Raw genomic sequence first — 57,671 nt, 5'->3', positions numbered from 1 at the left:
CCCTTGTTGCGCTGGTCGGTGACCGATACCGGTTCTTCCGCGCGGCGCTTGCGCTGCAGCGCCTTTTCGGTTTCCGGGTTCTTCGAACTTACGCCGTACTCGGTGATGCCGGCGACGCTGACGTCGACCGCATCCGTGGTGTAGAACCAGCCGCGCCAGAACCAGTCGAGGTCCGTGCCGGACGCGTCTTCCATGGTGCGGAAGAAGTCGGCCGGAGTAGGGCGCTTGAACTTCCAGCGCTGCGCATACTCGCGGAAGGCGAAATCGAACAGCTCGCGGCCCAGCACCGTCTCGCGCAGCACGTTGAGCGCGGCGGCAGGTTTCGAATAGGCGTTGTTCCCGAACTGGAGCAGCGACTCCGAGTTGGTCATGATCGGCATCTGGTTCTTGCTGCGCATGTAGTCGACGATCGCGCGCGGTTCGCCGCGCGACTGCGGGTAGTTCTCTTCCCACGCCTGCTGCGCCATGTACTGAACGAAGGTGTTCAGGCCTTCGTCCATCCAGGTCCACTGGCGTTCGTCGGAATTGACGATCATCGGGAAGTAGTTGTGGCCCACTTCGTGGATGATCACGCCGATCAGGCCGTACTTGGTGCGCTTCGAGTAAGTCAGCTCGCCGGTCTTCTTGTCCTTGGTCGGGCGCGGGCCGTTAAACGAGATCATCGGGTATTCCATGCCGCCCACCGGGCCGTTGACCGAGATCGCGGCAGGGTAAGGGTAGTCCAGCGAATACTTGTTGTACTGCTCAATGGTGTGGATGATCGCCTGGGTCGAGTACTTCTCCCACAGCGGGTTGCCTTCCTTCGGATAGTAGGACATCGCGATGGTGTCGGTGCCGCCCTTCTTGTAGCCCTGCGCATCCCAGATGAACTTGCGGCTGGTGGCGAACGCGAAGTCGCGCACGTTCCTGGCCTTGTAGTGCCAGGTCTTGGTGCCGCTGGCGCGGTTCTTCTCGGCCGCCTCGGCTTCCTGCTGGGTGACGATGACGACCGGCTTGGCCGAGGTGCGCGCGCGCTCCAGGCGTTCGCGCTGGGCGGCGGTCAGCACCGCACCGGGATTCTGCAGGTCGCCGGTGGAGGCCACGATGTGGTCGGACGGTACCGTCAGCTGCACGTCGTAGTCGCCGAATTCGAGAGTGAACTCGCCGGAACCGAGGAACTGCTTGTGCTGCCAGCCGTAGACGTCGTAGTAGGCCGCCATGCGCGGGAACCAGTGGGCGATCTCGAACAGGTCGTTCTTGTCGTCCTCGAAGTGCTCGTAGCCGGTGCGGCCGCCCATCACCTTCGCCTCGTTGATCTTGTAGCTGAAGTCGATGTTGAACGAGAAGCGCGAACCCGGCTTCATCGGCTGCGGCAGATCGATCCGCATCATGGTCTTGTTGATGGTGTACTTCAGCGGCTGGCCGCTGGACGACTTGACGTTGCCGATCTTGAAGCCGCCCTCGAAGGTGCGCGCTTCCAGGATGCCGCGCATGGCGTCGAACTTCATGCCGTCTTCCTCGCCCTTCGCCTTTGCCCAGGCTTCACGCGAGGCCACGGTGGCCGTGGTGCGCGCGTCGGAACCCGGCAGGAAGATGTTCTGGTCGAGCTGGATCCACAGGTAGTTGAGGGTGTCCGGCGAGTTGTTATGGTAGGTGACGGTTTCGGTCGCGCTGATGCTGCGCCTGGCTTCGTCGAGGCGGGCGCGGATCGTGTAGTCGGCGCGCTGCTGCCAGTAGGCGTGGCCGGGGGCGCCGGCGGCGTTGCGGATGGTGTTCGGGGTAGGCAGCACTTCCTCGAGCTGGCGGAACTTGTCGTCGAAGGGTTCGGCCGCGAACGCGGACATGGCAAGGCACAGCGCCGCAACGCTGATCGGCAAACGTCTCATATTTACCCGGGTTTATTGTTGGAAAAAATTGCAGGTGCATTCTAATCGTATCTTTAGGGCAATTGCTTCCGTGGATTGTAAAAAAAGCTGAAACATGGCGGCAGCCGGCGTTATGATGGACAGAGGAAACGTTTGCAAAGGGCATAACTTCGGATGGACAAGCGACTGAGGCGCACCAAGGGCTACCTGGCCTTCGCCGTCGGCATTTGCCTGACGGTGTGGATCTGCGTGCTGGTGGCCAATTCGCAAGACGCCCGGATCCGCAGCAATTTCCAGCGCGACGCCGACAAGGTGGCCAACGACACCCGTGTGCGGCTGCAAACCTACTTCGACATGCTCATCAGTATCAAGGGCCTGTTCGCCGTCAACGAGACCGTCACCCGCGGTCAGTTCGCCCGCTTCGTGCAGGAGCTGAACCTGGCCGAACGCTACCCTGGTTTCCTGGCGATCCAGTTCGTGCGCCAGGTGCCGGCCGGTGCGCTGCCCGCCTTCACCGACGCCGTGCGGCGCGACAGCTCGCGCCACCCGGGCGGCTATCCCGGGTTCACCGTGCATCCGGCGGTGGACGGGCCCGAGCACCAGGTCATCGAATACGTCGAACCGATGGCCGGCAATGAGAGCACTTTCGGCTTCGATCTTGCGGCACTGCCTGCGCAGCTGGCGGCGGTGCAGGCGGCGCGCGACAGCGGCGGCATCGTCGCCACCGAACCGATCAAGCTTATCCAGGACAAGGGCAGGTCGGCCGGCGCCGGCTTCGTCGCACGCACCCCGGTGTACCGGCCGAACATGCCGCTCGACACGGTGGAGCAGCGCCGCGCCGCCTTCGTCGGCGCGCTGGCGATCGTGTTCAGGATGCAGAACCTGATGGACGAGGTGATCGACCCGGCGCAGTCCGGCCACATGACGGTGAAGGTGATCGATGTCGGCGATGGCGCCGGACGGGTGATGTTCGACAGCGCCATGCCCACGTTCGACATGTTGCCGCGCCTGGGCTGGACCCAGACCATCGACGTGCAGCCCCGTAATTGGGTGATGAGCTTTGGCGCCGTCGCCGGAAGCCGTTACGGCCGCGACGTGACGATTGTGATGCTGGTGGCGATGGCGGGCACCATCATCAGCGCGCTGGTGGCGGCGCTGATCAATGCGTCCGACCGCAGCCGCTCGCTGGCGTCGCGCCTGAAGGTGACGCTCGACCAGCAGCGCGCCAGCCTGGTGGAGGTGGAGAAGCAGAAGGCCAAGGTCGAAGCGGCGCACGGCGACCTGTCGGCGGCGCTTGAGACGTTGAAGCAGGCGCAGAGCAAGCTGATCACGTCGGAGAAGATGGCGTCGCTGGGCGCGCTGGTGGCGGGCATCGCGCACGAACTGAATACCCCGATTGGAAACAGCCTGCTGACGTCCACGGCGCTGTCGGACATGGCGGACGAATTCGAGCGCAAGTACAAGGAGGGTGGACTCAAGCGCTCGGCGCTGGAAGCGCACCTGGCCGACACCAGGATGGCGTGCACGATCATGACCAACTCGCTGCGGCGCGCGGGCGACCTGATTACCTCGTTCAAGCAGGTGGCGGTGGACCAGACCAGCGACAAGCGCCGCCGCTTCGACGTGTGCAAGGTGGTGCACGACACGGTGGCGGCATTTTCGGCCCAGTTCAAGCGCGCCAATTGCGAGGCCAGGGTGGAAGTGTGCGAATTGCTGGAGATGGATTCCTATCCGGGCAGCCTGGGACAGGTGCTGTCGAACCTGATCAACAACGCGCTGCTGCACGCGTTCGAGGGCCGCAGCGAAGGGCGCATCGTGATCGGCGTGCGGCCGGCGGACGGGGACCAGGTGCTGATCGAATTCAGCGACAACGGCGTCGGCATGGCGGCCAGGGTGATCCACCAGGTGTTCGACCCCTTCTTCACGACCAAGATGGGGCAGGGCGGCACCGGGCTGGGGATGAACATCGTCTACAACATCGTCACCGGCATGCTGGGCGGGATCGTGGAACTCGATTCGGAGCCGGGGCAGGGAACGACGGTGACGATCAAGGTGCCGGTGGAGGCGCCGGTGCGGCCTGCACCGACTACTGCCGCGCAAGTCAGTCCGGATGAAACTCTTCGGCAGTCGTAAACAAATCCCAAGTGGCGATGAACAGCGCCGCAATCACCGGCCCGATCACAAAGCCGTTGATCCCGAACAGCGCCATGCCGCCCACCGTCGACAGCAGCACCACGTAGTCCGGCATCTTGGTGTCCTTGCCGACCAGGATGGGGCGCAGGATGTTGTCCACCAGTCCGATCACGATCACGCCGAAGGCGATCAGCACCACGCCTTGCCAGATTGCGCCCGTCACCAGGAAGTAGACCGCGACCGGCGCCCACACCAGCGCCGCGCCGACCGCCGGCAGCAGCGACAGGAAGGCCATCAGCACGCCCCACAGCAGCGGGGCTTCGACGCCAAGGAACCAGAAAATCAGGCCGCCCAATGCCCCTTGCGCGGCCGCGACCAGGATATTGCCTTTGACTGTGGCGCGGATCACGGTGGTGAAGTTGTTAAACAGCCGCTGTTTGTATTTGCGGCTCAAGGGAACCGCCTGCCGGATGCGCGCCGTCAGCGACTGGCCGTCGCGCAGCAGGAAGTACAAGAGGTACAGCATGATGGTCAGGCTGACCAGGAAGTCGAAGGTATTCAGCCCGAGGTTGATGGCGTGCCTTGCCGTCGCCTGGCTGACCTGTGCGGCGACGTCCGCCAATTTCTGCTGCAGCGTCGCCAGGTTGGTCAGGTCGAAACGCTCCAGCAAATTGATCAGCCACTGTGGCAAGGCCTGCACGACCTGCTGGAAGTAAGCGCCGAAGTCGACCTGGCCTGAAGCGAGCCGCTCATAGACCCCTGCCGATTGCCTGATCAACGAAGCGCCGATCAAGGACAGCGGCAGGATCACCATGACCATGATCGACAGCAGCGTGAGCAGCGCGGCAGCATTGGGCTTTTGCCTGGTGCCGAGCAGCAGCCGGCGGTAGAGGGGCGCGAAAAGGATGGCAAGGACGACGCCCCAGAAGATCGCACCGGAGAACGGTGCCAGGACCCAGGCAAATGCGACGGTGACAACCGTCAGGAGGAGTAGAAAGGTTTTTTGCTGGAGGGTGTACTGGTTCATGAAGGGTTGCATTATTTTTCTATCAGGTTTTTAGCAGCCTAATAGTAATCTACCCGGAGCTACGCACGGCCTTCCCTTGTCAGTCCGTGGCAATGAACCCACGCGCAGGGAACTGTGCGTCGCGCTGGATCCAGTTCCTCGGCGAGTACGTGGTGCGCGCGTCCGTCACGTGCAGCGTGTATGCATGGCGTGACACCGGCGAGCGGTTTGGCGCGCTGTAGTGGGGCAGCAGGCCGTGGAAGCACACCAGGCTACCGGCCTTCGCCTCCAGCGGCACCGCCACGCTGTCGTCCGGCCACGGCGTGCTGTCCAACTTTTCCATCCTGATCTCGTCGCCGGTGCGAAGGAAGCGCTCGCGCATCGGGCTGCGGTGGCCGCCCGGTTCCACCCACAGGCAGCCGTTATCCACGGTGGCGTCTTCCAGCGCAAACCAGAACGTCGTCACGCTGATGGGATCGGTATCGAAGAAGGTGGCGTCCTGGTGCCAGCGCACCTCGCCGCCGATGCCCGGCTGCTTGAAGATATACATCGACTGCCATATCTGCGGCTGTTCCAGCCCGAGGCCGCGCGCCACGGCGTCCAGCCCCGGCCCGCGCGAGAAGGCGTCGAACACCGGGTCGAGGTCGTGCATGGCGTGGCCGATCTTGTTGATCGAAAGCGACTTGTCCTGCTTCAGGTGCCCGTTCTCGTCGAAGGCTTCTTCCTCGAAGAAGCAGCGCACCGTGTTATCCGAGCGCAGGAAGTACATGTCGGTGGCGGTTTCCTGGTTCTGCGTGGTGAAGATCGAACGGCTCTCGCCAGGGTCGAAGGCGTCGATGATCTCGGCCGCGCGTGCGCGCAGGCGGGCGATGTCCTCCATGCTCTTGAAGCCGGGGACGACGAGGTAGCCGTCGCGCTGGAATTGTTCGCGCTGGTCGTTGGATAGCATGTTCAGCTCCGGAAGAAAATGGATCAGGCGATCCACGCACCGTCTTTATATACCAGCTCGTCGCCGAGGTACACAGCTTCCGTCACCGCGAAGATATCGATGTGGAAGCGCGCATCCTTGCGCTTGAAACCCGGCTTCGGATACACGCCGTGCTTGGCGCCCAGCGACAGGTGGATGCCGCACATGCGCTCGTAGGTGCCGATGTCGTCGACGCGGCGGTCGATAGTGAAGGCGCGGTTCATGCCGAAGCCAAGCTCGCGCACCCACACTTCGCCTTCCTCGGCGCGGATCATCGCCAGCACCTGTTCGAACTCCGGCGTCGCATCGCGCGTGCCGACCACGCGGCCCGCTTCGATGATCAGGGTCATCGGCACCTCCGGGCGGTTGACCATGTAGGCGGTGTCGCCAAACACATGCACGCGCACTTCGCCGCTGACCGCTTCCAGGTCCTGCGCCTCGGTGAATACTTCGCCGATCGGGAACTGGCCGCCGACGTTGTTCATCTCGCTGTAGTCGCCGATATTCAGCTTGGCCGGCTCGAACGGCGACGCGAACAGCAGCGGCTTCGCCGCGCCGCTGTACACGGCGCCCGAGCTTGCGGTGTCGATTTTCGCCTTCAGCGCGCGCCCTGTGCCGCGGTAGTAGGCAGTGTCGTATGCCAGCGATTCGATGTAGTGCTCGCCCTGCAGGCCTGGCATGCGCGACAGGTGCACGTGTTCGATCACCTTCAGCCCCAGCTTGAACAGCTCGACCCGGATGCGGAATGCTTCGAGCCGGAAATTGGTCGATTGCACCAGCACCACCAGGTCGGACGGCTGCATGCGCCGGAAGGCGGACAGAACTTCTTCCGCCGCTACGGTGTCGAAATCGATGAACTCCGCGCCCGGCAAGTTGCGCCTGTAGCCCTCGGTGAGGGCGCGCGCCAGGTCGGTGCGGGCGTCGTACACCACCAGCGCCGCATGCGCCGGACCGTGCTCCATTGCAACGGTCAGGATGGCGCCGAGATGGGCGGCAGCCGCGTTGACGGCAGTGGCGGGAATCGCGCCGAAGCCTGCTGCGGCGTCGTTGTCGGGGGAAGTCATGTGCAATTCAAGGGGAAAGGAAGCAACCCGCCATTATACGGATTCTATTGCGTAATTCCTGTGCAGAAGCACATTCCGCCTGCCTGCCGGGTAGCGCTTTCTGCGCCGCCAGGCGCGCTAAACAGTACCGGCCAATCAAACCGCCCGGAGTTTGCAGTTGCGCTATGATTTCTTCAGCAACTGCGCCCCCGCGTGGCGGGCACGATTGCGCTCTTACATACATATACTCAGGCGAGCGAGATGTCATATCGATGGGAAACGCCTGCCAGCGTCTGGCTGGAGGACGAGAAAAGTGCGCGCTTCGAGCTGGCGTCGAGCGAAGGGCTGGGTCAGGTCGACTGGCAGGCCCATGCGCGCGGCCGGGTACCCGACTGCGCCGAGCTGCTCGGCGCCTCGCTGCCGCTCACCTGCGACTGTTCGCCGATTTTCCCAGAAGGTTTTGCGTTCTGCCCCAATTGCGGCCGCGCGCTGAAGAAGCCTGCAGCCGATGCAAGCCAGCGGCCTGACTGGTGGGGCCCGTCGGGCGACCAGTTTTTGCCGCGCCATGTGCCGCACGGCCTGCCGGTGACGATGCTGCCGCTGGGCGCCAGCCTGGAACAACGTCTGGCCGCACCTGCCGTCGGTCGGTACGACCTTACGATGCCGGTGCCGCCCAACGCCCACTGCGTGTTCGCCGCCGCTACGTACGGCTTCCCCGTGCAGCGCCTGCTGGCGCTGGCGACAACGCGCAGCGTGCTGCAGTACTGGGACCCGGCCGCGCAGCTGTGGCATGTGATGGTGGCCGAGGAGGGCGCTGCGCCGCTGGCGTTCACCGCGTCGGAACACGCCTGGCTGCCGGCGCTCAATCCGCTGCGCGGCGAAGTGGCGCTGGTGCCCACCGCCTCCGGCCTGCATCGCCTCTGGATCAATCCCGTCAGCGAAACCTACCGCACCGAAGCCGTGTTCGAAGCGCCGCTCGCCAGCAGCCCGGGCGCAATCCGCCGCCATATCTCCTGCCTGTTCGAGGTCGACGGCGAAACGCGGTTGTGGAGCGCGCTGGCCGACGGCGCCGACGTCGACGTCATGCATTGTCCCGGCGCGCCCGGCGCCGGCTGGAGCCGTCCGATCGCTTACGACGACCGCCTGACCTGGCTGCACGAGCATGGGCAGCTTTCATGGCGTCCCGGCGCGCAGCCGCAGTGGCTGGCTTGGCCCCAAGGCTGGACGCCGCGCCTCGAATTCGGAGGCCCGACCCAAAGCCGCGACGGCCGCCTGTGGCTGATCGGGCATGGCGTCGACGGCTACTCCTTCCTCGAACTGGGCACGCCGGCCCCGCAAGCGGAACCGATCAGCGGGGCGCGCCTCGGCTTCGCCAGCCTGCTGTTCCGGCGCGGCCATGCGGTCGTCGGCGAACCGTGGGGACCCGAGCATGTGGAAGACCCGCATGACGACGACACGCTGGTACTGCCGCTGCTGCGCAGCTTCAACAATAACCGCAGCCAGCCGAGCGGGCTGGTACTGCGCTTCCACAAATACACCGGCAGGGCGGAGGATGCGCTGTCGTCGCGCACCATCGCGCGCACCACGGTGGAGTGGATCGGCCGGCGCAACGTGATCCTCGACGACATCGCACGCCTCGCGCGGCCGCTCGAATGCGTGCCCTTCGTGTATGACGCCTGCCTGTGGCTGCACCATCCCGACTGGAACCAGATACGCGGGTGGCGGCTGGAAGCGCTGTCGTGAAACGCCTGCTGACGCAACTGGCCGCCGGCGCAGCGCTGCTGTGTCCCTGCCTGCCCGCGCAGGCTGTGTCGCACGTGTTCCTGGTCCAGAACTCGGGCTGGATGGAGCCGTTCTACGCCGATCCCGCATCGCAGTTCAAGCCGCTCGTCACCGAGCTGGCCGCCGCGGTCACGCAACCGGGCGACCGGATGGTGCTGGCCGCCTTCAACCAAAGCCTGCCCGGCGCGCCGTCGCCCAAGGCACTGATGTCGGCCAGGGTGGCCGAGGGCGCGGTGCGGGCGCAGGTGCGCGACGCGCTGGCCGGCCTGCAGCCGGCGCGCAAGCCTGGCAGCAGCGCGCTGGCCGACACCGACCTTGGCGAAGCGGTGCAGGCGGCGATCGGCACGGCGCTGGGCGGCAAACCCGGCCTGGTGTGGCTGGTGACGAACAACCGCAACAGCCCGCACAACGACCAGGCCACCGCCCGCCGTAATCGCGAGTTCTACCAGTTGATCCACCAGGGCGGCGGCATTGCCGCGGCGCTGGCGTATCCGCTCAAGATGCCGGTCGAGGGAACCCACTTCCGCGCCGATGGGCTGATGCTGTATGTGTTCGCCGTCGGCGAGCAGGGCGCGCGCGAGCTGGACGCCTTGCTGGCCGCGGGCCGCATCGCGCATGTCATTACGGAGCCGCCCGCGCGCCTCAAGCCGCTCGACCGCGCCACAGTGCGGCTGGTGCCGCGCAAGGTGGAAAATGCGCCGGGCGTGTCGTTCTCGATGGCGCCGGACGGCATGCTGCGCGCCGACGTGGCGCCGGACGCGAATGCGCCCGCCGCGAAAATCGGCTGGAACCTGGAAAACACGATGTACCCCTACACCATCGCCAGCGCCACGCTGGCGGCGCGCTCGGTTCTGGGCTTTGATACCCGCGACATCCGGCTCGATGACGCCAGCATCCGCAACCTCGCGCCCGGCCACAGCGAGCCGCTGGCGTCGGTGATGCAGCTGCCCGTGGCGCAGCTGCCGGGCAAGTGGTCGCTCGATGCGATCCGCTCCGCAGGCTCGGCCTTTGTTCTGCCCGGGAGGATCGAGCTCCAGCTGAGCGGCCAGCGGCTCGAATTGTCGCAAACCTTCCGTCGCCGCATGGAGGCCCTGTTCCCCGGCGATCCGCTGCCCGACATTTTCGTCCCGCCGGCGGACATCCGCGGTTCGCGCGCGGTGCTGCCGATCGAGGTACGCGTCCATTACGGCATGGCGCCGCTGGCCGCGCTGATGGGCGGCGCGCTGGCGCTGACGGCAGCCCTGGGCGCTGCGGCATACGCGTACGCCAGGCCGCGCAAGGCCTACCTGACGGTCGACGGCGAGCCGCGCACGATGATGGCGCGCGCCGGCACCACCCAGCCAGTGTATGACAAGGCGGGCGCGCAGTTGGCGCAACTGAAGACCACGATTTTCGGCCACCAGCTGACCGGCCTGCGCGAGGGCGCGCAGGTCAGGCTGGGCCGTTGACCCAAGAGGATCATATGCAGAAGAACGAGAACCGGGGTACGCCGAGCGCCGATCCCGGCTTCAAGCTGCCCGGCGAGGAAGCCGGCCAGCCCGAATCGCTGACAAAGACGCCACCGCCCGGCGACGCCGCCAACGCGCAAATCGAAGTGCAGCCGGTGGCGGGCGCGCCCGTCACCGACACCTCGACGCGCGACCTGGCGATCGGCGCTGCGGTGTTCCTGGTGCTGCTGGTAGTGTACTTCTTCGCCCGTAACGCCTACGTGCACCATCTGGTGGTGCGCAGGGTAGCGCCGTCGTCTGCCTGCAGCGCGGGCTGGCTGATGTTCGTCGGACTGGGCTTCCTGAGCGCAGCCGCGGTCCTCGCCATCATCAACGCCAGCAAATTCCTCACCTTCGCGGTCACCGCTCCCCTGGTCGCGGTCGGGCTGATCGCACTGGTCGCCGCGGTCTTCGTTGGCCGCCGCTGAACCTGACACTGAAAGAACCGACATGGCAGATTTTCCAAGCACTGACAAGAAGGCCGAGCTGAAGGTCGACCTGCGGCCGACACTCTTCATCGGCGCGGGCGGCACCGGCATGGAAGTGATGCTGCGCATACGGCGCCGCATCCTCTCCGCAGTGTGGAGCAAGCAGGACCCCACGCGGGTCGAGTCGATCAGCCAGTTTCCGGTGGCGCGCTTCCTGCACTTCGACCTCGATAGCAGCGCCGTCATTGACGAAGGCAAGTCCCAGCGCACCGACCCGTGGTACGAACTGGTCAAGCTCACCGACGAGGAACGCCTGGTCGAACCGATCGACCTGCCGCAATACCACGAGTCGGACGACAGCCTGGCGCGCTTTCCGCTGATCGAAAGCTGGATGCCGCTGCGTCCGAAGAAACTGCGCTCGCTCGGCATCGACCCGTCCAAGGGCGCAGGCCAGATCCGCGCGGTGGCGCGGCTTTACCTGTTCGACAAATACGCCAAGCTGCGCGGCCGCATCAAGGGCGCGCTCAATTTCCTGAGCAGTAACGCGGGCAACGAGCGCAAGGAAAACTACCAGCGCCTCGGCCTCCAGGTCGACACGTCAAAATTCCGCATCGTCGTCATCGGATCCTGCGCCGGCGGCACTGGCGCCGGCACCGCGCTCGACCTGGGCTGGATCGCCAAGGCCATCGCGCGCCAGGAAGTGTCGGACAGCCAGGTCGACCTGGTGATGTTCCTGCCGTCCGGCTTCGCCAAGGCCAACAAGGAGCGCACCGAGGCCAATGCCTACGCCACCCTGATGGAGCTGGAAACCGCGATGCGCGACATGAATGCGCAGGTGCGCTGGGCCGATCCCGACAGCCTGGTGGGCAAGGGCGCGCCGTTCGATGACGTCTATTTTGTCGACACCGCCAACATGGCAAACAAGGCCACCGGCGACATCAAGGACATCTACCAGATGGTGGCCGACACGCTGTTCGAGGACTTCGCCTCGGCCGATTTCGCCAACCGCAAGCGCTCTGTGGCGGTCAACCAGCAGCAGCACAAGCTGGGGCCGTACAACCCGCGCGTGCCGGAGCAGCGCTTCGGCGACATGCGGCTGTCGTATTCCAAGGTGTACTCGGCCTTCGGCCAGTCGGTGCTCGACACCCAGCAAAGCCTGCGCGACGATATCCGCGCGTACGAGCTGGCGGGATTGATGGTCAAGGCCTTCTTCGGGCTGGCGGGCCGCGACGGGGCCGCAGCGCGCCGCGCCGGCGACCAGGAACGCGACACCTTCATGCGCGACCAGCTGGCCATGGGCGAGCGCGCCTTCACCGAGTTCCCCGACTTTAAGAAGGGCACGGTGGACGTCACGCCGTTCCAGGAGTACGCGCTTACCAGCGAGCTGTTGACGGGCAAGGACCAGCGCTCGCTGCTGGAGCGGGTGGAAAGCAAGGTCCAGCTCGAGATCGACCGCATCATGGCGTCGTACGAGATCAAGGTATGGCGCGAAAAGGTGGCCGAGCTGCTGCCGAACCTGGAGCGCGACGCGATCCGCGAAGCCGGCGCGACCGCCGAGACCAGCGAAGACCGCATCAAGCGCCACACGCTGGAGCTTACGTCACGCCTGAAGGACCGCGCGCGCGGCCAGTTGTACGCGCTGCTGGACGACCGCAGGCAGGGCGGGCTGGAATTCGTGCTGTCGCTGCTGGAACAGGTCAAGGCGAGGCTGCTGCAGCGCGACCTGGTCAACGCCGAGCGCAATGCGCGCCGCTACCGCGAGGTGCGCGACGCGCTGCGCACGCGCCAGGTCGAGGAATCGCTGGGCAACCTGTCGCAGGCTGCGTCGCGGCTGATCGGCAAGGAGGCGCAGGCGCGCGAAGTGATGGGCCACCTCAAGCGCGACATCGCCGACTACCTGCGCTTCCACTTGCTGGCGACGGCCAGCGAGCAGTCGACTGAAGTCATGCGCAATATGTCGGCCTGGCTGGGCGATCCGCAGGCCACCGACGAACGCGGGCAGGCCGAGTGGAGCGGCATCGCCGGCGAATTCCAGGAAGGGCGGCGCGCCGTGCAGGCCATGCTGGGCGCGGTCGACCGCCGCATCGAGCAGCTGCGCGCCGACGCCCAGCACGAACATGCCACCTGCATCAAGCTTGCCGGCGACCTGCATCCCGACCCGGTCGCGCTGTCCGGCGACGCCAGCGCATGGAGCGAGGAAGTGCTGCTCGAACTCGGCGGCTCGGCGCGCCTGTTCCCGCAGCTGCACGACGACAAGCTGCGTTCCAGCCTGCTGCTCAAGCTGTTCCGGCGCGCCCAGACCCAGCTCTCGCGCGAACAGGTGGGTGAAGCGGCGCCGGGCGATCCGCTGCTCGAACGCCTGTCCGCCATGTCGCCGCAGGAGCGCCACCGCATCTTCAGCGAATGGATTCGCAGCGCGATGCCGTGGATTAGCGCGCGTTTCTCGGCCGAGTTCACGCCGCGCGCCGACCAGTTCAAGTGCTTCATCGGCGTGGGCGACGTCAACGCATGGCGGCGCATGGAAGCGGAGATCAAGGCGGCGGTGCCGTCCGGCTTCTTCCACGGCGACCTGGTCTCGGTGGTCAATACCGGCATCGGGGGCAAGGCGGTCTGCTACATCGAGCTGTCCGGCTACCCGATGACGGTGCTGCGCGGGCTGCCGACCTGGCGTACTTCGTATCAGATCGAGAATCCGAAGATACCGACCCACCTGCATTTCGACTCCACCCGCTTCAGGCATCCGATTTCGCCGTCGATGGATGAACTGAACCGGCTGGCCGACGACTACGAGTGGTTCATGCAGGCCAACGCGCTTGGCGTCATCCGGCGCAAGCCCGACCTGGGCGACCGCGAAGCCTCGTTCCAGCCGCGCGGGCAATACCTGTTCGAGGTCGAGCCGGGATCGGGCGAATGGCTGCAGATCGGGAATGAATTCGCGGTGCGCTCCAACGGGCTGCCGGCCTACTACCGCGAACAGGTCATCGACGCGGTGCGCCAGCGGCTGTCGCGCATGGGGCCGCACCAGCTGCTGCTGCTTGCGGCGCTGATGCGCCACTACCAGCAGCGCGTGTACGAGCCGCGGCTGGAAGTCGACGAGACCGGCGCCCAGCTGCCGGCGCCCTCGCTGCCGACCATCACCGCGCGCCGGCTGTACGAAGAATGGTTCAAGCGCGCGCGTGCGCTGGACCCGGCGCTGGCTGCCGATCATGTCGACGCTGCATCGGCCAGCATCGCCGGATGGACCGAACAGGTGGCGGGATCGCACGCCGACGCCTACTCGTGGGAGGTCGAGCGTCCGGTCGACAAGCGCGTCATGCGCGCCGATTACCTGGCCAGCGAGGCGGCCGCTGCAAAGGCGCTGGCACGCGAGGCCGAGGGCGGCGCGACTGCGCAATCCGGGACGCGCTTCAAGCTGTTCCTGAATGGTGCGCAGGCCGGGCCGTTTACGCCGGGCGAGATCGGACAGCGCATCGCGCGCGGCGAGGTGGGCGACTCCACGAAAGTGTGGAACATGGCGTGGAATCCAAAGGCCGACAAGTGGAAGACCGCCGGCCAGGTGCCCGAGCTGGCGGCGCTGTTCGGCAGCGTGATCCCCGACCCTGACGACGACATACCCGATCCGGACTGAGGCCCCAACACGTGCAAGAGCAACAGTACCGATGCATCCATGCCGCCTGCGCGCGTACCTTCCCGCACCCGGTGAATTTCTGTCCCTGGTGCGGCACCGGGCAGCACGCGGGCGTCGATAATCCGGGACATGCCCGTCCGGGACATACCCGTCCGGGGCATGCGCCAAAGCCGGTGCAAACGGCGCCTGCGGCGCCGCACATGGCGGCATCCAGCCAGGCCGTGCCACCGCAGGCCGCGGCTGCAGCGCCGCCGGGCCGTTCCGCACCGCCTGCCGGCGGGTCTGCAAGACCGGCCAGGCGTCCGGTCAGGCTGCGCTGGTGGCTTGGGCTGCTGGCGATCGTGTTCGGCGCGTGGTTCCTTGACCGGCCCAGGAAGATCGAAGCGCGCGTCGACCGCGCGATTGCGCTTGGCGCGGAATGCAAGCTGGGCGAAGCCCAGGGCGAGCTGATTGCGCTGCGCGGCGGCGGCGCCACGGCCGAACAGCTGCAGCGTTTGCAGCAGTCGCTCAACGAATCCTCGGTCGAATGCGAACGCAAGGAGCAGCGTGCCAAGGCATGGCGCACCACGGTCGACGCCGTAGGCAGCGCGCTCGGCAAGGACAGCATCGCGTGGGCGCGGGAGCGCCTGCAATCCTTCGTGCGCAAGTGGGGAGAGGACGGCGAAACCCGGCGCGTCGACGCCGAGATCGCGGCGGCACGTGATCGCCAGAAGGCCGAGGCCGCCCAAGTCGACAAGGAGCGCAGCGACTGCATGGCGAAGGGCGGGACGTGGATCGGCAACAGCTGCTGGTCGGGTGTTGATTAAAAAATAATTTTGAAAATATTGCCACTTGATCTACTATTATGGCTCGCAAACGGAGAGCTTTCGAGTATGTTCAAAATTCTTGTTCCGGTACTGATGGCGGCAAGCATGGCGTCCGCGGCGGCATCCAGCTTCGACTGCGTGCCGCCCGAACTGCCCGAACGTTCGATCTCCAACGAAAGTGTGCGGCGTGTGCAGAAGAAGATCAAGGTGTGGCACCGCTGCTATGCCAGCCACCTGGTGAACGGGCACGCCTCGCCGGACGCGGAAAAGCTGAACCTTGAAGTCGACCTCAGCGTGCGCAAATGGCTGGAGAACACGCGCGTCTGTTCGCGCAACCGCGCCGATATCCTTGCCAGCATCGAGCGCGACCGCCGCACCTTCCTGCGCGAATCCCCCGCACCCAGCAAATCCTCCGCTAACTGCTTTCCAAAGCTCTCTTTAGCAAAGATCGGGGTCAACGTGACCCGGTCCGTCCCCGATCCAGCTACAACATCAGGCGGACGACGCCATTTTGAGTTCAGGTGTATGCTAAAGGGCAATAGATTAGATGGAGCAGATGATGAATACCACCCTTGCCGCCAGGGCCTTGCTGGTCGCGGCGCTAATTGCCAGCGTGGCGGCCTGCAACCGCCGCGATGAAGAAATGGGACCGGCGCAGAAGGCCGGCGCCGCCATCGACGAGGCCAGCGACAAGGTCGCGCGCAAGCTGGAGGAGAACCTGGAAAAGGCCGACAAGGCAGGCCAGGAGGTAGCCGATGCCGCCCGTGCCACCGGCGACAAGATCGAGGACGCTACCCGCGACGCCAGCCGCGGACTGGACGAAACTACCAACAAGGTGGGCAAGAAGGTCGAACGCGCGGGCGAGAAGATCCAGGACGCGGCGCGTCCCGACTAACTTGCCGCTTCCGCGGCGCGCGCGTCCGCCGCTTCGTGCTGCCACTTCGCCGGTCGCGCATGCGTGTCGTCGCCCAGCACGACCTTCATGTCGACGAAGCCGCCGCGCCAGGTCCGTTCGAGGTCCTGTTCGATCGCTTCCATCGAGGTCTGCTCGAAGTTGGCGAAGCCGTGCACGCCGTAGGCGCGGTTGCGGCCGTGAGCCTTGGCCAGGTACAGCGCCATGTCGACCAGGTTGACCGCCCGTTCCCAAGGAAGTGGGTCGCGTGCGGGTATGAGCGGGAAGGGCGCGTAGCCTACCGATACGCTGACCGACAGCCTGGCGCCCTGGTAGTCGATCCGCTGCTCCGAAATGCCCTCCAGCAGGCGGCGCGCGATGTCGTCGATGCCGCTGCGCGGGATCGCAGGCAGGAAGGCGAGGAATTCTTCGCCGCCCCAGCGCACGATCATGTCCGTCTCGCGCAGGATCTCCCTCAAATTATCCGAAATCATCTTCAGCACCGCGTCGCCGGCCGCATGGCCGTGGCCGTCGTTGACGTGCTTGAAGTGGTCGACGTCGAGCAGGAACAGCGCGCCGACGATTTCCTCGCCCGAGGTGCCGGCGCCGCGCTGCTCGATCTGCAGGTGGCCGCGCATGAATTCCTGGAAGTGGCGGCGGTTGTACAAGCCGGTCAGCGGGTCGCGCGAACTCTGCTGCTTCAGTTCGAGGTTCTTTACCTCCAGCTGCGCATTCGCCTCGCGCACCTTGCGATATAGCGCGTAGACGATCATCGAACCCATCGCGAACACCAGCATCAGCAGCCACCACACGCGCTGCTGCAGCCTGCGGTTGTCGATTTCGGTCGACTTGACCTGATTGTCGCGTCGCAGCAGTTCGATCTGGCGCTGCTTCGTCTCAGCGTCGTATTTTTCCTGCAGTTCGAGCATCGCCTTCTGGCGCCGCTTCTCGAACAGTTCGTCCGACAGCGCGCGCTCGCGGTGGTAGGCCTTGACCGCGCCGGCCAAGTCGCCCGCGCGTTCCAGCGCTTCGCCATATTCGGCCAGCACCGCCTGCAGTTCCGGCTTGTCGCCCGACTGCTCGTATACCGCAAGGCCGGCTTCGAATTCGCGTTTGCCCTCGGCCAGCTTGCCGCGTCCGAGGTAGGCCTGGCCCAGGTTGACGCGCGCGGTCGCTTCGTTGCCGGCGTCGTGAAGCCGCCGCGCCGCCGCAATCGCCTGCAGCGCGTAGCTCGCGGTGCTCGCGTAGTCGCCTTTTTTTAGGTAGCTGTCCGACAGGTCGACCAGCGAGCCGACGATCATCGATTCGGCGCCGATGCTGCGTTCCAGCGCATGCGCTTCGAGCAGTGCCTTCAGGCCGCGGTCGTACTGGCCGGATTCCACCGACAGCCCGTACTCGGCGTTCTTCAGCATCGCCATCCGGCCCGGCGAGTTGATCGACGCGGCCACGGTGAACGCCTCGTCCAGCGTTTCGAAGCCCTTGTCGAATTCCTTCAGCCGGCCGTAATGGATGGCCAGCGCGTTGAGCGCCATGACCATTTGGGTCGGCTTGCCGTAGGCGCGCGCCAGCGCCACGGCTTCCTGCAGTTTCTTCAGCGCCGCGGGCAGGTTGCCTTCCTCGCTGTACGAGTGTCCGGAGGTGATGGTGGCCTGCACCCGCAGCGCCATGTTGTCGGTGGTGTTCGCGATGCGCTCGGCTTCCCACGCCAGCCGGTGCGACTCGGCCAGCTTGTTGACCGCGAATTCGTAATAGGCCTTCGCCAGCAGGCCCTTGGCGATCAGGACCTTGTCCTGGTGCTGGCGCCCGAGCGCCAGCAGTTCTTCGGCCAACCGGCCGGAGTCGGCCTTCTGGCCCAGAATGCGGCGCGATACCGCCAGCAGGTAGAGGAACTCACCCTTGGTGCGCGGCGGTGCGGCGCGCGCCTGCGGTTCGAGCTGAACCAGCTGGAGGATGGCTTTTTCGGGGACGAAGCGGACGACGGCGCGGATCTCGGCGAGGCGGCGGTCAAGCTCCGGATGCTGGGCGAAGGCGAACGAGGACACCAGGCACAGCGAAGCCAGTAGCGCGCCGCGGATGCGGCCAGGCGGTGTATCGCGAGATCCTGCCAACGTGTGGTCCCCTCTGTAAATACGCCCCGTTCAGGGACTTTGCCGGGTAATTATATTCGTGTTGCAAACAGGGAAAATCATCCGGAGATAACATTTTCTTGAAAAATGCACAGCAATATTGTTCTCTTATTAACTTCGGAAGTATGATCAACGTCCCCGCGGCTGGGCCCAGCGCTGGCGCAGGTCATCCTGCGTTTCGGTCCGTTCGTCACATCGCGGGTGCCGCAGGCCGGCGCCTCGTCTACAGTCACTGCGGGCCACTAACGAATTCACGGGGAAGTCATGCTTGAGCTGCGCAACGTTGTGAAAAAATTCGGCAAGGATGTCCTTGCCGTGGATGATGTCACGCTGTCGCTGGCCAGCGGCGTGGTCGGCTTGATCGGCCATAACGGCGCGGGCAAGACCACGCTGATGCAGATGATCGCCACGCTGACCCGGCCCACCGGCGGCCAGATCCTGTTCAAGGGCGAGGACATCGCGCGCAAGCCCGACCTGATCCGGCGCCGTCTCGGCTTCCTGCCGCAGGACTTCGGCGTGTACCCGAACTTGAGCGCGCTCAAGTTCATCAGAATTGCTCCGAGAAACCCTGTACTTCAGGGCAGGGAGTGAAAGGAGCCGGGCGCGAAACGCCCGCAGCCGTCCAAGTGAAAAAATGTTTTGAACTTTGGTGTTGGTCCACGGTCAAACTCAATAAGTGCTTCAGTATGCGATTACGCGCTGGGGCATGATTTACTAGTACCGCTTTTTCCAATCCGCAGTCGCATTAGGCGAGGTCGAGAGATATCCTGCGGATTGAATAAGAAGCTGGGCTCTTTCAGTCCGGCTTCCGTCTGGGACATCAGACGCCAGCAGTGGGAATCCCATTTCGTTCACGAAGGGGAGGATGTCAAGCAGTATTTCGCGGCGCTCAAGGGCGTGCGCGACCCGGCGCGCATACGCCGCCTGCTCGAACTGGTCAACCTGCACGACCAGGCCGGGCGTCCCGCTGCCTCGTTCTCGGGCGGGATGCGGGGCCGCCTCGGCATTGCCCAGGCGCTGCTGAACGACCCTGACATCCTGGTCGTCGACGAGCCCACCGCCGGCCTCGATTCGGAGGAGCGGCTGCGCTTCCGCAACCTGCTGGGCGAACTTGGTTTCGACAAGCTGGTGATTATGTCGACCCACATTGTGTCGGACGTGGAAAGCATCGCCGGCCAGCTGGCGATCATGCGCGAGGGCCGCCTGGTGGCTTGCGACACGCCCGATGCGATGCTGGCCGGCGCGCTGCGCGAACGCGTGCATGTGCTGCATGCCCAGCGCAACGGCGACCGGGTCGCGCTGCGTATCGCCCATCCGGCCCAGCCCTGCGAGGGCGCCCACCTGGCCGAGCCAAGCCTCGAGGAGGCGCTGATGACCCAGCGCTACGCGCTGCGCAGGGAGGCCGCATGACCTGGCATGTGATCCGCACGCTGGCCCTTTCCGAAGCAAAGCTGCGCATACGCCGCCTGTCGACCATCGTCGCGGTGCTGGCGGTGGCGGCGCTGGCGTGGGCGATGCTGTCCGACCCGGCCAGTGGCACGGCGATGCTGACCGCCGGCGATGCGCGCGTGCTGTATACCAGTTCGGCGCTGGCGCTGGGCAGCGCTACGCTGGCCGGCCTGGTGTTCGCGCTGGGTGGCTTCTACCTGGTGCGCGGGCGCATCGGCGAAGACCTGCGCAGCGGCGCCGGCGGCGTCATTGGCGCCACCCCGGTCGGCAACGTGCTGTTCCTGGCCGGCCGCTGGGTCGGCGCCGTCGCCTACCTGGGCGCGCTGCTGCTGGGCTTCCTGTGCACCATGCTGGTACTGCATGCGCTGCGCGGCGACGGTCCGATCGAGCTGGTGCCTTACCTGCAGGCCTACGGCCTGCTGCTGGTGCCGATGATCTTCTTCTGCGCCGCCTGCGCCATCCTGTTCGATTCGCGAGCGCCGCTGATGGGCAAGCGCGGCGACGTGCTGTACTTCTTCATCTGGGTGGCGCAAATGTCGCGGCCTGCCTCGGCGCCGGCGTGGTGGCGGCGCTGGCCGGCTACTGGTGGAACCGGCGCGGGTGATGCGGGGGACACCGTAGCGAATCGGCGACGGACTTCCGGCAGATGAAGGTATAATTTCCTTCAAAAATGATTCGGGCCTCCGGCCCGCGTCGCCGTTACGGTCGTCGGTTGTCTCCACTTGGAGTTATATGCGTCCATCCCGGAAGTGCACCGCGCTGACGCTCGCCGTTGCCGCCACATCGATCGCGTTCGTAGCCGGGGCGCGCGCCGACGACACCGACCTGCCGTCGTTCTCGCTGGAGCAGCTCAGCGACGTAGTCGTCACTTCCGTATCGCGCCAGCATCGCCAAGCTCGCCCCGAACCTCGAGTTCGCGCTGATCGGCAAGAACCTGCTGCATGCCACCCACGTCGAATTCGGGAGCCCGGGCGGGCGCAGCGTGTTCGAGCGCGCCGCGCTGGCCAAGCTGGTCAACCGTTTCTGAGCCTGCCATGCGCCGGTCCCTCAGCCCGGTGGTAATCCTCAGGCGGCTGTGCGCATGTGCCGCCGTGCTCGCGGTATTTGCGTGGAGCACCCCAATAGCCACCGGCGCCGACGTCGGCACCGAGCGCGGCATCAAGGCCGCGTTCGTGGCCAAGTTCATCGGCTATGTCGATTTCCCGGCCACGGCCGAGCCGGTCGCCGGCCCGCTGGTCATCGGCGTGGTCGGGGCTGACGACATCGCCGCCGAACTCGCGCGCATCGTCGCCACCCGCGGCGGCGCCGTCCGCCCGGTCACCGTCAAGAGGATGGATGCGGACGATCCCCTGGAAGACGTCGACGTGCTGTTCGTCGGCCTGTCCGAGGCCGAACGCGCCGAGCGACTGCTGCGCGCGGCCGCCACGCAGGGCATCCTGACCATCACCGAATTCGACGGCGCCCTGCGCCAGGGCAGCGTCATCAATTTCCGCATCGTCAACGAGCGCGTGCGCTTCGAAGTGTCGCTAGGTGCGGCCGAAAGGGCCAACCTGAAGCTCAGTTCGCGCCTGCTGTCGGTCGCGTACCATGTGCAGCGGGAGACGCCGTGAAATTCCTGTATCCAGTTCGATCGACCAGATCAACGAGGTGCTGGCGGCGGTGAAAGCTTCGGCAAGGGCTTGATCAACGCGCGCCGGCACGCCGGCGGCCCTTAAACCGCCAGCTGCTGCAGCAGGTACAGGCGCTGGTACAAGCCGCCGTCGATCCGCATCAATTCATCGTGGCTGCCGCTTTCCGAAATGCGGCCATGGTTCAACACCACGATCCGGTCCGCGTCGCGGATGGTCGAGAGCCGGTGCGCGATGGCGATGATGGTCACCTGTCCGCGCAGTTCATTCAGCGCCACCTGCACGATCTGCTCGGTCTGGCTGTCGATGTGCGAGGTCGCTTCGTCCAGCAGCAGGATGCGCGGTTTGCCCGCCAACGCACGCGCAATCGCGATCAGCTGTTTCTGCCCGGTCGATAGCCTGCCACCCGCTTCTCCCAGCGACGTCTCGTAGCCTTGCTCCAGGTCCGTGATGAAATCGTGCGCGTGCGCCGCGCGCGCCGCCGCCTCGATCTCGTGCTGCGGCAGGCCGCGTCCCATGTCGATGTTCTCGCGCGCGGATGCGGCCAGCAGGAACGGATCCTGCGGTACCAGCCCGACGTCGGCGCGGAAGTGCTCGTTGTCGATGCTGTCCAACGCCTGGCCGTTGATTTCGATGCTGCCCTGCGGGCTTGAATAGTAGCGCAGCATCAGCGACAGCAGCGTCGACTTGCCGCTGCCGGTATGGCCGACGATGCCGACGAAGTCGCCCTGGCCGATGTCGAGCGACAGGTCGTGCAGCACCTGCTGGCCGGGCGAGTAGCCGAACGAGAGCTTCCTGTGATGCGGCACTGCCGGGTGCCTGGTGGGGCCTGGCGGGCGGCCGGCGGCGCTGCGGCCGGTGCATGCTCCGGGCGGGGCCCGGCTCGTCCAGCAGCGCCTTCACGCGCGCGCTCGCCACCACCGCCTGCTGCAGCCCGCTGAACTGCATCGTGATCTGGATCAGCGGCTCCACCACGCGCGCGATATAGCTGATGAAGGCGTACAGCACGCCCACTTCGACCGCATCGAGCTGGCGTTGGCCGAAGCTGAAGATCACCACCGCCAGCAGCACCACATTGAGCAGGTCGAGCGCTGGACGCAGCAGGAAGGCATTGGCGCGCAGCTCGGCCAGGCGGGCGGTGTAGTGGTCGTGGTTGGTGGCGCCGAACCTTGCGGCGAAGCGCGCCTCGGCGTTGTTGGCCTGCAGGACGCTCATGCCGCCGATCGATTCGGCCATCTGGCCGTTGATGTCGCTGCGCAGGGCGCGCGCACGGGTGACGGCGGGCGCGGACAGGCGCTGGTACAGCCACACGATGCCTAGCACCGCCGGCAGCAGGGCCAGCACGATCAGCATCAGGCGCCAGTCCAGCCATGCCATCGCGACGATGGTCCCGACCAGCACGATGCTGCTGTCGAGGATCGCGAACAGCACCTGGATGTACAGGTTCTTGACCGCCTCGGTGTCGTTGGTGACGCGGCTGATCAGCTGCCCGGTGATGGCGCGGTCGAAGAAGGCCATCGGCAGCCGCAGTACGTGGCTGAACACCCATTCGCGCAGGCGCTGCACCGAGCGCATGGCCAGTCCGGACAGGCGCACCAGCTGCAGGTAGCGCAGGCCGGTGGCGATCCAGCCGGTCACCAGCATCCCGCCAGCAGCAGCGCCATGCGCGGCAGGTCGAGTTCGCGCGGCAGCAGGTGTTCGTCGATCAGGGCCTTGCCCAGGATCGGGCCAAGCACTTCCAGCCCTGCGGCGATCACCAGCCAGAAGGTGGCCCAGCCAAGGTGGCGGCGGTCGGGACGCGCGGCCAGCCGCAGCAGGGTGACGGCCTGGCGCGCCTCGGCGCGCATGTCTTTCGGTTTCGGGTCAGGTCGCATCGAGGCTGGCTTCCAGTTGCTGGTAGCGCCACTGGCTGGCGTACCAGCCGTCCTGCGCGAGCAGGCTCTCGTGGTTGCCTTCCTCGGTGACGCGGCCGTCGCGCAGCACCACGATGTGGTCGGCATTGACCACGCCGACAGGCGGTGGCTGGCGATGACGACGCTGCGCTCCGGCCGTTCGGCCCGCAGTTCGGCCAGGTGCTCGAGGATGCGGGTCTCGGTGCCGGTGTCGACCGCCGACAGGGCGTCGTCGAGCAGCAGCAGGGTGCTGTCGGCCAGCAGCGAACGGGCAATGGCCACGCGCTGGCGCTGTCCGCCCGACAGCGTGATGCCGCGCTCGCCCACCGGCGTGTCGTAGCCGTGCGGGAAGCGCAGGATATCGTCGTGGATGTCGGCCATGCGCGCCGCGTGCTCGATCTCGGCGCGCGAGGCGCCGGGCCGGGCCAGCGCGATGTTCTCGGCCAGGGTGGCGGAGAACAGGAAGGACTCCTGCGGCACCCAGCTGATTGCCGCGCGCAAGGTCGCCAGCGTGTATTCGGACAGTTCGTGCCCGCCCCATTCGGCCGTGCCGTGCTGCGGCGTGGCCTGGCGCAGCAGCACGCGCAGCAGGGTGGATTTGCCGGAGCCGGTAGGGCCGACTAGCCCCAGCGTCTGGCCAGGCCTGAGCGCGACCGACACGCCTGACAGCGCCTTGCCATTCTGGCCGTCGTAGGCATAGCTGACGCCGCGCAGCGACAGCATGCCGGGCACGAGTTTCGCCAGCGTGCCGTGGTCGTCCACCGTCAGCGGCGCGTCCAGCAGCGGCTGCAGGCGCGCCAGGGCGGCACGTCCCCGTTCGATCAGGGACAGGACCCAGCCGGCCGCGAACATCGGCCAGATCAGCTGGCCCAGGTACATGGTGAAGGCGGTCAGCGCACCGATGGTGAGCATGTCGTGCCATACCAGGTAGCCGCCCACGCCCAGGGTCAGCGCGCTGGCGGTGGCCAGGGTCAGGCCGACCGCCGGTTCATAGGCGGCTTCCCATTTTTGCGCGGCCAGGCTGGCTTCGGACGCGCGCGCGGCCAGTTCGCCGAACTGCTTTGCGTTGCGCTGTTCCAGCCCCAGCGCGCGCACTGTGCGCACGCCCGACAGCGATTCCTGCACATGGTCGTTGAGCGCGGCGAAGCGTTCGAGCGAATCGGTGGCGGCGACGTGGATGTGGCTCGAGATGCGCCAGAACGCCAGCGCCATCAGCGGGAACGGCAGCAGCGCGACCAGCGCCAGGCGCCAGTCGACGCCGAGCGTCATCACGCCCAGCACCATGACCAGGGTCAGGGTGCCGTCGAAGCCGGCCAGCGTCGCTTCGCCGGCGGCCATCTCGATGGCGTCGATGTCGTTGGTGGCCAGCGCCATCAGGTCGCCGGTGCGCTGCTTCTGGTAGAACGCCGGGCCCTGGGCCGTCAGGCGCGCGTACAGGCGGGTGCGCAGTTCGACGCCAAGCTGGTAGGCGGCTGAGAACAGCCTCAGGCGCCATGCCACGCGCAGCGCATAGATCGCCAGGCCCATGCCCAGCAACTGCGCCAGCCCGAGGAGAAGCTCGCCGCCGTCCAGCCGATGCGCGGCCATGCCGTCGATCATCGAGCCGATCTTGCGCGGTATCAGGACGGTAAACAGGGCGACCCCGAACAGCATCGCGCCGGACGACGCGTAGGAACGCCAATGACGGCGCACGAAGCTGCCGATCAGCCTTGATAATGTCATGAAAAATCCCTGCGAGACAGGCCCGTAAACGCATTGACGGGCCGAAGCCCGTCAATGTACACCGTTTGCGAAGCGGGCGCAGGGGACGCCCGCGAGGGTCAGCGCTTTTTGCCGCGCTTCGGCGTCAGCAGGTCCTGGTGGAACACGGCCGGCGGCAGGGTCGCTTCGACCGGCTTCAGGTGCGGCAGGATCTGGTGGGCGGTGTCTTCGAGCAGCGCGGCGGCCGATGGTGCGACGTCGAGCGCGGGGCCCGCGACCTTGCCGGCCGCGCGGGCGATCGGCTTTTCGGCCGCTGCCGGTCCTGGCGCGGTTCCCTGCTTTACTGCCACCACAGGCTTCTTGCTTGCCTTGACCGGGCGCGCTTCTTCGGCTGCTGCAACCGGCGCTTCTTCGGCAGGTGCTTCTTCGACAGGCGTATCTTCGACAGGCGCCGCATCGACGGGAGCCGTTTCAACGGGAGCGGCTACTGGCGCCTGCGCGGCAGGCGTCGCGAACAAGGCCGACTGTACGGCCGATTGCGCGGCCTGCGGCGGCACGGTGGCCAGCGCTACCGGCAGCGCGGCACGCGCGGCAGGCTTCAGCAGGCCGGCCTGCACGTCGCTGACGATGCTGAACAATTCGCGGCCATAATGCATGACCTTGTCGATATCCTGGGGAGCGTTCTTGGCCAGCGCGATCAGGTCGCGCGGGTCGCGTACCTCGATCAGCTGCTTGAGCGCGGCCGACGAGCTGTCGACGGCGGCGCGTCCGGTATCGAAATTCAGGGCCAGCAGGCGGGCTGCGCCGTCGAAGGCGCGGGTGCCGAACGATTGGAAGAAATCGAGCTGGGCTTCAATCTGGGCTTTGCTTGCTGCGGAAAACTGTTCTGGAATAGTACTCATTTGGTTTCCTTTGGATACGTTTATGACGCGCTGCAATATCTGTAGTGTATATACGAACAACGGACTTGAAAAGCTCTTTGTCGTGTTAGTTGCTGAAATAGCATTGCGATGCAGCATTGACGATTAATGTCAATAAATACTCGAAACGCAAGGAAGGGAAATCGCTACAATCGAGACGTCCCATTCCCTGAAGGAAAGCAAATGGACCTCGTGATCCGTAATGCCAGCCTGCCCGACGGGCGCCAGCAGATGGATATCGCCATCGACCAGGGCCGTATCGCCGCCGTCGGCCCGCGCCTCGCTTGCAGCGGCGCGCGCGAGATCGACGCCGAAGGCGACCTGGCCACGCCGCCTTTCGTCGATGCCCACTTCCACATGGACGCGACCCTCAGCTATGGCCTTCCGCGCGTGAACGCCAGCGGCACCCTGCTGGAGGGGATAGCGCTGTGGGGCGAGCTGAAGCCGGAACTGACCCAGGAGGCGCTGGTACAGCGCGCGCTGCAGTATTGCGACTGGGCGGTGGCGCGCGGCCTGCTGGCGATCCGCACCCACGTCGACGTCTGCGACGACCGCCTGCTGGCGGTGGAAGCCCTGCTCGAGGTGAAGCAGCGGGTGGCGCCGTACATCGACATGCAGCTGGTGGCGTTCCCGCAGGACGGCCTGCTGCGCAGCCCCACCGCCTTCGCCAACCTGAAGCGGGCGATCGCGATGGGCGTCGATGTGGTCGGCGGCATTCCCCATTTCGAGCGCACCATGGCGGGGGGCGCCGAAGCGGTCCGGCTGCTGTGCGAATTCGCCGCCGAACGGGGCCTGCGCGTCGACATGCACTGCGACGAATCCGACGACCCGCTGTCGCGCCACATCGAAACGCTCGCCGCCGAGACCCACCGCCTCGGCCTGCACGGCCGGGTGGCCGGCTCGCACCTGACCTCGATGCACTCGATGGACAACTATTACGTCAGCAAGCTGCTGCCGCTGATGAAGGAGTCGGGCGTGGCGGCGATCGCCAACCCGCTGATCAACATCACGTTGCAGGGACGCCACGACAGCTATCCGAAACGGCGCGGCATGACGCGGGTGCCGGAGCTGCTGGCGGCCGGCATCGACGTCGCCTTCGGCCACGACTGCGTGATGGACCCGTGGTACGGCCTGGGCTCGGGCGACATGCTGGAAGTGGCGCACATGGGACTGCACGTGGCGCAGATGACCGGCCAGGCCGCGATGCACCAGTGCTTCCTTGCGGTGACCGAGACCCCGGCCCGTATCCTCGGGCTGGAAGGCTACGGGCTGGAACCGGGCTGCCACGCCGACCTGGTGCTGCTCGACGCCGGCAGCACGGTGGAGGCGATCAGGCTGCGCGCGGCGCGGCGCATGGTCCTGCGGCGCGGCCGTGTGGTGAGCGAGTCGCCGCGCGCACGCGCCTCGCTCAATCTGGAGGACAGGCCGGCGCAGGTGGACTTCCGGCTTGGGCGTTAAGCGGTTAGACTTGGCAGCACCAATCACCTCCTACAAGGCACCATGCATATCCTCGACACGCAGCGCCTGCGGCTGCGCACGATAGACGCCGGCGACGCCGTTTTTTATCTCGGCCTGGTCAACGACCCGGGATTCATTGAGTTCATCGGCGACCGCAAGATCCGCACTGTGGAAGCGGCGCGCGAGGCGATCGTCACCGGCCCCGCCGCCATGCAGGCCGCGCGCGGCCATTCGATCTACCTGGTCGAACTGAAGGAGACCGGCGAGCCGCTCGGCATGTGCGGCCTGATCAAGCGCGATACGCTGGACGAGGTGGACATCGGCTATGCCTTCATGCCCGAGCATTGCGGCAAGGGCTATGCCTGCGAGTCGGCGCGCGCGGTGCTGGAACACGCCCACCGCGACCTCGGCCTGGCGCGCCTGCTGGCCATTACCTCGCCCGGCAACGCGCCCTCGATCGGCCTGCTGCTGAAGCTGGGTTTCCAATTCGATAAGGTGGTGCACCTGACTCCCGAGGACACCGGCACCAACCTGTATTACCGCCAATTGCCAGATTAGTAATTGCTGTAAATATTTTGTGTCCGGATTCCAACACAGCGTTGGTATTTTGCTGCACGTGCAGCATGATACAAGCGCGGCAGCTACGCCGTCTCAACGATGTATTGGAAATGTTATGACACTCGGTAATATGCGGATCGCCGCCCGTCTTGGGCTGCTTGGCGGTTTCTTTGTGGCGGCACCATGGACGAACTGGTGGCCAGCGTTCAGCGCGTGAGCGCGATGATCGCCGACATCGCAGCCGTCAGCGCCGAGCAGAACGAGGGCGTCGGCCAGATCAACGAGGCGATCACGGTGATGGGCAGCGCCACCCAGCAGAATGCCGCGCTGGTCGAGGAAGCCGCGGCGGCGGCCGAGGCGATGAAGATGCAGGCCGCCGATTTGTCGAAGGCGGTGCGCGTTTTCAAGATCAGGGAACAGCTCAAGCGCGTCACCGCCGGCTTCGGCGAACACGCCGTCAAGCCGGTCGGTTTCGCCGAAGTCAGGTCACTTCGCTGAACCTGGATACACGCTGAGGATACGCACGCCGTAGATGTCGACGCTGTTCGACGGCCCGCCCGTACCGCCGGCGGCGCTGAAGCTGCTGTTGCTGTCCAGGTAGCTCATGTTGTAGAAGTCGGACAGGGCTAGCGTATACACGCCGGGCGCAAGGCGCGCCCGCAGCGGCGTCGAATGCACCAGCGGCGTGTCGGCCTTTTCCACTCGCGCATGCGGCAGCTGCACCACTCCTTGCGCCACCGTGCGTCCGGTGGCGTCCTTCAGCGCCATCCACTTCACACCCCCGCTGATGCCCAGGTTGATCTGGTTGGCGGCGTTGTGATAGCGCAGCTGGATGCTGTAGTCGCCGCCGCTGGCGATGCCGATTCCCTTCACGGTGAAGCTGTCGCCCGGCTTGCCCCAGCCGTGGATTGCCGGCGCCGCGAAGCGCGGTAAAGGCGGGCGTACGGGCACGCTGGACGTCACGCGCGAATCGGTCACCGGGATGTCGATGCCGCCATCGGCGCAGCGCGGTTCGCTGTGATGGCTGCGGTTGTCCGATGCGGCGAACTGCGCTTCGACCGCATAGCAGCTTGACGGCGAGCCCGCGCGGTCGTGCCAGCTGCCGGCAGCGAGCTTCGCCGCCACCAGCCTGCCGTCGCGGTACACGTTGTACAGTACACCGGCGCCCTTGCCGCCCGGCGCAAAGCCGAGCCGCACGCCATCGGTGGCGCGCGCCAGCGACGTAATGCGCGGCTCGTGCGGAGCGAATACCGCCGGCGCTTCCGCGTACGGATGGGCACCCACGCGCGTCAGCGCCTGCTGGCCCGGACGCAGCACGCCCAGTTTCACGCCGATGGCGTTGCGCTCTTTCATCTGGTCCCAGCGGATCAGGCCTTTCACCGCAGTTCCGTTGAGCGTGACTGAGGCGACCTCGTAGTAGCCGTTGCCGGCTGACGGCGGCGGAAGTTCGATGTTGACGTCCACCTGGCGGCCCTGCATGCGCAAGCCGTTCAACGCCACCGTGGCGGACTTGCCGAAAGCTTCGCGCCGAAGCTTGCCCGTTATGAAGGGCTGCACACGGATGCCGCCGTCTTCCAGCGACACGCCGAACACGTTCTCGATCACCATGCCGAGGTAGCCGCCGACAGACCACAGCTGGCGCCGCGAGTTGATGACGGGGCCGATCAACGATGGATTTTTCTCGTCCAGCAGCAGCGGCTGGCCCGACAGCCATTCGAGGTTTTCCATGTTCGACAGGTTGAGCGCGGCGCCGCGCACCAGGGTGTCGTAGGCCGCATCGGCGACGCTTGCATTGCCGCCGAGTGCCGCCGCCTTCAGCCCGTAGGCCGTCACGAACGGCCACATGGCGCGGTTGTGGTACACCGGCATGCCTTGCTGCTGCGGGTAGATGACAGGTGCGCCCATCGGGCCGTGCGGGTAGCGCGCGAGGATGCTGCGCGACCTGGCGCTGTCCGCGACGCCGGTCACGATCGCCAGCGCCTGCCCGAGCCAGTCGAACTTGTGCATCGGCGCGCCGTCGAAGTGAGCCGCCGTCAGGCTGCTGTACATGCCCGCGCCGGGCAGCCAGAAACGCTGGTTGATGGCGCGCTTGAGTGCGCGCGCCCATGCCTGGTACTTCGCGGCCAGCGCCGCGTCGCCATGTTCGGCCGCGAGCGACGCCGCCAGCGTCAGCGCCTTGTAATGGCCGACATTGGTGGACAGGGCTTTCGAGCTGGCCAGCGACGCGATGTCGTTGACGATCCACGCCGCGTAGCTCTGGTCGCGCCAGTCGAGGAAGGACTGTTCGCCCATATACAGGCCGTCGACCGGGTCGAAGGCGGCCAACCGGTCGTTCTCGATGGTGTTCTTCAGCGCCGCGAGAGCGCGCGCTGCAAAGGGTTTGCGTTCGGCCGGCGGCAATGCGCGCAGCGCCTTCTCCGCGCCGAAGGCCCAGGTGACGCGGTCGGTGCTGGCGGGCCAGCTGCCGCCGCTGCCGGTGTCCTGGATGATTTGCAGGCCGTCGGCGCTGCCGGCCACCTGGGTCGCCTTGACGACGCCGGGGCGGAAGGCCGACAACTTGAAGTCGAGCGAGTTGCGCACGCGCGCCGGGTCGAGCATGGCGAGGCCAAGGTCCACCGCGTACGACAGGTCGCGGGTCCAGACGTAGTGCCACTTTTCGCCGGTCTCGAAGCATTCGCAGGGGATGGCCGCGCCGCCGTTGTAATTGCCGTCGCGGATTTCGCTGACCGAGTCTTGCTTCATCTCGGTGACGGCGAGCGCGAACAGCGCGTCGAAGGCGAGGTTGCCGGTGCGGGCGACCGGAAGGCCGGGCGATTCGCTATACGTGGCATGCTGCGGCCCGGGATCGCGCAGCTGCATCGTGGTCGAGTGGGCGTAGCTGCGCAATGGCGCCGCGGCGTCCGCTACCGAGAAGCGCGCGGTCTCCTGCATGCCGTCGTAGGTGCGGAAGGCAAGCGACTGCTCTACTGCGTGGCCCTTGTGCGGATCGACTGTGGCCACGGCAGGCGTTTCGAGCCGGGTGATGCGCAGGCGCGGCGCTTTCGGGTCCGATGCGTCGAGGCTGAAGCGGTACATGGAGGCCTGCCTGACGAACAGGTAATCCTCCGGGCCCGGATTGGTGTCGAGCCGGTAATCGGTACCCGGCGCCACGCGCACGCTGGCGTTCGGGTCGATCACCCACTCGGACGTCCAGTCGCGGCTGCCCACCTTGAAGGCGTGGTTGCCGGGGCTGATCAGGATGTCGGCTTCGTACACGCCCTTGCCCTTCCAGGCCATGGCGTTGTCGGTGCCCCAGCCGTTGAAAGCGCCGCGGATGAACATGTCCTTCGCCAGCGGCCCCTCGGCGGCGATGGCGGGAAGGCCGGCCGCGAAGACGGCGGCCGCGATCCAGTGCGATGTGCGTGCCATGGTCAGATCTCGAGAATGACGACCGACCTGGCCGGCAGGGCGAGGGCGGTATCGAGCGCATAGGTCTTGCCGCTGATGACGTCCACGCCCGACTTCACGCCCGCCAGCATTTCGCGGAAGCGCGCGGTCGGCAGCACCGCTTCCTTGTTCGCCTTGTTGAAAGCGACCATGACCTTCTTCGCGCCGTCGTAGCGGAAGTAGACGTAAGTGCCGTTTTCGGAGCCGAACTGCATGGTCTTGCCGTGGTGGATAAGCGGCTGCGACTTGCGCCAGTTGGCCAGCTTCTTGACGAAGGCCTGTGCTTCGCGCTGTTTGTCGGTCAGGCCTGCGCCGGTGAAGGCGTTGACCTTGTCGCCGGCCCAGCCGCCAGGGAAGTCGTGACGGTAGCTGGCGTCGTCGCGGGTGCCGACGGTGCTGGTCATCAGCATCTCGGTGCCGTAGTAGAACTGCGGGATGCGCGGCATGGTCATGATGAAAGCAAGGTTCATCTTCCAGAGGTCGAGATCTTCGCCGACCACGCTGTACAGGCGCGCGATGTCGTGGTTGCCCTCGAACAGGACCAGGTTGCCCGGATCGGGGTACAGGTAGTCCTGCGCCAGCATCTCGTACACCGGGTTCAAGCCGGTCCACAGGTCATCGCCCGGCAGCGCCTTGCGCATCGCCTCGGCGAGCGGGAAGTCCATCAGGCTTGGCAGCGAGTTCGCGTAGCCGTCGTAATTGACCTTGCCCTTCTGCCAGCGCGACACCACCACCGGCGAGCTGTGCCACTCTTCGCCGACCATGTTCAGCTTCGGGTACTCGGCCATCAGGCGGCGCGTGTATTCGGTCAGGAAGGCGTAGTCGGAATAGCCGTAGGTGTCGATACGCAGTCCCGACAGGCCGGCGTATTCGATCCACCAGATGTTGTTCTGTATGAGGTAGTTCGCGACCAGCGGGTTGGTCTGGTTCATGTCCGGCATCGACGCGCCGAACCAGCCGGCGGTGTAGTTAAGCCGGTCCTCCTTTGAACCGTAAGGATCGGCGCCCGCCAAGCGGTGGTGCTGGGTCGGGATGAACTTGCCGTCGTAGCTGATCCAGTCATGCGTCGGCATGTCCTTCATCCACCAGTGGCCGGTGCCGATGTGCGAGAGCACCACGTCCTGGATAATGCCGATGCCCTTCTTGCGCGCTTCCTGCGACAGCCTGCGGTAGTCCTCGTTGCTGCCGTAGCGCGGATCGATCTTGTAATGGTCGGTCGCCGCGTAGCCGTGATAGGAGTGGGACGGCATGTCGTTTTCCACCAGCGGCGTCGGCCAGATCTGGGTGAAGCCCATCGAGGATATGTAATCGAGGCTGTTGATGACCCCCTTGATGTCGCCGCCATGGCGCCCGCCGCCACCGGCGCGGTCGGCCTTGTCGGCCATTCCCTTGATGTTGTCGTTCGATGGGTCGCCATTGGCGAAGCGGTCCGGCATGATCTGGTAGATCGCATCGGTGCTGTTGAAGCCGATGCGCTGGGCGGAACCCTTTTCACGCGGCAGCAACTGGTAGGCGTAGGTGATCTGCTTCTTCGGGCCGCTGGAGAAAACGATATCGAGTTTTCCGGGCGCCGCATCATCGGCGATCAGCAGGTTGACGAACAGGTAGTTCCGGTTCGGTACGCGGGTGACCGATTCGATCTTTACGCCGCGGTAGTCCAGCGAGGGCTCGAGGTCCGCAATGCGCTTGCCATGCACCATCAGCTGCACCTTATTGTGCTGCATGCCTGCCCACCAGAACGGCGGCTCCATGTGTTCGATGCGGTAGTCCTGGGCGACGGCGGCGCCAGGCGAAAGCAGGGTTGCGGCTACGAGCAGCGGAAGGGTAAGTCGTTTCATCGGATCTCCTTTATTTGATGCGTTGTTCTGTGGCGGCGTCGAACAGCACGGCCTTGGACAGGTCGAATGCCAGCGCCGACTGGCGGCCCGGCGCTGCATCGGTGCGAGGATGGATGCGGCAGGTGATGCGTTCGCCGTTGAAGCGCGCGAAGGCCAGCGTGTCCGGCCCGGTCGGTTCCAGCATGTCGATAGTGGCTGCCACCACTGCCGGGCGGTAGCCTTCGGCGCGTGCGCTGGCGGCGTCGGTGATGTGTTCGGGGCGGATGCCAAGGATGACCTCGCGCGGCTCGGTGGCCAGCGGTGCGAGCGCAGCGGGCAGCGGCAGCATGGTGGTGGCGCCGCCGTGTTCCAGCGCAAAGCCTTCAGGTCCTATGCGGCCGCGCAGGAAGTTCATCGACGGCGAACCGATAAAGCCCGCCACGAACAGGTTGGCCGGATTGTCGTAGATATCCTGCGGGGTGCCGAACTGCTGTACCACGCCGTCCTTCATCACGGCGATCTTGTCGCCCAGCGTCATGGCTTCGACCTGGTCGTGGGTGACGTAGACGGTGGTGGTGCCCAGGCGCTGGTGCAGCAGCTTGATCTCGGCGCGCATCTCGACCCGCAGCTTGGCGTCGAGGTTGGACAGGGGCTCGTCGAACAGGAACAGCGACGGGCTGCGCGCGATGGCGCGGCCCATGGCCACGCGCTGGCGCTGGCCGCCGGACAGCATGGCCGGCTTGCGGTCGAGCAGGTGGGTGATCTGCAGGGTTTCGGCCACACGGGCCACTGTCTGTTCCTGTTCGGCGCGCGGCATCTTGCGCAGGCCGAGGCCGAACGAGATGTTCTCGCGCACCGTCATGGTAGGGTAGAGCGCATACGACTGGAACACCATCGCGATGTCGCGGTCCTTCGGCGCCACGTCGTTGACCACGCGTTCGCCGATGCGGATGTCGCCGGAACTGACCGACTCCAGGCCGGCGATCATGTTGAGCAGCGTCGACTTGCCGCAGCCGGAGCCGCCCACCAGAATCAGGAATTCGCCGTCTTCCACGTGCAGGTCGACTCCCTTCAGGACTTCCGCCCCGTTCGGGTAGACCTTGCGTACATTCTGTATCGATAAACTGGCCATGATGTTCTTAACCCTTGACGGCGCCGGCGGTCAGCCCGCGCACGAAGTATTTGCCCGCGATGAGGTACAGCAGCAGCGTCGGCAGCGCGGCGATGATCGCCGCCGCCATGTCGACGTTGTATTCCTTGACCCCGGTCGATGTGTTGACCAGGTTGTTCAGCGCCACCGTCACCGGCTGGGCGTCGGCGCCGCCGAACACCACGCCGAACAGGAAGTCGTTCCAGATCTGGGTGAACTGCCAGATGAAGCTGACCATGAAGATCGGCAGCGACAGCGGGAAGATGATGCGGCGGTAGATGGTAAAGAAGCCGGCGCCGTCGATGCGTGCCGCGCGCACCAGTTCTTCCGGCACCGTGACGTAGTAGTTGCGGAAGAACAGGGTGGTGAAAGCGAGGCCGTAGACGACATGGACAAACACCAGGCCGGTAGTGGTGTTGGCCAGTTCGGCCATGCCCAGCAGGCGCGCCATCGGCAGGATCACGACCTGGAAGGGAATGAAGCAGCCCACCATCAGCGCGGTGAAGACAAACTCCGAGCCGCGGAAGCGCCAGTGCGCCAGCACGTAGCCGTTGACCGATCCGATCATGGTCGATACCAGTACTGCGGGGATGGCCATCTTCAACGAGTTGAGGAAGTAGGGCGCAAGCCCGCTGCATTCGGCGCCGGTGCAGGCGCTGCTCCAGGCCCTGGCCCAGGCTTCGCCGGTGGGCGCCAGCGGCAGGCCGAGCAGGTTGCCGGCGCGGATTTCGTCCAGTGTCTTGAACGAGGTGGCAAGCATGACGTACAGCGGCATCAGGTAGTACAGCGCGCACAGGACCAGCAAGGCATAGATGGCGGCGCGGCCGAAGGATAATCTAGCGGCCATGGCGCGCGCCCTTCGTTTCCAGGTACATCATCGGCACCAGCACGGCGAGCACGGTGGCCAGCATCATCATGCTTGATGCCGCGCCGAGGGCAAGCTGGCCGCGCGAGAAGGAATACTGGTACATGAAGACCGCCGGAACGGTGGTGGCCGTGCCCGGCCCGCCCGCCGTCAGCGCCATCACCAGGTCGAAGCTCTTGATGGCAATATGGGCGAGGATCAGCAGCACGCTGAAGAACACGGGCCGCAGCGACGGAATGACGATGCGGCGGTAGATGACGGGCAGGCTGGCGCCGTCCACCTGTGCCGCCTTGATGATGCTGTCGTCGACGCCGCGCAGTCCGGCCAGGAACAGCGCCATGACGAAGCCGGACGACTGCCACATGCCTGCGATGACGACGGTGTAAATGGCCATGTCCGGGTCGACCAGCCAGTCGAAGGTAAAGTTCTCGAAGCCCCAGCCGCGCACCAGGTTTTCCATCCCGAGGCTCGGATTGAGGATCCACTTCCACGCCGCGCCGGTGACGATGAACGACAGCGCCATTGGGTACAGGTAGATGGCGCGCAGGGCACCCTCGGCGCGGATTTTCTGGTCGAGGAAGATCGCCATCAGCAGGCCGGCGGCCAGGCAGAAGGCGATGAACAGGCCGCCGAAGATACCCAGGTTGGTGGCGGCCACCCACCAGCGGTCAAGCTCGAACAGCTCGGCGTACTTGGCGAAGCCCGCGTACTCGTAGTTGGGCATCATGCGCGATTCGGTCAGCGACAGCCAGCCGGTGAGCGCGATGAAGCCGTATACGAATACCAGCGAGGCTGCGATGGTGGGCGCCAGCACGAGGCGTGGCAGCCACCGGTCGGCGAGGGCAGGCAGGCGCAAATCGGACTCCGTAGCGGCTTAGCGCGTGCGCGCGGCTTTGGCCAGCGCGGCGACGGCGTCCTTCGACGACATGTTGGAGTTCATGAAGCGCGCGATGACGTCCATGATCGCTCCCTGCGGCGCCGAGCCGACGGCCATGTTGTGGGCAAGGCTGGGCACGAAGGTCCCGGCCTTGCTGCTGGCATCCATGTCGGCCATCGACTGCTGGGCGCAGCTGTCGAACTTGTCCTTCGCCACGCCGGCGCGCACCGGGATCGAGCCCTTGTTCAGGCTGAAGACTTCCTGGAACTGCGGGCTCATGATGGCGCTGGCCAGCACCTGCTGCGATTTCTGGTCGTCCGCCTTCGGCTTCTGGAACATCAGCATCGAGTCGACGTTGAAGGTGTAGGCCCTGGCGGTGCCCGGCGCCGGTACGCACAGGAAGTCGGTGCCCGGCTTCTTGCCGGCGGCGGTGAACTCGCCCTTGGCCCAGTCGCCCATGAACTGCATGCCGGCCTTGCCGTTGATGACCATGGCGGTCGCCAGGTTCCAGTCGCGGCCGGCGGCGTCGCGGTCGATGTAGGCCTTCATGCGCGCCAGGGTATCGAAGGTCTTGAGCATGGCCGGGCCGGAGAGGGCGGCCGGGTCGAGCTGCACCAGCGCCTTCTTGTAGAAGTCGGCGCCGCCGACGCCCAGCGCGACCGATTCGAACAGGGTGGCGTCCTGCCACGGCTGGCCGCCGTGTGCCAGCGGGATCAATCCGGCGGCCTTGATCTTGTCGGCGGCCACGAAGAATTCGTCGAGCGTAGCCGGAGCCTTCGCACCGGCTTTCTTCAGCACCGCCGGATTCACCCACAGCCAGTTGACGCGGTGGACGTTGACCGGCGCGGCGACGTAGCTCCCCTTGTACTTCATGATGGCCGCCACGGATGGCGGCAGCAGGCTGTCCCACTTTTCTGCCTTTGCCACCGCGTCGATATTGGCCAGCACGCCCTCCTGGCCCCATTCCTGGATGGCCGGGCCCTTGACTTGGGCGGCGCTGGGCGCGCCGCCCGACATCACGCGCGCCTTCAGCGCGGTGGCCGCGTTTTCGCCCGCGCCGCCGGCGACGGCGAAGTCCTTCCACGCCACGCCGCGTGCGGCGAGCGTCTTTTTCAGTTCCGCGATCGAGCGCGCCTCGCCGCCGGAGGTCCAGTAGTGCAGGACCTCGACCTGGGCGGCGTGGGCGGGCGTGGAAGTGGGGAGGAGTGCGCAGGTAGCTAGCGCAAGGCCGGAAAGCGGGGGGCGGATCATGTTGTCTCCATGAAGTGGCAGTGACTGGCGCGGGCTCAGTCCCGTCGTGCTAGTTTGCGTAGTTCAGCTACACTTATTTTTTATCATTTAAGCACACTACAGAGTGAATTGCTATCCATTCGATGGGAAATGTGGCTCAACAGCGGTGCAATGTGATTGCTAGTTTTAGTACAGCGTGTAAAACTACGTGAAAATTTGCGGCGCGAGCCAGGTTCGTCGTCGGGGCTGGAGCGATTGCCGTCCAGTCGAAATTCCGCACAGCAATGGTGAATTTGCGCGCAGTTGCGGTGCGAAAACACTAAAATGTAGTTGTACTACACCGTGCTTCGGGTTCCTTTGTACCGGGAATACAACGCAGCAGCTCCTCAGAGGAGGGGTATCTCGTAAAAATGTAGCATTTTGGTAGTACTACACAACTGTCGTTGACAGTGCATCTAGTTTTAGTACAGAATTCTTACCAAGCATGTAGTAACGTGAGCTTAATGGATCCCGTAAATGGCAGTTAAGAAACGGGAATTGCGTAGTACTGATGAGATGAGGGGACAAATGAGTAAATTCACCAACACGCCTGACCAGCGCATCGCATTCCGGCTGAGCCCGGTAGCGGCAGGTTGCGCCGTATTCGTATCGGCACTGGCGGGTTCCGCTTTTGCGCAAGAAGCAACGACCACCAGCGCGGCCCAGGGCGCGCCGGTGCAATCGGTTGTCGTTACCGGCATCCGCCGTGGTATCGAAGCCGCCATCTCGGTCAAGAAAAACAACGACTCCATCGTTGAAGCGATTTCCGCTGAAGACATCGGCAAGCTGCCGGACCAGAGCATCGCCGAATCCATCGCGCGCCTGCCAGGCGTGACCGCGCAGCGCAGCGGCGGCCGTGCCTCGGCCGTGTCGATCCGCGGCATGTCCCCAGATTTCTCCACCGCGCTGCTGAACGGCCGCGAACAGGTTTCGACCGGCGACAGCCGCGGCGTGGAATTCGACCAGTACCCGGCAGAACTGCTGTCCGGCGTGGTGATCTACAAGACTCCTGACGGCGCGCTGGTAGGCCAGGGCCTGTCGGGCACCGTCGACCTGCAGACCGTGCGTCCGCTGGACTTCGGCACCCGCACCATGGCAGCCAACTACCGCCGCGAGAAAAACGGCGTCGGCACCAATTCCGAAGGCAACGGCAACCGCTTCAGCGTGTCGTACATCGACCAGTTCGCGAACCGCACCTTCGGTGTGGCGCTGGGCTTCGCACGCCTTGAAGGCACCAGCGGCGAAACCACCAAGTTCGAATCGTGGGGCACCGGCGAGGCGCAGTTCAATGGCGCGACCGTCAAGGTTCCATACAACGGCTTCAACGCCTTCACCAACCAGGAAGAGCAGACCCGCGACGGCGCGATGGCGGTGCTGCAGTACCGTCCTAGCCGCGACTTCAACTCGACCCTGGACGTGTTCTACTCGAAGTACGACCGCAACAAGGTCACCTACGGCTTCCAGGCGCCACTGAACGACAGCTGGGTTGCCGCGGACAACGCGTACGACCGCGCGGGCCAGCTGGTCAACCCAGTCATCGCCGGCGGCAGCGCCACCAGCGGCGCGTTCAACAACGTGCGCGCAGTGATCCGCAACGACGCGGAAAAGAGCAAGGACGACATGCTGTCGGTCGGCTGGAACACCAAGTTCCGCGTCAGTCCTGTATGGACCGCGCAAGCTGACCTGAGCTACAACGAAGCGAAACGTGACGGCCGCAACACCGAAACCTACGCAGGCACCGCCAGCGGCGTGTTCGACACCATCAAGTTCACCGCCGGCAGCCACACTTTCGTGCCGGGCCTGAACTACACCGACCGCAACGCGATCAAGCTGACCGACGTGCAGGGCTGGGGCGGCGCGGACATCCAGGCCGGCTACACCAAGGCGCCTATGGTCGAAGACAAGATCAAGGCCCTGCGTTTCTCCGCCAAGCGCGACCTGCCTGAAGGCCTGTTCTTCAGCAACGTCGACCTCGGCCTGAACTACTCCGACCGCTCGAAGCAGCGCGAATTCACCGAAGCGCTGCTGGCAGTGAAGGGCGGCGGCCGCTTCGCATCGGTTGCGATCCCGGGCACTGGCGTAGGCCAGGCTGGCGACACCGGCATCATGGTTCCGACCTTCGATGCGGTCGCCAACATGAACGCGCTGTACGACCTGAAGCAGAAGCTGCACCCGGACATCTTCAACAAGGACTGGATCGTCGACGAACAGATCACGACCGCCTTCGCCAAGATGAACATCGATTCCAAGCTGGGCGGCATGCCACTGCGCGGCGCGGTTGGCCTGCAAGTGGTCAGGACCGAGCAGGAATCGACGGCCTACTCGGTTAACAAATCGGGCGGCACCAGCGACGCGACCCGTCCGGTAGCACCGTTCACCGACGGCACCAGCTACACCGACGTGCTGCCAAGCGCGAACTTCATCCTCGACGTGGCCGACCAGCAGTCGCTGCGCCTGTCGGTATCGAAGATCATGGCTCGTCCGACGATGAACGACATGCGTGCATCGAACGGCTTCGGCGTCGATTCCCAGAAGGGCATCTACACCGGCAGCGGCGGCAATCCTAGGCTGGATCCGTTCCGCGCCAAGGGCCTGGACCTGTCGTATGAAGCCTACTGGGACAACAAGGCGTACGCCAGCGTTGCCGGCTTCTACAAGAAGCTCGACACCTACATCGTGACGACCAGCCGCGCGTTCGACTTCACCCCGTTCATCACGGCCGGCACCCAGGTGCTGCCATCGAAGATCGGCGAATTCACCGCGCCGATCAACGGCTCGGGCGGCAACATCAAGGGCCTGGAAGCGACTGTATCGCTGCCGCTGAACATGGTGGCCGGCTTCCTCGACGGCTTCGGCGTGGTGGCCAACGGAGCGTTGACCAAGAGTTCGGTCTCGCTGCCTGACACGGCGGAAGGCGGCTCGGGCAACATGCCGCTGCCAGGCCTGTCGGAGAAGGTCGGCAGCCTGACGCTGTACTACGAGAAGGCTGGTTTCTCGGCACGCGTGGCTGACCGCTATCGTTCCGACTTCATCGGCGAAGTATCGTCCTTCACCGGCGACCGCACCCCGACCTACATCGCGGCCGAGAAAATCGTCGACCTGCAGCTGGGTTACGAGTTCCAGAGCGGTCCTCTGAAGAACCTGTCGTTCAACCTGTCGGTGAACAACCTCAACAACGCGAAATTCGTCCGCTACCGCAAGACGAAGGACAACGTGATCGAGGAAGTTACCTACGGCAAGACCATCCTGTTCGGCGTGAACTACAAGATGTAGGCTGGCGCAAGACAGCGGGAGCCCCTTTCCAGATGATTCTGGTCAGGGGCTTTTTTGTTTTCGGACCTTAGACAGCCAAGGCAGCAAGGCCTTTAACAAGTCGTAAATGCCGGCGGCGGCACTGCCGGTTGGGCGCTCTTGAAGTCCGCGGCATTGACAAGCATGAGGCCGCGTAAATCGGGGTCAGACCACCATTTTCGAAGTCTTTCAAGAATGGTGGTCTGACCCCGATTTTACGAAGTCTTTCAAGAATGGTGGTCTGACCCCGATTTTAGAATTTTTCAGATAAGCATCTATTTCGACTGTCGCGCTTTCTTGGAGAGGATTGGCCCCGGCCATGGCCACAAGAGAGTAAACTGTCGGTTTTGCACCAATTTAGCGAGTACCCTCCATGTCTGACACCCCCCTTCCGTTGTTTTCCGACCTGAACCTGTCGCCTGCTGTCCTCAAGGTGATGAAAGAGGTCGGATACGAAACGCCTTCGCCGATTCAGGCTGCAACCATCCCGCTGCTGCTGGCCAATCGCGACGTGCTCGGACAGGCCCAGACCGGTACCGGTAAAACCGCCGCCTTCGCGCTGCCTATCTTGTCGAACCTCGACATCAAGCAGCAGTCGCCCCAGGCGCTGGTGCTCGCGCCTACCCGCGAACTGGCGATCCAGGTCGCCGAGGCGTTCCAGAAATACGCCACCCACATCAGGGGCTTCCACGTGCTGCCGATCTACGGCGGCCAGAGCTACGGCCCGCAGCTGTCGGCCTTGCGCCGCGGCGTGCATGTCGTCGTCGGCACCCCGGGCCGCGTCATCGACCACCTCGAAAAAGGTTCGCTCGACCTGTCGCAGCTGAAGACCCTCGTGCTCGACGAAGCCGACGAGATGCTGCGCATGGGCTTTATCGACGACGTCGAGCAGATCCTGCAAAAGACCCCGGATTCGCGCCAGACCGCGCTGTTCTCGGCCACCATGCCGCCGCCGATCAAGCGCATCGCCAAGACCTACCTGCGCGACCCGCAGGAAGTGACCGTGGCCGCCAAGACCGGCACCGCCGAAAACATCACCCAGCGCTACTGGCTGGTGAGCGGCATGCAGAAGCTCGAGGCGCTGACCCGCATCCTCGAAGCCGAGCCGTTCGACGGCATGATCATCTTCGCCCGCACCAAGCTCGGTACCGAGGAGCTGGCGACCAAGCTGCAGGCGCGCGGCTTTGCCGCTACCGCCATCAATGGCGACATGCAGCAGGCGCAGCGCGAACGCACCATCGAGCAGCTCAAGGCCGGCAAGATCGACATCCTGGTAGCGACCGACGTCGCCGCCCGCGGCCTGGACGTTGAGCGCATCAGCCATGTCATCAACTACGATGTGCCGTCCGACCCGGAAAGCTACACCCACCGCATCGGCCGCACCGGCCGCGCGGGCCGCAGCGGCGAAGCGATCCTGTTCATCACCCCGCGCGAGCGCGGCCTGCTGAAGGCGATCGAACGCGCCACGCGCCAGCCGGTAACGCTGATGACGCTGCCGACCATCAAGACCATCAACGACGTCCGCATTGCCAAGTTCAAGGACCAGATCGCGGAGACCCTGGCCGCCGGAGGCCTCGATACCTTCCGTTCGCTGATCGAGGAATACGAAGCCGAGCAGAACGTGCCGGCGATCGAGATCGCGGCGGCACTGGCCAAGCTGGCGCGCGGCGACATCCCGCTGCTGCTGGAGAAGCCTGACCGTGAAGCGAAGGCGCCTGCGGCATGGAAGGACGAGCAGCCTGCACGTGCGCCGCGGTTCGATTCGCCGCGTTCGGAAGGCCCATCGTTCAAGCGCGACCGCGAACGGGTTGCGCGTGAGCCGGAAGAGGGCATGGGTACGTTCCGCATCGAAGTGGGTCACTCCCACGGCGTCAAGCCGGGCAATATCGTCGGCGCGATCGCCAACGAAGCGAATATCGAATCGAAGTACATCGGCCGCATCGAGATCTACGACGACTTCAGCACGCTCGACCTGCCGGCGGACCTGCCGCCAGACGTGATGGATCACCTGAAGAAGGTATGGGTGGCTGGCCAGCAGCTGAACATCACGCGCGACGGCGAAGCGCCGGCGGTGAAGAAGGACAGTGGTCCGCGCAAGGAAGGCGGCTCGCGCAAGGCGGAAGGCGGTCCGAAGAAGGGCGGCCCGAAGTTCAAGAAGCCGCACCGCAAGGGCTCGACGGCGGAGTAACGAGCTTGTATTCGGCGGATAAGCGCAGGCTCGGCGCCCCCGCACATCCGCCGCCTTTCTACCCTTTTATGAACACTACGTTGTCAAGGGCTTTTCTCTCAAGTCCACCCATCTCCCGGCTGTATCGCTGATGTCAAGGAGGGGGTAATCCTTGACATCAGCGATACAGCCGTACACTGTCCGGCTTGGTGCAAAGGCACGCTCTACGCCTTTGCACCATGTCGACCAATCGTGCGTCTTGCTCGCCACGGATTTTCATCACGATGACTCTGTGATTCGGTACCCAAGCAACTGGTATGGCATTTTGAAGCTCTCGGTCTGCGACGTGAGACTTAGCTCACCACCTTCTATCCGCTGACGGCTTGGCCGCCTAGCCTGATACTGCATGCGCTTACGCTTAAGTTGACCGTGATGCGTACAGGCCCCATCTACTATTGGCGGTTGTCATGTAACCGGGGCGGAACACGGGCCTGTCTACTTCAAACTGCTCACTACCTTGCCAGACACCTTCTCACAACATCATCACCAAATCAAACAACGTGTCAGTGGGCCGCCGTCTTCAGCCTTGCCCCGTCGGGCACGACGTCATGCTCCAGATATCGCCACAATGCGATGACCAGGCGCCGTGCCACCGCGACGATGGCGATCCGTCGGCCGCGCTTGCTTTTGCTGCCGCCGGTGCGCTCCGCAAACCATCGGCTGATCGCACTCTCGGGCTGGTAGCGTAGCCAGAACCAGCTCATTTCGATGAGCAGCGATCGGACGCGTCGGTTACCCTGCTTGCTGATGCCCTGGTCAGCATGGCTGTTCCCGCTGTCGTAAGGCTGCGGGACTAGACCCACCGCAGCGCCAACCTGCCTTCGGTTTTCGAAGTTTCGCCAGAACAGTTCCAGCACCAGACGCTCGCTTCCCACATCACCGATTGCCCTGAGCCGCTGCAGCTTGCTCACCCGGTCCTGAACCGTCGCCGGCAGCTGCTTGAACCAGGACTTCTCCAACTCGTTGTACTGCTGCTCCACGAGCGCCATACGCTCGCATTCACGCAGCAGCCTTTCCAGCAGGTGCTGCGGCAAAGGGGAGCCGTCGTAGCAGCGTACCTTGCCTTGCTCAAGCCGCTGCTTGAAGTCCCCTGCAACGGCGGTCCAGCAGCCCACAGTGCGCAGCAGCTTGCGCATCCTGTCGCAGTGTTGCAGCACCTCTTTCTGCAGTTCGCCACGGTCGCGGGCCAGGTGCCGTTGCCCTTCGGCCTCCACCGGCGGGATCCGAATGATGCGCATGGCGTCTCGCTTGCCGCCCAGCCAGGCCCGCAGTGCGCTCACCAAGGCGATGGCGTCCAGCCGGTCAGTCTTTGCCCGGCGCGCGTGGCGCGCCACCTGAAGGCTCGCCGGATCGCATATCACGGCCTTCACTCCGAACTGTTCCAATGCCCGCGCTATCCAGAACCCGTCCTGGCCCGCCTCGAACAAAACCACCACTCTGACGTTCTCGGGCAGCCCCCACTTCTCCTTGCACCGGGCGATCTCAGCAAGCACTTGCCGCAGCCGTTGCATCGGTTCTTCCCCGTCCACAGTCCTGATCGCGGCGTTCTCGCGCTGACCGTCGTGGAGGGCGATCTTCCACTTCTTAGATGCAAGTTCGAGGGACACTGCCAAAATCAATTCGGCAGGCGTAAAATAATTTTCACGGGCTGGCATCATCTCGTTCTCCCTTAAAGATATTGGTGGAACTTTAACTTTAGGATGAATTTGAGATTATTGCTGGCCCGCCCTCCTCATACATAGTATCTACTGTTTAGCGCTAACGGTCTGCACGCTGCCAGGCTTGAACATCCACAGTACCGCGTCGCGGAATTCGCCGCTCCAGAATCCTTCGTTGTGCTTCGCGCCCGGCACAACCTTCATCGACAGGTTCGACGTGGGATGGCCGGTCTTCACCAGCAGCGCCGCCATGCGTTCCGCATCAGGCACCATCGATTCGCCTTCCTCGCTCCCCATTAGCATATAGACGCGAGCGTCCTTCGGCGCCGGCTTCGCATTGACGAAATCGAACACCGGAACCGCAGTCCAGTAAGCCGGCGAGAATACGCCTGCCTTGCTGAACACATCGGGATACTCGTTGATGGCGTAGTGCGAGATCAGCCCGCCCATCGAGCTGCCCATGACGGCAGTGTTGGCGCGGTCGGGCAGGGTACGGTACTCCTTGTCGATCGTCGGCTTGACCACCTTGACGATGAAGTCCATGTACTGCTTGCCCTCGGCCTGTCCAAAGCGCTCGCTCGACCAGGCATTCAACTCGGTCATGCGTTTCTGCTCGCCGTTGTCGATCCCAACGACGATCAGTTCCAGCTTGCCTTCCTTTGCCAGCGCGTCCAGCGTTTCGTCGACCTTCCATTCGCTCGCATATGACGTGGCGTTGTCGAACAGGTTCTGGCCGTCGTGCATGTATAGCACCGGATAGCGCTTGCCGGAAGTGGCGTAGCCCGGTGGGAGGTACAGGCGCAGCTGGCGCTTCCGATCAAGGCCGGGAATGTCGAGCTTCACCGGCAGGACGGACACGCCGGGCAGCGCGGTCGACGGCCGGACAGCGGCCGCCGGCTTGATGTCGGCGGCGCTGGCTGCCGCGGCGCCGAATGCGGCGATGAGCAGGCCGAAGCGGATTCGTTGGACAGGCTTGATGATCGATGGCATTCGAAGGTTCCTCCTTGTAGTTATTGTCCTCATGGCGCGCTGCGCCGCTCAATGCGTTGCGGCTAACGCAGGCTGGGTTGCCGCAGCAGCCTGCTGCTTTTCGCTGACCAGCATCCACAGCATGCCCGACACTGCGAGGCATGCGCCGCAGATCATGAAAAGCACGCTCTTGTCGACCGCGCGGTTCAGCGCGAAGCCGATCCCGGTCGACATCAGTTGCGGAATCACGACGGACAGGTTGAACAATCCCATGAAGAAGCCCATGCGGCTCTTGTCGACCTTTTCGCTCATGATCGCGAACGGCAGGCTGACCACTGCGGCCCAGCCGATGCCGACGACCGCCATCAGCACGTACAGCGTGGCCGGGGTGCGCGCGGCCAGCGCGATGCCGAAGTAGCCGGCGGCCATCAGGCCGATGCAGAGTGCCTGGGTGCGCACGCGGCCGATCCGGGATGCCAGCGGCGCAAGCACCAGCGCCGGCAGCATGAAGCCGACCACGTTCATCACCGCGAACGATATCGCGATCACGTGCCCGGACTGCGCCGATGCGTCGGCGGCAGGCAGGCCGGCCGGTACGATGTGCTGCTGGATGAAGGCGATGATATAGACGAACATGGCCTGCACGCCAATCCACGAGAACCCGTGCGCAAAGTAGATGCGCCACAGCTGGCCCCATTCGGTGCCTGTGGCCGCCGCGGTTTGCGCCGGCGCGGCCAGTACGCGCGGCTCTTCGACGAAGAACATCGGCACGACGGAGAATGCAAACACGATGACGACGCCGATCGAGATCAGCGCGTAGTTGTCGATGAAGGCGCCGATCAGGTAGGCCATCACGCCCCAGAAGCCGGAGATGGTCTGCATCCAGGTGAAGCCGCGCGTGCGGGCTTCGCCGTCGGGCGTGACGTCCGCGATCAACGAGCGGGTGGGGTTGAAGCCGATGTTGATCGACAGGTCGAGCGTCAGCGCGACGATCACGGCGACCACCAGCAGGTTGCCGATGCCGAGCACGTCGGCGACCACGTCGATGCGCGGCAGCAGGAATACCATCAGCGCCGCAAGTACGCCGCCGACAAGGATGAAGGGACGGCGCCGTCCGCCCCAGAGCCAGGTCTTGTCGCTGATGAGGCCGATGATCATCTGGCCAAGGATGCCGGCCAACGGTCCGGCCGCCCAGACGATGCCGATTTCATGGATCTCCAGCTTGTATTTGGTGCTCAGAAGCCAGCTCAGGGCCGAAATCTGGATACACAGCGCGAAACCCATGGCCGTGGATGGCAGGGCGGTGATCGCGAAGAATGAGTTGCTGAGGCGCTTTTGCATGTCCAGCATGTTGTCTCCAATACGTGTTGTGTTATTTGACTACAAAAACAACAATTTCTTTTATCATTGTCTGTTGATTCTACTATGAAGTGGTTTGGATTGACACTTAGAAATCGCCATGTTATTTTCCTACAAATCGCGATTTACCATTTCCTCCTTCCTGGCACTGTCCGCTGAAAGTTACCTTGATGAAAGTAACACCGAGAATTCTTCTCGCGTTGGTCCTTGCTTTCGGCGGTGTCGCCGCAAGCGCCCAGCCGGTGCTGCCGGCCGGGCAGGTGCAGTCGGTCGAGGTGTCGGGCCAGCAGGTGCGCCTGCGGACCGAAAATGCGCACGTCGAGCTGACGGTCTACAGCCCTTCGGTCATCCGCGTCCGCATCGACAAGCAGCAACTGGGCCGCGATTTTTCGTATGCGGTCGTCGGCAAACCGGTCGCCGCGCGCACGGCGGTCCTTGACGGCGCCGACGAAGTCGTCGTCACCACCGATGCGATGATCGCGCGCGTGAACAAGCGCCCGTTCGCGATCACCTTCACGACCCTGGACGGCAAGGTGATCAACCAGGACGAGCCCGGCCTGGGCACGTCGTGGATCGGCGAAGAAGTCGCCACCTACAAGAAGCTGAAGGACGGCGAACGCTTCATCGGCCTCGGCGAAAAGACCGGCAACCTTGACCGCCGCGGCAGCGCCTATACCAACTGGAACACCGACGCCTTCAAGTACGGCACCGAGACCGACCCGCTGTATGCGAGCGTGCCGTTCTATATCGGCGTCCACCATGGCCTGAACTACGGGATCTTCTTCGACAACAGCTACCAGAGCGATTTCAATTTCGGCGCCAGCAACAACCGCTTCGCGTCGTTCTCGGCGCAGGGCGGGGAGATGAACTACTACTTCATCCACCACCCGCGCGTGGCCGACATCATCGGCTCGTACACCGCGCTGACGGGACGCATGCCGCTGCCGCCGCTGTGGAGCCTGGGCTACCAGCAGAACCGCTACAGCTACTTCCCCGATACGGAAGTGCTGCGTATCGCACAGACCCTGCGCGGAAAGAAGATACCTGCCGACGGCATCACGCTCGACATCCATTACATGGACGCCTACAAGCTGTTCACCTGGGACAAAACGCGCTTCGCCGACCCGGCCGGCATGATCGCGAAGCTGGACGGCATGGGATTCAAGACCACGGTTATCGTCGACCCGGGCATCAAGGTGGAAAAGGGCTACGGTGCGCACGAGCGCGGGCTGAAGGCAGGCATCTTCCTGAAGTACCCGGACGGCGCCAACTACACCGGCGAAGTCTGGCCGGGCTGGTGCCACTTCCCGGACTTCACCAGCGCGGGCGGCCGCGCATGGTGGCGCGATGAGGTGCGCACCTATGCAAAGGCAGGCGTGGCCGGGCTGTGGAACGACATGAACGAGATATCCACCTGGGGCCAGAAAATGCCGAACAACGTGCTGTTCGACTTCGACGGCCAGCCGACCACGCACAAGCAGGGCCACAATGTCTACGCGCTGGAGATGGCGCGCGCCAGCTACGAGGGCATGAAGGAAGCCACCGCCCAGCGCCCCTTCATGCTGACGCGCGCCGGATTCGCGGGCCTGCAGCGCTACACCGCCATCTGGACCGGCGACAACCGCGCCGAGGAAGACCACATGCTGCTGGGCGTGCGCCTGATGAACAGCCTTGGCCTGTCGGGCATTCCGTTCACCGGCATGGACGTCGGCGGCTTTATCGGCAGCGCCACCAAGCCGCTGTATGGACGCTGGATGCAGATCGGCGCCTTCACGCCTTACTTCCGCAACCACGCCGCCAACGACACCCGCTCGTCGGAGCCATGGACTTACGGCGAGGACGTCGAAACAATTTCGCGCAACTACATCAGCCTGCGCTACCGGCTGATGCCCTACCTGTATTCGGCTTTCCACGACGCCGCAAGCACGGGAGAACCGGTGATGCGCTCGCTGGCGATCGACTACACCCACGACGCCAGCGTGTACGCGCCCGCGTTCCAGAACCAGTACATGTTCGGCAAGGCCTTCCTGGTGGCGCCGTTCGAAAGCACGAAGGACCTCGCGAAGGTCTACTTCCCGGCCGGCCAGTGGTACGAGCTGCATACGGATGCGGTGCAGGAAGGTGGGCAGGAACGCATCGTCGAGCTGTCGCAGGCGCGGCTGCCGGTGTACGTCAAGGCGGGCAGCGTGGTGCCGGTGCAAGCGCTGGTGCAGACCACCAGCGAAAAACCGGCCGGCCCGCTGGCACTGCATATCTACAAGGGCGGCGCGGGCACAAGCCAGCTGTATTACGAAGACGACGGCGCCAGCTTCGCGTACCAGAAAGGCGCGTTCTACAAGCGCACGATCGGCTATGATGCATCGGCACGCCGCATCGATATCGGCGCTGCCGAGGGAAGCTACAAATCGAAATTCAGCAAGCTGCAGCTGGTGCTGCACGGCTTCGGCGACACCGCGGCGCTGGACATCAACGGCAAGCGCGTATCGCTCGACAGCGGCGCCCACGCGTTTGCCGGAACAGCAAGGACAAGCAGCGTAATCATCGATAACGACAGCGGCAAGATCGTCATCGGCTATTGAATCAAAGGCCCGGCACTGGGCTGGATCTATTTGGGGACACACAATGAAGATGGAAATGGCATCGCTTAAACCAAGGCTGACGTTCTGGCAGCTGTGGAACATGAGTTTCGGATTTTTCGGCATCCAGTTCGGCTTCGCGCTGCAAAACGCCAACACCAGCCGCATCTTCTCCACGCTGGGCGCGTCGCCCGACGACCTGCCGCTGTTCTGGCTTGCCGCGCCCGTGACCGGCCTGCTGGTCCAGCCGGTGATCGGCTACATGAGCGACAACACCTGGCACCCGTACTGGGGCCGCCGCCGTCCGTTCTTCTTCCTGGGCGCGATCTTCGCGTCGCTGGCCTTGTTCCTGATGCCGAATTCGACCACCTTGTGGATGGCGGTCGCCGTCCTGTGGATGATGGACGCCGCGATCAATGTCTCGATGGAGCCGTTCCGCGCCTTCGTCGGCGACAAGCTCGATGTGACCCAGCAGACCGCCGGCTACGCGATGCAGACCTTCTTCATCGGCTGCGGCGCGGTGGTGGCGTCGCTGCTGCCGACCATCTTCTCGGACTACTTCGCGGTCAGCAACGTGCCGGTCAACGGCATGATTCCCGACACGGTGCGCTTCTCGTTCTACATCGGCGCGCTGGTCTACCTGCTGTCGGTGATGTGGACGGTGTTCACCGCCACGGAAGCGCCGCCTGACGACCTGGCGCAGTTCCGCGCCGAGCGCAAGGCAAGCGCAGGCCTTGGCCACGCCATCGCTGAAATCCTCGGCGGCTTCGGCAAGATGCCCAAGACGATGGTGCAGCTGGCCTTTGTGCAGTTCTTCACGTGGATCGCACTGTTCGCGATGTGGATCTACACCGGCACCGCGGTGGCCGACAATGTGTGGGGCACCACCAATGCGCAGTCCGAGGCGTTCCAGGACGCGGGCAACTGGGTAGGCATCATGTTCGGCGTGTACAACGGCGTGTCGGCGCTGGCCGCCTTCATCCTGCCGATATTCGCGCGCGCCACCAGCCGCAAGGTCGTCCACACCACCTGCCTGCTCATTGGCGGCGCCAGTCTTGCCAGCATATTCATGATCACCGACAAGCAGACGCTGATCTACCCGATGATCGGCGTGGGCATCGCGTGGGCCAGCGTCCTGACCATGCCGTACGCGATCCTGGCGGGCGCGCTGCCGGCCAGGCGCATGGGCTACTTCATGGGGCTGTTCAACTTCTTCGTCGTGATCCCGCAGATCGTCAGCGGCCTGCTGCTCGGCTGGGTGACCAGCCACTTCTTCGGCGGCCACACCGTCAAGACGCTGATGCTGGGCGGCGCGTGCATGGCGCTGGCCGGCGTGCTGACGCTGTTCGTCACCGACAAGGCGCCGGAAGCGAAGTAAGTCCAAGACTATCCATGCGCCGCGAATTTTCGACCTGTCGTATCGTCATTCCAGCCTAAGACCAGCCGACAGGACGAAAACATGACCATCCAGACAGTCAACACAGTTCCGTTTGCCGGGCAGCGCCCCGGCACCTCCGGCTTGCGCAAGAAAGTGGCCGAGTTCCAGCAGCCCGGCTACCTCGAGAACTTCGTGCAGGCCATTTTCGACACCTTCCCCGACATCGCCGGCCAGACCCTCGTGGTCGGCGGCGACGGGCGCTACTTCAACCGCGAAGCCATACAAACCATCCTGCGCATGGCCGCCGCCAATAGTGTCGGCCGGGTGCTGGTCGGGCAGGGCGGCATCCTGTCGACGCCTGCCCTCAGCTGCATCGTGCGCAAGCACGGCGCCTTCGGCGGCATCGTGCTCTCGGCAAGCCATAACCCCGGCGGGCCGCACGGCGACTTCGGCATCAAGTACAACATCGGCAACGGCGGCCCCGCGCCGGAGCGCATCACCGAAGCGATCTTCACCAACACCGAACACCTGACCGCTTGGCGCATCAGCGACGAGGGACCGGTCGACCTGGACCGAATCGGGACTTCGCGCATCGAAGGCATGGAAGTGGCCGTTGTCGACGCGGTGGCCGATTATGCGGAACTGATGCAGCAGCTGTTCGATTTCGGCGCCATCCGCGCGCTGTTCGCGAGCGGCTTCCGCATGTGCTTCGACGGCATGAGCGCGGTGTCGGGGCCGTATGCCCGCACCATCATCGAAGGCATGCTGGGCGCGCCGGCCGGCACCGTCATCAACGGCACGCCGCTGGAGGACTTCGGTGGCCATCACCCGGACCCGAACCCTTTCAATGCGGCGGAACTGATCGCGCTGATGGACGCACCGGACGCACCTGACTTCGGCGCTGCCTCTGACGGCGACGGCGACCGGAACATGATCGTCGGGCGCGGCGTCGCGGTCACGCCGTCCGACAGCCTTGCCATCATCGCCGCGAATGCGCACGTGGCGCCCGGCTACCGCGCAGGCATCAAGGGCATCGCACGCTCGATGCCGACGTCCACCGCAGCCGACCGGGTGGCGCAGGCGCTGGGCGTGCCGTGCTACGAAACGCCGACCGGCTGGAAGTACTTCGGCAACCTGATGGACGCGGGCCTGGTGACGCTATGCGGCGAGGAGAGCTACGGAACCGGCTCGGACCACATCCGCGAAAAGGATGGCGTGTGGGCGGTGCTGTTCTGGCTGAACCTGATCGCCGCCAGCGGCAAGCCGGTTGACACCATCGTGCGCGAGCATTGGGCGCGCTTCGGCCGCAACTACTACTCGCGCCACGACTACGAGGCTGTCGACGCGCTCGAAGCCGATGCCATGATGGTGCAGCTGCGTGCCGGCGCCGGCAGTCTTGCTGGCACCCGGCTTGGCAGCTACACCGTCGACTACGCCGACGACTTCGTGTACACCGACCCGGTGGATCAATCGCTCGCGCAGAAGCAGGGAATACGCATCGTCATGACGGATGGCTCGCGCATCGTGCTGCGGCTTTCCGGCACCGGAACCGAAGGCGCGACCATCCGCCTGTATCTCGAAAGATACGAAGCCGACCCGTCGCGCCATGGCATTCCCACCCAGGAAGCGCTGGCGGAACTGGCGTCAATTGCTGGACACCTGGCCGGGATCGGCCAGCGCACCGGCCGCGACAGGCCAACCGTCATTACCTGAAACTCCAACCACAACTACAAAAGACAGGAACATACCAATGAAATCTACCGCCCTCGCCATCTCAGTGGCGCTCGCACTTGGCGCCATGGCGCAGCCAGCTGTCGCGGCGCCTGCCGCACAGCCGTTCATGTGGGAGAACGCGACGGTATATTTCCTGTTGACGGACAGGTTCAACAACGGCGACAGGAAGAACGACCTGGCCTACGGCCGCAAGGCCGACGGCGCGCCGATGCGCGGCTACCTGGGCGGCGACCTGGCCGGCATCACGGCTAAAATCAGGGAAGGCTACTTCGACAAGCTGGGCGTGACCGCCATCTGGATCACGCCGCCGGTGGAACAGATCCACGAAGGCACGGATGAAGGCACCGGCAAGTCCTACGGCTTCCACGGCTACTGGGCCAAGGACTTCACGAAGGTGGACGCCAACCTCGGTACCGAAGCGGACGTGCGCAAGCTGGTCGACACCGCGCATGCCCACGGCATCCGCGTACTGCTCGACGTGGTGATGAACCACACCGGTCCAGTGACGCAGACCGACACGGCATGGCCGGAAGACTGGGTGCGCACCGGCCCGGTATGCACGTACAAGGATGCAGTGACGACTATCCAGTGCACGCTGGTGAAGAACCTGCCGGACATCCGCACCGACAGCGTCAAGCCGGTCGCACTGCCGCCGCAGCTGGTGGCCAAGTGGAAGAAGGAAGGCCGCTACGAGCGCGAGGTGAAGGAGCTGGACGAGTTCTTCAAGCGCACCGGCTATCCGCGCACGCCGCGCTACTACCTGATGAAATGGCATGCGGACTGGGTTCGCAAGTACGGCTTCGACGGCTTCCGCGGCGATACGGTCAAGCATACGGAGCCAGAGGTGTGGCTTGAATTGAAGAAGGTCGCAGGCGATGCGTTTGAAGACTGGAAGCGCGCGAATCCGAAGAAGAAGCTCGGCGACGACAAGTTCTTCATGACCTCCGAGGTGTATAACTACGCGATCGGGCATGGGCGCAAGTTCGACATGGGCGGCGCAAATTACGTCGACTTCCTCGCCAATGGATTCGACAACATGATCAACTTCAGCTTCAAGGAAGATGCGAAGCTGGGCTACGAGAAGCTGTTCTCGTCGTACTCGGACCAGCTGAACGGCCCGATGAAGGGTTATTCGGTGCTCAACTACCTGAGCTCCCACGACGACGGCGCGCCATTCGACGCGATGCGCGCCAAGCCGTACGAGTCGGCGAACCTGCTGCTATTGGCGCCGGGCGCGGCGCAGGTGTACTACGGCGACGAGGCCGCGCGCGTTCTGAAGCATGAAGGCGCGCAGGGCGACGCCCATCTTCGCACCTTCATGAACTGGCAGGACCTGGCCTCGAATGCGCAGCGAGACGGATACCGCGTGGCAGACGTGCAGAAGCACTGGGCGCTGCTCGGGCAGTTCCGCAAGGCGCATCCGGCGGTGGGCGGAGGCGTGCACAGGAAGCTGGCGGACAGCCCCTACACCTTCGCGCGGACGCTGGAGCGTAACGGCGTGAAGGACAAGGTTGTTGTCGCGCTGGACGTCGCGGCCGGGAAGCCTGCCGCGATTCCGGTGGCAGGCGTGTTCGCGGATGGCGACAAGGTGCGCGATCACTACACCGGCAAAACCGCCGTGGTATCGAACGGGAGGGCGCAGTTCGACGGGGTGGGCAGCGTGGTGCTGATCGGCCAGCAGTAGATTGAGGCGGCAATGGCGGAAGATCCCTCGCTCTTCCGCCAACTCCGGCACAAAAGCCCATCCATTTACCCCGCCTGCATCCTTCAAAAACCATTGTTGGTCCATTACCTACAATAGGGTATCCTTGTCGCGATTCCGACCTATGCGACAGCAATGACCAAAGAACTCGATACTGAACAGAAGTACAGCCGCACCGCCTACGCGGACGGCCCGCGCCTGCTGGCCGATATTGGCGCCACCCATGCGCGCTTCGCGCTTGAAACCGCTCCCGGCGTGCTGCGCTCGGTGAGCGTGCTGAAGTGCGACGACTACAGCGGCATCGTGCCGCTGCTGCATTCCTACCTCGCCGACCACGCCGGCACCCGCATCAACCACGCCGCGTTCGCGCTGGCGAACCCGATCAGCGGCGACATGATCCGCATGACCAATCGCGACTGGCAGTTCTCGACCGACGAAGTGCGGCGCGAACTTGGCCTGAACACGTTGCTGATCGTGAACGATTTCACCGCGCTGGCGATGTCGCTGCCTGGCCTGTCGGGCAACGATGTGATGCAAGTCGGCGGCGGCGCGGCGGCGGACAACGCCGTGATCGGCGTGCTCGGACCGGGCACCGGCCTCGGCGTATCCGGCGTGATCCCGACGGTGGACGGCTTCGTCACGCTCGGCAGCGAAGGCGGCCACGTCAACTTCGCGCCGGCCGACGAGCGCGAGTTCGCGATCCTGCAGTACGCATGGAAGGAATGGTCGCACGTCTCGAACGAGCGCCTGATTTCCGGGCCCGGCATGGAGATCATCTACCGCGCGCTCGCCCAGCGCAACGGCATGGACGTCGCGCCGCGCACCTCGCCCGAGATCATCAGCGGCGCGCTGGAACAGAACGACCCGCTGTGCATCGAAGTCCTCGACTGCTTCAGCGGCATGCTGGGCGGCGCCGCGGCCAACCTGGCGGTGACGCTGGGCGCGTTCGGCGGCATCTTCATCGGCGGCGGCATCGTGCCGCGCATGGCGGAGTGGTTTGCCAAGTCCGGCTTCCGCGCGCGCTTCGAGGCGAAGGGGCGATTCACCGACTACCTGGCGCAGATTCCGACCTGGGTGATCATGACGCCGAATCCCGCGTTCTACGGGGTGGCGACGATCCTGTCCGAGCACCTGCGCGGGCGCAGCGGCGCTAACACGCTGATGGAACGGGTGCAGCACCTGCAGCACGAGTTGTCGCCGGCCGAGCAGCGCGTGGCGACGCTGGTGCTGGAGCATCCGCGCAAGGTATTGAACGAACCGATCGCGGAAATCGCGCGCCTGGCCGATGTCAGCCAGCCGACGGTGATCCGCTTCTGTCGCTCGCTGGGCTTCCTGGGCCTGGCCGACTTCAAGCTCAAGTTCGCGAGCAGCCTGACAGGCACGATCCCTGTGCGGCACAGCCAGGTGAGGCGCTCGGACAGCACGCACGACCTGTCGGCGAAGGTGATCGACAACACGGTTTCGGCGATTTTGCGCTTCCGCGACCAGCTGGACGTGGTATCGATCGACCGCGCGATCCACCTGCTGCGCAAGGCGAACAAGGTCGAGTTCTACGCGATGGGCAACTCGCGCGTGGTGGCGCTGGACGGCCAGCACAAATTCTTCCGCTTCCGGATTCCGACCTCGTCGTATGGCGATTCGCACCTGTTCACGCTTGCCGCCGAACTGCTGAAGCCGGGCGACGTGGTCATCGCGATTTCCACCTCGGGCAAGCTGCCGGAACTGCTGTCGGCGGTGGATGCCGCGCGCACGGCGGGAGCGGACGTCATCGCCATCACCAGCAGCAAATCGCCGCTGGCGAAGAAGGCGACGATCTGCCTGTCGGTGGACCACACTGAAGACAGCACGACCTTCCTCTCGATGATTTCGCGGATACTGCAGCTCCTGCTGATCGACATCATGTCCGTCGGCATCTCGCTGGGCGGCGGCGACACCGATGCCGAAACCGAAGGCAAGCGCCTCCTCATCTCCCACACTGACGTTTAAGTTTCTAAAATCGGGGTCAGACCATAATGGCGTTGACTTAAGCTTTTGAAGCCCACTTTTTCGTGGCTCTGGTGTTGTAAACAATATTTTGTTGTGTTAACTTTGCGGCGTGATACTTTCAGACGCCATATTGTTTGCCAACGAAGTACCTGAGCCGTTCGACTGGAACCGACTCGGCGAACATTTGCCGTTTGAATGGATAGAGGCCGCCCTTGTGGAGCAAGGGAAGGCAAGCATACGCCATCGTCGCCTCCCGGCGCAGCAGGTCGTCTGGTTAGTGATCGCACTGGCGCTGTATCGCCATCATTCTATCGGCGAGGTACTCGCTGAACTGGACTTGGCGCTGCCAAACGTAACAGCGCCGTTTGTGACGGATGGTGCGGTGACACGAGCGCGCCAGCGACTTGGCGCGAAGCCCGTCGAGTGGCTTTGCCAGATGTCGGCGAAGGCGTGGAGCAGCCAGGACAAAGAAGCCTACCTGTTCAACGGCCTCGTTTTATTGGCAATCGACGGCACCACTCTGCGCACCCAAGACAGTGCGGCAAACCGGGCCCACTTCGGGGCGCAGGCCTATGCCAAGGGGACTGTCGCGAGCTATCCCCAGGTGCGCGGCGCGACCCTGACCCATGTGCCCACCCATCTGGTTGTCGACGCACGATTTGGTCCTTACGCCACCAGCGAAAAAGCCTTCGCAATGGAACTTATCGACAGCATCGCCGACGATTCGCTGACCGTCGTCGATAAAGGTTTCTTGTCTGCGGAGCTGCTGTGTCGAATCACCACTCGCGGGCGCAATCGTCATTTCCTCGTTCCCGCCAAGAGTAATACCAAATGGACCGTTATCGAAGGTGGTCCAGATGACGCGATCGTGGAAATGCAAGTGTCGGCAGCGGCGCGCAAGAAGGCGCCCGAGCTGTCCAAGACTTGGCGCGCACGCGCTATCGCGATGATCGATTCGAAAGGCCAAAAGCATTTCTTGCTCACATCCCTGACCGATCGCATCGCATTTAAGGCCGCTGAACTGATCGCGTGCTACGCCCGCCGCTGGCACATTGAAACCAGTTACCGCGAGCTCAAACAATCAATGATGGGCATGGCGTTGACGTTGCGTAGTCAAACGGTCGACGGCGTCATGCAGGAGATTTGGGGCGCGATTATTGCCTACAACCTGATTCGACTTGAAATCGCGAAGGCGGCGCTCGATGCCGGATGTGCCCCGACCGACATCAGTTTCGTGCGTGCGTTTCACACCATCCAATATGAACTGCTTTGGGCTGCCGCCACTCGGGCGCAAGGCAAGCTGCCATCCTTGCTTCAGAACATGCGGCAAAGGCTCGTCACCGAGCTCACTGTAAAACGACCCGGCAGGAAACATGACCGGGTCGTTAAATCGAAATCGCAGCGCTACCCATTCAGGAAAACTAAGAAAATAGCTTAAGTCAACGCCATTAGGGTCAGACCACCAATTCCGAAACATTTCGGAATTGGTGGTCTGACCCCGATTTATACGAAACATTTCGGAATTGGTGGTCTGACCCCGATTTATACGAAACATTTCGGAATTGGTGGTCTGACCCTGAGCCTTCCCCTCATATTTCGTACGTCTCGAGCATGGACCCGAGCTCGTTCAACGCTTCGG

At 64.5% G+C, this 57,671-nt stretch carries 40 protein-coding genes and 2 pseudogenes (1 of these 42 running past the window's edge); 23 read left to right on the top strand and 19 right to left on the bottom strand.

Annotation, left to right across the window (positions count from 1 at the left end; all coding sequences use genetic code 11):
* Window positions 1-1,865 carry the 5' portion of a M1 family metallopeptidase gene (locus tag D3872_RS13330; RefSeq protein ID WP_119811218.1) on the bottom strand. 493 nt of this gene lie to the left of the window's left edge, so only the first 1,865 of its 2,358 coding nucleotides appear in the window; it begins with the start codon at window positions 1,863-1,865; its stop codon lies off the left edge, out of view.
* Between the two features lie 153 nt (window positions 1,866-2,018).
* Between D3872_RS13330 and D3872_RS13325 the strand changes: the two genes are divergently transcribed.
* Window positions 2,019-3,977, top strand: coding sequence for a CHASE domain-containing protein (locus D3872_RS13325; protein WP_229459322.1), 1,959 nt, complete (start codon window positions 2,019-2,021; stop codon window positions 3,975-3,977).
* Here the strand turns inward: D3872_RS13325 and D3872_RS13320 are convergent.
* The 3 genes from D3872_RS13320 to D3872_RS13310 form a co-directional block, all read right to left on the bottom strand.
* Window positions 3,946-5,004 carry an AI-2E family transporter gene (locus D3872_RS13320; protein WP_119811217.1) on the bottom strand — a complete coding sequence of 353 codons (1,059 nt, stop codon included), beginning with the start codon at window positions 5,002-5,004 and terminating at the stop codon, window positions 3,946-3,948. The two genes, D3872_RS13325 and D3872_RS13320, sit on opposite strands and share 32 nt — an antisense overlap.
* 79 nt (window positions 5,005-5,083) lie before the next feature.
* A complete protein-coding gene (locus D3872_RS13315) occupies window positions 5,084-5,932 on the bottom strand; it encodes a phytanoyl-CoA dioxygenase family protein (protein ID WP_119811226.1) in 849 nt (282 codons plus the stop codon).
* 23 nt (window positions 5,933-5,955) lie between these two features.
* Entirely contained in the window at window positions 5,956-7,014 is a 1,059-nt protein-coding gene (locus tag D3872_RS13310) for a M29 family metallopeptidase (RefSeq protein WP_119811216.1), read from the bottom strand.
* Between the two features lie 240 nt (window positions 7,015-7,254).
* Here D3872_RS13310 and D3872_RS13305 point away from each other — a divergent pair, with 240 nt between their 5' ends.
* The 7 genes from D3872_RS13305 to D3872_RS13280 all read left to right on the top strand — a co-directional run bounded on the left by D3872_RS13305 (window position 7,255) and on the right by D3872_RS13280 (window position 16,019).
* Window positions 7,255-8,736, top strand: coding sequence for a hypothetical protein (locus tag D3872_RS13305; RefSeq protein WP_119811215.1), 1,482 nt, complete (start codon window positions 7,255-7,257; stop codon window positions 8,734-8,736).
* Window positions 8,733-10,223, top strand: a complete 1,491-nt coding sequence (locus tag D3872_RS13300; RefSeq protein ID WP_229459321.1) for a hypothetical protein — start codon at window positions 8,733-8,735, stop codon at window positions 10,221-10,223. The genes D3872_RS13305 and D3872_RS13300 overlap by 4 nt, the downstream gene beginning before the upstream one ends.
* A gap of 14 nt (window positions 10,224-10,237) precedes the next feature.
* A complete protein-coding gene (locus tag D3872_RS13295) occupies window positions 10,238-10,690 on the top strand; it encodes a hypothetical protein (RefSeq protein WP_119811214.1) in 453 nt (150 codons plus the stop codon).
* A gap of 22 nt (window positions 10,691-10,712) precedes the next feature.
* Window positions 10,713-14,318 carry a tubulin-like doman-containing protein gene (locus tag D3872_RS13290; RefSeq protein WP_119811213.1) on the top strand — a complete coding sequence of 1,202 codons (3,606 nt, stop codon included), beginning with the start codon at window positions 10,713-10,715 and terminating at the stop codon, window positions 14,316-14,318.
* 11 nt (window positions 14,319-14,329) lie between these two features.
* On the top strand, window positions 14,330-15,124 hold the full coding sequence (locus tag D3872_RS13285) for a hypothetical protein (RefSeq protein WP_147373877.1): 795 nt from the start codon (window positions 14,330-14,332) through the stop codon (window positions 15,122-15,124).
* Window positions 15,125-15,190: 66 nt separating this feature from the next.
* A complete protein-coding gene (locus D3872_RS25280) occupies window positions 15,191-15,763 on the top strand; it encodes a hypothetical protein (protein WP_147373876.1) in 573 nt (190 codons plus the stop codon).
* Window positions 15,684-16,019 (top strand): hypothetical protein, encoded by a 336-nt coding sequence (locus D3872_RS13280; protein ID WP_119811224.1) that lies wholly within the window; start codon window positions 15,684-15,686, stop codon window positions 16,017-16,019. Before D3872_RS25280 ends, D3872_RS13280 begins: the two co-directional genes overlap by 80 nt.
* Here the strand turns inward: D3872_RS13280 and D3872_RS13275 are convergent.
* Window positions 16,016-18,124 (bottom strand): tetratricopeptide repeat-containing diguanylate cyclase, encoded by a 2,109-nt coding sequence (locus tag D3872_RS13275; protein WP_229459320.1) that lies wholly within the window; start codon window positions 18,122-18,124, stop codon window positions 16,016-16,018. The genes D3872_RS13280 and D3872_RS13275 overlap by 4 nt on opposite strands.
* A 282-nt stretch (window positions 18,125-18,406) precedes the next feature.
* On the opposite strand from D3872_RS13275, the gene D3872_RS13270 reads away from it, so the two are divergent.
* From D3872_RS13270 to D3872_RS13260, 3 genes are all read left to right on the top strand, one after another.
* Window positions 18,407-18,733: an ATP-binding cassette domain-containing protein gene (locus tag D3872_RS13270; protein ID WP_229459319.1), complete on the top strand. Its 327-nt coding sequence runs from the start codon at window positions 18,407-18,409 to the stop codon at window positions 18,731-18,733.
* Window positions 18,734-18,916: 183 nt separating this feature from the next.
* Entirely contained in the window at window positions 18,917-19,552 is a 636-nt protein-coding gene (locus D3872_RS13265) for an ATP-binding cassette domain-containing protein (protein WP_229459318.1), read from the top strand.
* Window positions 19,549-20,241: an ABC transporter permease gene (locus D3872_RS13260; protein WP_119811211.1), complete on the top strand. Its 693-nt coding sequence runs from the start codon at window positions 19,549-19,551 to the stop codon at window positions 20,239-20,241. Before D3872_RS13265 ends, D3872_RS13260 begins: the two co-directional genes overlap by 4 nt.
* 78 nt (window positions 20,242-20,319) lie before the next feature.
* Here the strand turns inward: D3872_RS13260 and D3872_RS25695 are convergent, their stop codons facing one another.
* Entirely contained in the window at window positions 20,320-20,460 is a 141-nt protein-coding gene (locus D3872_RS25695; RefSeq protein ID WP_182915805.1) for a hypothetical protein, read from the bottom strand.
* Window positions 20,457-20,627: a hypothetical protein gene (locus D3872_RS25690; protein ID WP_182915804.1), complete on the bottom strand. Its 171-nt coding sequence runs from the start codon at window positions 20,625-20,627 to the stop codon at window positions 20,457-20,459. Before D3872_RS25690 ends, D3872_RS25695 begins: the two co-directional genes overlap by 4 nt.
* Here D3872_RS25690 and D3872_RS13255 point away from each other — a divergent pair.
* Window positions 20,626-21,201, top strand: a complete 576-nt coding sequence (locus D3872_RS13255; protein ID WP_182915803.1) for a TOL_0243 family YfiR-like periplasmic protein — start codon at window positions 20,626-20,628, stop codon at window positions 21,199-21,201. The genes D3872_RS25690 and D3872_RS13255 overlap by 2 nt on opposite strands.
* Window positions 21,202-21,302: 101 nt before the next feature.
* Here the strand turns inward: D3872_RS13255 and D3872_RS27490 are convergent.
* From D3872_RS27490 to D3872_RS13240, 3 genes and pseudogenes are all read right to left on the bottom strand, one after another.
* Window positions 21,303-23,066 (bottom strand): annotated as a pseudogene (locus tag D3872_RS27490) (ABC transporter ATP-binding protein).
* 16 nt (window positions 23,067-23,082) lie between these two features.
* Window positions 23,083-24,833: pseudogene (locus tag D3872_RS13245) on the bottom strand (ABC transporter ATP-binding protein).
* A gap of 98 nt (window positions 24,834-24,931) precedes the next feature.
* The gene (locus D3872_RS13240; RefSeq protein ID WP_182915802.1) at window positions 24,932-25,714 is read right to left on the bottom strand and encodes a phasin family protein; all 783 of its coding nucleotides are present in this window, start codon (window positions 25,712-25,714) and stop codon (window positions 24,932-24,934) included.
* Between the two features lie 201 nt (window positions 25,715-25,915).
* Between D3872_RS13240 and D3872_RS13235 the strand changes: the two genes are divergently transcribed.
* From D3872_RS13235 to D3872_RS13225, 3 genes are all read left to right on the top strand, one after another.
* A complete protein-coding gene (locus tag D3872_RS13235) occupies window positions 25,916-27,190 on the top strand; it encodes an amidohydrolase family protein (protein WP_119811208.1) in 1,275 nt (424 codons plus the stop codon).
* A 42-nt stretch (window positions 27,191-27,232) separates the two neighbouring features.
* Window positions 27,233-27,748 carry a GNAT family N-acetyltransferase gene (locus D3872_RS13230; RefSeq protein WP_119811207.1) on the top strand — a complete coding sequence of 172 codons (516 nt, stop codon included), beginning with the start codon at window positions 27,233-27,235 and terminating at the stop codon, window positions 27,746-27,748.
* A 183-nt stretch (window positions 27,749-27,931) separates the two neighbouring features.
* Window positions 27,932-28,246, top strand: a complete 315-nt coding sequence (locus tag D3872_RS13225) for a hypothetical protein (protein WP_119811206.1) — start codon at window positions 27,932-27,934, stop codon at window positions 28,244-28,246.
* Here the strand turns inward: D3872_RS13225 and D3872_RS13220 are convergent.
* The 6 genes from D3872_RS13220 to D3872_RS13195 are packed head-to-tail and all read right to left on the bottom strand — an operon-like array spanning window position 28,235 to window position 37,134.
* Entirely contained in the window at window positions 28,235-31,156 is a 2,922-nt protein-coding gene (locus tag D3872_RS13220; protein WP_119811205.1) for an esterase, read from the bottom strand. The genes D3872_RS13225 and D3872_RS13220 overlap by 12 nt on opposite strands.
* Window positions 31,157-31,158: 2 nt before the next feature.
* Window positions 31,159-33,012 carry a glycoside hydrolase family 13 protein gene (locus tag D3872_RS13215; protein ID WP_119811204.1) on the bottom strand — a complete coding sequence of 618 codons (1,854 nt, stop codon included), beginning with the start codon at window positions 33,010-33,012 and terminating at the stop codon, window positions 31,159-31,161.
* Between the two features lie 10 nt (window positions 33,013-33,022).
* The gene (locus D3872_RS13210) at window positions 33,023-34,123 is read right to left on the bottom strand and encodes an ABC transporter ATP-binding protein (protein WP_119811203.1); all 1,101 of its coding nucleotides are present in this window, start codon (window positions 34,121-34,123) and stop codon (window positions 33,023-33,025) included.
* Window positions 34,124-34,130: 7 nt separating this feature from the next.
* Window positions 34,131-34,988 carry a carbohydrate ABC transporter permease gene (locus D3872_RS13205; RefSeq protein WP_119811202.1) on the bottom strand — a complete coding sequence of 286 codons (858 nt, stop codon included), beginning with the start codon at window positions 34,986-34,988 and terminating at the stop codon, window positions 34,131-34,133.
* Window positions 34,978-35,862 (bottom strand): carbohydrate ABC transporter permease, encoded by an 885-nt coding sequence (locus D3872_RS13200; protein ID WP_182915801.1) that lies wholly within the window; start codon window positions 35,860-35,862, stop codon window positions 34,978-34,980. The genes D3872_RS13205 and D3872_RS13200 overlap by 11 nt, the downstream gene beginning before the upstream one ends.
* Window positions 35,863-35,880: 18 nt before the next feature.
* Window positions 35,881-37,134, bottom strand: a complete 1,254-nt coding sequence (locus tag D3872_RS13195) for an ABC transporter substrate-binding protein (RefSeq protein ID WP_119811201.1) — start codon at window positions 37,132-37,134, stop codon at window positions 35,881-35,883.
* 546 nt (window positions 37,135-37,680) lie between these two features.
* Here D3872_RS13195 and D3872_RS13190 point away from each other — a divergent pair.
* Window positions 37,681-40,425, top strand: a complete 2,745-nt coding sequence (locus D3872_RS13190) for a TonB-dependent receptor (protein WP_182915800.1) — start codon at window positions 37,681-37,683, stop codon at window positions 40,423-40,425.
* Between the two features lie 391 nt (window positions 40,426-40,816).
* The gene (locus D3872_RS13185; RefSeq protein WP_119811199.1) at window positions 40,817-42,631 is read left to right on the top strand and encodes a DEAD/DEAH box helicase; all 1,815 of its coding nucleotides are present in this window, start codon (window positions 40,817-40,819) and stop codon (window positions 42,629-42,631) included.
* Between the two features lie 542 nt (window positions 42,632-43,173).
* Here the strand turns inward: D3872_RS13185 and D3872_RS13180 are convergent.
* From D3872_RS13180 to D3872_RS13170, 3 genes are all read right to left on the bottom strand, one after another.
* The gene (locus D3872_RS13180; protein ID WP_441295138.1) at window positions 43,174-44,328 is read right to left on the bottom strand and encodes an IS110 family RNA-guided transposase; all 1,155 of its coding nucleotides are present in this window, start codon (window positions 44,326-44,328) and stop codon (window positions 43,174-43,176) included.
* Window positions 44,329-44,415: 87 nt separating this feature from the next.
* Entirely contained in the window at window positions 44,416-45,318 is a 903-nt protein-coding gene (locus D3872_RS13175; protein ID WP_119811198.1) for an alpha/beta hydrolase, read from the bottom strand.
* Window positions 45,319-45,366: 48 nt separating this feature from the next.
* Window positions 45,367-46,647, bottom strand: coding sequence for an MFS transporter (locus tag D3872_RS13170; RefSeq protein WP_119811197.1), 1,281 nt, complete (start codon window positions 46,645-46,647; stop codon window positions 45,367-45,369).
* Window positions 46,648-46,826: 179 nt separating this feature from the next.
* On the opposite strand from D3872_RS13170, the gene D3872_RS13165 reads away from it, so the two are divergent.
* The 6 genes from D3872_RS13165 (at window position 46,827) to D3872_RS13140 (ending at window position 57,470) form a co-directional block, all read left to right on the top strand.
* Complete coding sequence (locus D3872_RS13165) at window positions 46,827-49,235, top strand: glycoside hydrolase family 31 protein (RefSeq protein WP_119811196.1); 2,409 nt, start codon at window positions 46,827-46,829, stop codon at window positions 49,233-49,235.
* A gap of 49 nt (window positions 49,236-49,284) precedes the next feature.
* Window positions 49,285-50,610: an MFS transporter gene (locus D3872_RS13160; protein WP_119811220.1), complete on the top strand. Its 1,326-nt coding sequence runs from the start codon at window positions 49,285-49,287 to the stop codon at window positions 50,608-50,610.
* 81 nt (window positions 50,611-50,691) lie between these two features.
* Entirely contained in the window at window positions 50,692-52,323 is a 1,632-nt protein-coding gene (locus D3872_RS13155) for an alpha-D-glucose phosphate-specific phosphoglucomutase (RefSeq protein ID WP_119811195.1), read from the top strand.
* Between the two features lie 37 nt (window positions 52,324-52,360).
* Entirely contained in the window at window positions 52,361-54,028 is a 1,668-nt protein-coding gene (locus tag D3872_RS13150; RefSeq protein ID WP_119811194.1) for an alpha-amylase family glycosyl hydrolase, read from the top strand.
* Between the two features lie 153 nt (window positions 54,029-54,181).
* Entirely contained in the window at window positions 54,182-56,032 is a 1,851-nt protein-coding gene (locus tag D3872_RS13145; RefSeq protein WP_119811193.1) for a glucokinase, read from the top strand.
* Window positions 56,033-56,144: 112 nt separating this feature from the next.
* Window positions 56,145-57,470, top strand: coding sequence for an IS4 family transposase (locus D3872_RS13140; RefSeq protein ID WP_119811147.1), 1,326 nt, complete (start codon window positions 56,145-56,147; stop codon window positions 57,468-57,470).
* Window positions 57,471-57,671 lie beyond the last annotated feature (201 nt).

Source organism: Massilia cavernae, assembly GCF_003590855.1.
Classification (GTDB): domain Bacteria; phylum Pseudomonadota; class Gammaproteobacteria; order Burkholderiales; family Burkholderiaceae_D; genus Telluria_A; species Telluria_A cavernae.
This window is presented reverse-complemented; position numbering and strand designations above follow the sequence as displayed.

Bases quoted from the DNA above. Each gene is read 5' to 3' on its own strand.
- D3872_RS25690 (WP_182915804.1), bottom strand. From the start codon at position 20,627: ATGGCAGGCTCAGAAACGGTTGACCAGCTTGGCCAGCGCGGCGCGCTC.
- D3872_RS13310 (WP_119811216.1), bottom strand. From the start codon at position 7,014: ATGACTTCCCCCGACAACGACGCCGCAGCAGGCTTCGGCGCGATTCCC.
- D3872_RS13235 (WP_119811208.1), top strand. From the start codon at position 25,916: ATGGACCTCGTGATCCGTAATGCCAGCCTGCCCGACGGGCGCCAGCAG.
- D3872_RS13180 (WP_441295138.1), bottom strand. From the start codon at position 44,328: ATGATGCCAGCCCGTGAAAATTATTTTACGCCTGCCGAATTGATTTTG.
- D3872_RS13175 (WP_119811198.1), bottom strand. From the start codon at position 45,318: ATGCCATCGATCATCAAGCCTGTCCAACGAATCCGCTTCGGCCTGCTC.
- D3872_RS13305 (WP_119811215.1), top strand. From the start codon at position 7,255: ATGTCATATCGATGGGAAACGCCTGCCAGCGTCTGGCTGGAGGACGAG.
- D3872_RS13220 (WP_119811205.1), bottom strand. From the start codon at position 31,156: ATGGCACGCACATCGCACTGGATCGCGGCCGCCGTCTTCGCGGCCGGC.
- D3872_RS13290 (WP_119811213.1), top strand. From the start codon at position 10,713: ATGGCAGATTTTCCAAGCACTGACAAGAAGGCCGAGCTGAAGGTCGAC.
- D3872_RS13280 (WP_119811224.1), top strand. From the start codon at position 15,684: ATGAATACCACCCTTGCCGCCAGGGCCTTGCTGGTCGCGGCGCTAATT.
- D3872_RS13150 (WP_119811194.1), top strand. From the start codon at position 52,361: ATGAAATCTACCGCCCTCGCCATCTCAGTGGCGCTCGCACTTGGCGCC.
- D3872_RS13185 (WP_119811199.1), top strand. From the start codon at position 40,817: ATGTCTGACACCCCCCTTCCGTTGTTTTCCGACCTGAACCTGTCGCCT.
- D3872_RS25280 (WP_147373876.1), top strand. From the start codon at position 15,191: ATGTTCAAAATTCTTGTTCCGGTACTGATGGCGGCAAGCATGGCGTCC.
- D3872_RS13225 (WP_119811206.1), top strand. From the start codon at position 27,932: ATGGACGAACTGGTGGCCAGCGTTCAGCGCGTGAGCGCGATGATCGCC.
- D3872_RS13195 (WP_119811201.1), bottom strand. From the start codon at position 37,134: ATGATCCGCCCCCCGCTTTCCGGCCTTGCGCTAGCTACCTGCGCACTC.
- D3872_RS13325 (WP_229459322.1), top strand. From the start codon at position 2,019: ATGGACAAGCGACTGAGGCGCACCAAGGGCTACCTGGCCTTCGCCGTC.
- D3872_RS13145 (WP_119811193.1), top strand. From the start codon at position 54,182: ATGACCAAAGAACTCGATACTGAACAGAAGTACAGCCGCACCGCCTAC.
- D3872_RS13205 (WP_119811202.1), bottom strand. From the start codon at position 34,988: ATGGCCGCTAGATTATCCTTCGGCCGCGCCGCCATCTATGCCTTGCTG.
- D3872_RS13295 (WP_119811214.1), top strand. From the start codon at position 10,238: ATGCAGAAGAACGAGAACCGGGGTACGCCGAGCGCCGATCCCGGCTTC.
- D3872_RS13260 (WP_119811211.1), top strand. From the start codon at position 19,549: ATGACCTGGCATGTGATCCGCACGCTGGCCCTTTCCGAAGCAAAGCTG.
- D3872_RS13230 (WP_119811207.1), top strand. From the start codon at position 27,233: ATGCATATCCTCGACACGCAGCGCCTGCGGCTGCGCACGATAGACGCC.
- D3872_RS13190 (WP_182915800.1), top strand. From the start codon at position 37,681: ATGAGTAAATTCACCAACACGCCTGACCAGCGCATCGCATTCCGGCTG.
- D3872_RS13320 (WP_119811217.1), bottom strand. From the start codon at position 5,004: ATGAACCAGTACACCCTCCAGCAAAAAACCTTTCTACTCCTCCTGACG.
- D3872_RS13210 (WP_119811203.1), bottom strand. From the start codon at position 34,123: ATGGCCAGTTTATCGATACAGAATGTACGCAAGGTCTACCCGAACGGG.
- D3872_RS13255 (WP_182915803.1), top strand. From the start codon at position 20,626: ATGCGCCGGTCCCTCAGCCCGGTGGTAATCCTCAGGCGGCTGTGCGCA.
- D3872_RS13170 (WP_119811197.1), bottom strand. From the start codon at position 46,647: ATGCTGGACATGCAAAAGCGCCTCAGCAACTCATTCTTCGCGATCACC.
- D3872_RS13155 (WP_119811195.1), top strand. From the start codon at position 50,692: ATGACCATCCAGACAGTCAACACAGTTCCGTTTGCCGGGCAGCGCCCC.
- D3872_RS13160 (WP_119811220.1), top strand. From the start codon at position 49,285: ATGGAAATGGCATCGCTTAAACCAAGGCTGACGTTCTGGCAGCTGTGG.
- D3872_RS13315 (WP_119811226.1), bottom strand. From the start codon at position 5,932: ATGCTATCCAACGACCAGCGCGAACAATTCCAGCGCGACGGCTACCTC.
- D3872_RS13165 (WP_119811196.1), top strand. From the start codon at position 46,827: ATGAAAGTAACACCGAGAATTCTTCTCGCGTTGGTCCTTGCTTTCGGC.
- D3872_RS13240 (WP_182915802.1), bottom strand. From the start codon at position 25,714: ATGAGTACTATTCCAGAACAGTTTTCCGCAGCAAGCAAAGCCCAGATT.
- D3872_RS13215 (WP_119811204.1), bottom strand. From the start codon at position 33,012: ATGAAACGACTTACCCTTCCGCTGCTCGTAGCCGCAACCCTGCTTTCG.
- D3872_RS13270 (WP_229459319.1), top strand. From the start codon at position 18,407: ATGCTTGAGCTGCGCAACGTTGTGAAAAAATTCGGCAAGGATGTCCTT.